The organism is Streptomyces sp. NPDC090442 (assembly GCF_044769405.1).
Lineage (GTDB): Bacteria > Actinomycetota > Actinomycetes > Streptomycetales > Streptomycetaceae > Streptomyces.
This window is the reverse complement of sequence record NZ_JBIVXW010000015.1, coordinates 1-57,671: the sequence shown is the minus strand read 5'-3', so window position 1 is coordinate 57,671 and position 57,671 is coordinate 1. Positions and strand designations below refer to the sequence as shown.

Below are 57,671 nucleotides of genomic sequence, written 5' to 3'. Positions count from 1 at the left end.
GACACCGACGCGGCCGAGGACTGCTCGGCGGCCGCGGTCTTCTTCGCCGCAGCCTTCTTCGTCGTGGTCTTCTTCGCGGTGGTCTTCTTGGTCGCGGCCTTCTTGGCGGTGGTCTTCTTCGCCGCCGTCTTCTTGGTCGCGGTCTTGGCCGTGGTCTTCTTCGCCGCGGTCTTCTTGGCCGTGGTCTTGGCGGTGGCCTTCTTGGCCGTCGCCTTCTTCGCCGTCGCCTTCGCGGTCTTCTTCGCCGCGGGCTCCGGCTCGGCGACCTCCGCACCCTCGGTGGCCTCGGCCGGCTGCTCCGGGGCCTTCTCGGGCTCCGGCTCGCTGGCCGGCGCGGTGATCACGATCGTCCCCGCGGCCTCACCGGCGGCCTCCGGCGAACCGGTCGGCGCGGACACCCGACGGGTGGCCCGACGACGCGGACGCGCCGGCGCGGGCTCCGGCTCGGCAGCGGCCTCGACCACGGGCGCCTCGACGGCCGGCTCCGGGGCCTTCTCGGGCTCCGGCTCGGCGGCCGGCACCACGATCGCGGCGGCCTCCTCGGTGGCCTTGGGGGTACCGGCCGGCGCGGACGCCTTCCGGCTCGCCCGACGGCGACCCCGGCCCCGACCGGCTGCGGCGGCCTCGGCCTCGGCGGGGCTGCCGAACCACTCGTCGGCACCGTCCACCGACGGCTGCAGTTGGGCCTCGGTCACCGCGACCGGCTCCAGCTCCGGAGCCTCCTCGACGGCCGACACCGGCACCTCGACCTCGACGGGCTGCTCCGGCTGGGCACCGTTCGCCCCGGCCTTGCCCTTCTTCTTGCGCTTGCCGCCACCGCCGGCCGCCGTCGGCTGGTCCATGTGGACGATGACGCCGCGGCCGTTGCAGTGCACGCACTGCTCGGAGAACGACTCCAGCAGCCCCTGGCCGACCCGCTTGCGGGTCATCTGCACCAGGCCGAGCGAGGTGACCTCGGCCACCTGGTGCTTGGTCCGGTCCCGGCCCAGGCACTCCAGCAGGCGCCGCAGCACCAGGTCCCGGTTGGACTCCAGCACCATGTCGATGAAGTCGATGACGACGATGCCACCCAGGTCGCGCAGCCGCAGTTGGCGCACGATCTCCTCGGCCGCCTCCAGGTTGTTCCGGGTGACGGTCTCTTCGAGGTTGCCGCCCTGCCCGGTGAACTTCCCGGTGTTGACGTCGACCACGACCATGGCTTCGGTCTTGTCGATCACCAGCGAACCGCCGCTGGGCAGCCAGACCTTGCGGTCCAGCGCCTTCATCAGCTGCTCGTCGATCCGGTACGTCGCGAAGACGTCGACCTCGGACGTCCACCGCTGGAGCCGGTCGACCAGGTCCGGCGCGACGTGCGAGACGTAGCCGTGGATGGTCTCCCAGGCGCCGTCACCGCTGACGATGACCTTGGAGAAGTCCTCGTTGAAGATGTCGCGGACGACCCGGACCGTCATGTCCGGCTCGCCGTAGAGCAGGCTCGGCGAGCTGGTGGAGGCCGCCTTCGCCTTCTTCTGGATCTCCTCCCACTGCGCCTGCAGCCGCTCGACGTCCCGGCGCAGCTCGTCCTCGCTCGCGCCCTCCGCGGCGGTGCGCACGATGACGCCCGCGTCCTCGGGAACGATCTTCTTGAGGATCTGCTTCAGTCGGGCCCGCTCGGTGTCCGGGAGCTTGCGGCTGATGCCGGTCATCGAGCCCTCGGGCACGTAGACCAGGTAGCGGCCGGGCAGCGAGACCTGGCTGGTCAGCCGTGCGCCCTTGTGGCCGATCGGGTCCTTGGTGACCTGCACCAGCACCGACTGGCCGGACTTCAGCGCGGTCTCGATGCGGCGCGGCCCGTTGGCCATGCCCAGCGCCTCGAAGTTGACCTCGCCGGCGTAGAGCACGGCGTTGCGGCCCTTGCCGATGTCGACGAAGGCGGCCTCCATCGACGGCAGGACGTTCTGCACCTTGCCCAGGTAGACGTTGCCGACGTAGCTGGTGGCCTGCTCCTTGTTGACGAAGTGCTCGACCAGCACGTTGTCCTCAAGGACCCCGATCTGGGTGCGCTCGCCGCTCTGCCGGACCACCATCACGCGCTCGACGGCCTCCCGGCGCGCCAGGAACTCCGCCTCGGTGATGATCGGCACCCGGCGACGGCCCTGCTCGCGGCCCTCGCGGCGACGCTGCTTCTTGGCCTCCAGGCGCGTCGAGCCCTTGATGGACTGCACCTCGTCGGCGCCGGTGCCCTCGTCCTTCTTGCGGGGCTCGCGGACCTTGACGACGGTGCGCTCGGGGTCGTCGGCGTGCGCGGGCTCGGCCTCGGCGCTGTCGCCACCGCGCCGGCGGCGACGCCGACGGCGACGGCTGCTGCTGGTGCTGACGGGGCCCTCGGCCTCCTCCTCGGCCTCGGCCGGCTCCTCGCCCTCGGCGGTCTCGGCCTCCTCCTCGGCGGCGCCGGCCTCCGCCGACTGCTCCTCGGCGTCCTCGACCGCCTCGCCGCGACGACGACGGCGGCCACCCCGGCGACGCCGGCGCGAGGGACGCTCGCCCTCCTCGCCGACGACCTCGGCGTGCTCCTCCTCGGCCTCGACGGCCTCGGCGGTCCCGGCGCTCTCCTCGGTCACCTTCTCCTCGACCTGCGCCGGGGCCACCTGCTCGGCCTCGGCCGGCTCACCACGGCGGCGGCGACGGCGACGGGTGGCGGCCGCGGGCGCCTCCTCCACCGGCTGCTCGACCGTGGCGGCCTCCTGGCGGGCGGCGGCGTGCGCGACGGCGGCGCTCTCCGGCGTCTGGAACATCGGCTCGGAAGAGAAGACCGGCGCCTGGAAGACGGCGGTCGGCGGGCGCTGCGCCCGGCGGCGACCCCGGGCCGGCGCCTCCGCCTTCTCCTCGGCACGGGGCGCCTCGGCGGCCACCGGCTCCGCGGGCCGCTCGGTCCGACGACGCCGGCGCCGCGGGGCCTCGGCCTCGGCGGACTCCTCGACGGCCGGCTGCGCGGCGGCCGGCGCGGCGCTCTCCTCGACGGCGGCCTGCGGCGCACCGGTCGGCGCCGTGGCCTTACGCGTCGCCCGACGACGCCCACGCACCGGACGCGCCTCCTCCTCAGCGGCCACAACGGGCGCCTCGGCAACGGCCGGAGTCTCCTCCGCCGCCTCTTCCTCCTCGTCCGCGGTCTCCTCGACCACCGGCTCCGGCGCGCTCACCTTGCGGGTGGCCCGACGACGCGCACGGGTCGGGCGCGGCTCCTCCTCGGGGGCAGCGGCCGGCGTCTCCTCGACGACCGGCGGCGCGGCGCTCTCCTCGACGGCGGCCTGCGGCGCACCGGCCGGCGCCGTGGCCTTACGCGTCGCCCGACGACGCCCACGCACCGGACGCGCCTCCTCCTCGGCAGCCGCGACGGGCGCCTCGGCAACGGCCGGCGCCTCGGCGGACTGCTCCGGGGTGGTTGCGGGCGCGCCGGCGGGGGCGGTCGCCTTGCGGGTCGCCCGGCGGCGCGGGCGGGCCGGCCGCTCCTCGGCGGCGGGCGCGGGGGTCTCCACGGCGGCACTCGCCACCGGGGTCTCGGTGCTCACGACCGTCGTCTCGGCCGGGGTAGCGGCCGGCGGGCCGGCCGGGCGGGACGCCGCGCGGCGCCGGCGGCGCGGCGGCAGCGTGTCGCTGGGCGAGGTGTCGTTGTTGCCAGCACGATCCGCGGACCGAGTGGATTCATTGGGCTCAATAGATTCGAGCATGCGGGCGGTTCTCCCGTCACGCTCCCGGGCGCCACGCCTGATTCCGGCCGCGGACCGCGTGATGAGCGCGGTACCACCGTCCGGGGCGCGGGCGCCGCACGGGAGCTGTCGTCTCGCTCGCCGGGCCCGTGGACCGGACCGGCGAAAGTCTCCTGGTCAGTGCGTCCGCCGAACCGGGGTGATGCCCTGGTCACCGGCGACGCGACGACGCGTCCTACGCAGTGCCGTCCCCGGAAGTCGCCGGGGCCCCGCTCTGCGCCTTCGCGGTACTCAGCCCGGCGGCCGTTGATGAAGCGGCCGTGGCAGCGTCGCGGTCGGGCGCCAACGGATCGGTCACCGAACCGGTCTCCTCATCGAGCAGCCCCTGCGCCAGCCTGGTCACCGCTGCGGGGACCGGCGGCGCCAGGTCGGCCGTAACCCGGAGGCCGGACAGGACGTCGTCGGGTCGAACGGCAGGTGTCAGATGCCGAACAACCAGCCGCAGTATCGCACAGGCACCGCCGCCGGGCCTATCGCCGGGCATCGGGGCCACTGCGCTCTCGGCCGGGCCGGCCTCAAGCCGCGCCACCGCGCCCCGGGCGTCGAAGGTCCGCATGCCGTTCTTGGTGCGGCGCTCGACCGGCACCTCCGCGGCGGCGAGGAACGCCTCGACGGCGCGCCCGGCCTCCTCGGGGGTGACCCCGTCGAGCCGGAGCTCCCACACCGACGCCTGGAGCCGGTCGGCGAGGCCGCTGGTGTGCGCCTCCACCGCGTCGGTCACGTCGAGGCCGGTCGGGAGGGAGGCGTCGAGCAGCGCCCGGACGGATTCCGGGTCGCGGTGTTGGGTGAGCTGGATCTCCAGGTACTCGGCCTCACTGCCGGTACCGGTCGGTGCGGCGTTGGCGTACGACACCTTGGGGTGCGGGGTGAAGCCCGCCGAGTAGGCCATGGGGACCTCGGCGCGGCGCAGCGCCCGCTCGAAAGCGCGCTGGAAGTCGCGGTGGCTGGTGAACCGGAGGCGGCCGCGCTTGGTGTAGCGCAGTCGGATGCGCTGCACCGCCGGTGCGGGCGGCGGGCCTTCGGGCTGTCGCTTGCCCAGTGTTACTTCTCCTTGGTGTAGGGGCGCGGCTGGTGCCGCCCCGTCCGGATCATCACCGCGTGAGCGGGGACACATCGTGCCCGGACGTCTTTACCTAGAGTACGTGCCGTCTCCCCGGTCGGTTCCCGGCGGGGCGCCCCGGCCGTGCCCCGCGGCCCCGTCCGCCCGGCGAAATCCATTCGGACGGGTGGGACGCCGGTGGCCCGGACTCCGCCCTCACGCGGAGATCCAGTACCGAAGCCTCTCCGCCCGGCGGTCCTCGAAAACCCCGCCGCACGCCTCGATCACCCGGCGCGAGCCGGCGTTGGTGTCGTCGCAGGTGACCAGCACCGGATCGAGGCCCAACTCGTGGTGGGCGTACGGCAGTACGGCGCGCAGCATCGCGGTGGCGTGGCCCCGGCGGCGGGCGGTGGGGCGCACCGCGTAGCCGATGTGGCCGCCGAGGTCCCGCAGGGACGGGGTGAGCCGGTGCCGGACGGTGATCCGTCCCAGGAAGGCGTCGCCGTCCACCCACCAGAACGTGGAGACCGGGACCGAACCGTCCGTCCGCTCGTCCAGGGCGACCCCGCCGACCTCGTGGACGTAGGCGGCGAAGCCCTCGGTGGACGGCCAATGGGGGCGCCAGGTCCGCAGCTCGCGGCCGAGGCTGGAGTCCGGGGAGCGGTGCACGCCCTCGGCGCGGAACTCCGCCATGGCGGCGCGGAAGGAGTCGTGGACGCGGACGGTGGGGGCGATCAGTTGCGGGGCCATGGGCCTCATTCTGCGGGCGCGCGCCGGCGGCGGGTACGGATCCGGCCCGGCCCCGCACAGGGCGGGACCGGGCCGGAGGCGCACGCGGTGCGGGACGGGCGTCGGCGGGAGGCCGCCGCCCGTCCGGGGGTCACTTCACGACGGACAGCGGCAGCAACTTCTTGCCGGTCGGGCCGATTTGGATGGAGGTGTCCATCTGCGGGCAGACGCCGCAGTCGAAGCACGGGGTCCAGCGGCAGTCCTCGACCTCGGTCTCGTCGAGGGCGTCCTGCCAGTCCTCCCACAGCCAGTCCTTGTCGAGACCGGAGTCGAGGTGGTCCCAGGGGAGGACCTCCTCGTAGGTGCGCTCGCGAGTGGTGTACCAGTCGACGTCCACGCCGAAGTCGGGCAGCGTCTTCTGCGCGCACTCCATCCAGCGGTCGTAGGAGAAGTGCTCGCGCCAGCCGTCGAAGCGGCCGCCGTCCTCGTAGACGGCGCGGATGACCGCGCCGATCCGACGGTCGCCGCGGGAGAGCAGGCCTTCGACGATGCCGGGCTTGCCGTCGTGGTAGCGGAAGCCGATCGAGCGGCCGTACTTCTTGTCCCCGCGGATCTTGTCACGGAGCTTGGCCAGGCGGGCGTCGGTCTCCTCGGAGGAGAGCTGCGGCGCCCACTGGAAGGGGGTGTGCGGCTTGGGGACGAAACCGCCGATGGAGACCGTGCAGCGGATGTCGTTGGACTTGGCGACCTCGCGGCCCTTGGCGATGACGTTGATGGCCATGTCGGCGATCTGCAGCACGTCGTCGTCGGTCTCGGTCGGCAGCCCGCACATGAAGTAGAGCTTCACCTGGCGCCAGCCGTTGCCGTAGGCGGTGGCGACGGTCCGGATCAGGTCCTCTTCGGAGACCATCTTGTTGATGACCTTGCGGATCCGCTCGCTGCCGCCCTCGGGGGCGAAGGTCAGGCCGGAGCGGCGCCCGTTGCGGGTGAGCTCGTTGGCAAGATCGATGTTGAAGGCGTCGACGCGGGTCGACGGCAGCGACAGCCCGATCTTGTCCTCCTCGTACCGGTCGGCGAGGCCCTTGGCCACGTCGCCGATCTCGGTGTGGTCCGCGGAGGACAGCGACAGCAGGCCGACCTCCTCGAATCCCGTGGCCTTCAGCCCCTTGTCCACCATCTCGCCGATGCCGGTGATGCTTCGCTCCCGTACGGGACGCGTGATCATGCCGGCCTGGCAGAAGCGGCAGCCGCGGGTGCAGCCACGGAAGATCTCGACCGACATCCGCTCGTGGACGGTCTCGGCCAGCGGGACGAGCGGCTGCTTGGGGTAGGGCCACTCGTCGAGGTCCATGACGGTGTGCTTGGAGACCCGCCACGGCACGCCGGAGCGGTTCGGCACGACGCGCGAGATGCGGCCGTCGCCGAGGTACTCGACGTCGTAGAACTTGGGGACGTAGACGCTGCCGGTCCGCGCGAGGCGGAAGAGCAGCTCGTCGCGGCCGCCGGGGCGACCCTCGGCCTTCCACGCCCGGATGATCTTGGTGATGTCCAGGACGGCCTGCTCGCCGTCGCCGATGACCGCGCAGTCGAGGAAGTCGGCGATCGGCTCGGGGTTGAAGGCGGCGTGGCCGCCGGCCAGGATCAGCGGGTGGTCCTCGGTGCGGTCCTTGGCCTCCAACGGGACGCCGGACAGGTCGAGGGCGGTGAGCATGTTGGTGTAGCCGAGCTCGGTGGAGAAGCTCAGGCCGAGCACGTCGAAGTCGCCGACGGGGCGGTGGGAGTCCACCGTGAACTGCGGCACCTGGTGCTCGCGCATCAGCGCTTCGAGGTCCGGCCAGACGCTGTAGGTGCGCTCGGCGAGGACGCCCTCCTGCTCGTTGAGCACCTCGTAGAGGATCATGACGCCCTGGTTGGGCAGCCCCACCTCGTAGGCGTCGGGGTACATGAGAGCCCAGCGGACGTCGCAGTCCGACCACTCCTTGACGGTGGAGTTCAGCTCACCGCCGACGTACTGGATGGGCTTCTGCACGTGCGGCAGCAGAGCTTCGAGCTGCGGGAAGACCGACTCGGACATCTCGAACCTTCGTGGGCTGACAGGGGGCGACTCACAAGCGTAACCCGCTCGGGAGCGCCCCTTCGACGGCCGTGGTCCCGGCCCACCCGTCACCTGCGCAACGCGTCCCGGTGTTTGCGGCGCGAGACCTCCGCCCACAGGGCCGGCAGCTCGCGCTCCCGTTCGGCGGCCAGCGCCTCCTCGCGACCGTAGAGGAGGCCGAAGGTGAAGCCGCTCTCGCCGGCCCGGCGGGCCTGGGTCGCCAGGTCACGGAGGGCGGCGCGGGCGACCACGCCGTCCTGGTGGTCGCCGAGGAGCTGCTGGAGCTGCTTGGTGCGCCGGGTGAAGGCGCGGGCCGGGCGGCCGAGCGCCGGGGTGGCCGCCTCCGCCGCGTACCGGGCGCGCTTGGCGGCCTTGCGGGCGCCGTGCAGGGCCTCGTCGCGGCCCGGCCCGGCGGGGGCGGCGAGGGCGGCCTCGACCCGGCGGGCCAGCCGCCGGTAGTCCTTGAGGACCGCACCGGCGACGACGGCGGGCGCGGGGCGGGCGGCGGGGGCGCGCAGCGGCGGGGCGTCGAGCAGGGCGTGCAGGTCGTCCAGGAGGGCGAGGTGGCGCGGGCCGTCGAGGGCGGCGAGCAGGCGGTCGCGGGCGCCGGCGCGGCGCCGGACCGACCAGGTGCGCAGCCGGGCCGAGACCGGCCCCAGCCGCAGGGTCCGGGGGACCTCCGCGAGCGCGGCGGTGAGCCGGTCGGCCAGCACCTCCTGGTCCCGGCCGGCGCCCAACTCGGCGGCCAGCCAACGCAGTTCGCCCCCGAGGGGGTCGGTGGCGGTCCGGTCCAGGACCTTGCCGTAGGTGCGGAAGGCGCTGCGCAGCCGGCGGGTGGCGACCCGCATCTGGTGGACCGCGTCGGGCAGGTCGCGCCGCGCCGCCGGGTCCAACTCGACGATCGCGCGCACCTGGGCCCGGACGTAGCGGAGCACGACGTCGCCGGCGGTGCGGCCACGCCCCTCGTCCGCGTGCTCGGCGCCCTTCCCGGTGGGCCGCGCGGCCCCGTCGGGCGCGGTCTCCGCCAGGGCGCGGGCCAGTTTGGACGGCGCGGCCGACGGGCGCGCCCCGGCCTCGACCAGCAACTGTCCGACCTCGTCCAGCAGTTCGCGGCCGGCGCCGCCCTCGGGGTCGAGCTCCACCTCGATCTCCCGCCAGCGGGCCTCCCCCGCGCCCTCCGGGTGCAGCCGCGTGGCCCGTACGTCGTCCACCGCGACCTCGGCGAGCGGCGCGCCGGCGGCGTCCCGCAGGACGTGCGCGGTGCGCCGGGTGCGCAGTCGCACGACGGGCAGGAGCGCGGCGCCGCGGACGCGGGAGCGGACCAGGGCGGTGAGTTCGGGGGGCGGGGCGTCGGCGAGCGGGGCACGGATCTCGTCGCGCACCGCGCCGACGGCCTCGGGGAGCGCGACCGGGAGCTTGAGGTGCCAGCCCGCGTCCGGGCCGCCGGTGCGCCGCCGCAGGGTGATCCGGTCCGCGGCCAGGCGCTGGTCCGCGGTGTCGTAGTAGACGGCGTCGAGAAGCCGGGGGCGGCCCTCCGCCACGGTCGCGACCCGGCCGACGCGGGTCAGGTCGGGCAACCCGTCGGTGGCGACGGCCGGATCCGTCTCGTACTTCCGCTCGATCTCCCGCACGGTGTCCGCCATGCATCGAATCTAGTCAGCCGCAACGCGCCCGACCAGCCGTCCGACAGCGATCCCCGGCCGAAGTGGGTGGCACCGCCGACGCACGGTGCCTTACGGTGTGTGACACATCGCCCACACAGCGTGGCAATCGGCTCGATCCACACCGGGAGAAACCGTGCACCCCGACACCGCAGCCGTCGCCCGGCCCCCTCTCCGCGTCGCGGCGGGCGCCCGTCCGTACCTCCTCACGACGCCGAGCCGGCCCACCGCCCCCAAGGCCGCCCGGGACTTCGTTCGCGCGGTGCTGCGCCACGGCCCGCTCGCCGCGCTGCGCGAGACCGCCGTGCTCCTCACCTCCGAGGCCGTCACCCGGGCCCATCTGCGCACACCGGGCTCCGCCGACGTCCTGCTGCGGGTGCTGACCGCGGCCGACTCGCTGCGGATCAGCGTGCACGACGGAGGAACGGCCACCGTCCCCGCCCAAGGGCCGGGCGACCGCGACTCCGCGCACGGCCTGCTGCTGATCAGCCGGCTCGCCGACGACTGGGGCACGACCCCGTTCGAGGGCCCGGCGCACACCACGTCGCTCTGGTTCGAGCTGCACGGCGGGCACTGACCCCGACCCCGCCGGGCACGAGGGGTCAGCGGGAGGCGGAGACCGGCCGCTGGACGCGGATCGACTGCAGCAGCCCGATCGCGATCCACACCGCGAACATCGACGTGCCGCCGTAGGAGACGAACGGCAGCGGCAGGCCGGTGACGGGCATGATGCCCAGGGTCATGCCGATGTTCTCGAAGGACTGGAAGGCGAACCACGCGATGATGCCGGCGGCCACGATCGTGCCGTAGAGCTCGCCGGTCTCGCGGGCGATCCGGCAGGCCCGCCACAGCACCACGCCGAGCAGCAGGATGATCAGGCCCGCGCCCAGGAAGCCCAACTCCTCGCCGGCGACGGTGAAGATGAAGTCGGTCTGCTGCTCGGGCACGAACTGGCCGGTGGTCTGGCTGCCGTGGAAGAGGCCGGAGCCGCTCAGCCCGCCGCCGCCGATGGCGATCCGGGCCTGGTTGGTGTTGTAGCCGACGCCGGCCGGATCCAGGCTCGGGTTGGCGAACGCGGCGAACCGCGCGATCTGGTACGCGTCCAGCAGCCCGAGCTGCCAGATGGCGAGGCAGCCGACCACGCCGGTGCCCAGCAGCCCCAGGATCCAGCGGTTGGAACAGCCACTGGACAGCAGCACGCCCAGGATGATGGCGCCGAGCACCATCACCGAGCCGAGGTCCGGCATCAGCAGGATCACGCCGACCGGGACGGCCGCCAGACCGAGGGCCTGGAAGACGGTGCGGTGGTCCGGGTACGGGCGGTCGCCGGCGTCGACCCGGGCGGCGAGGATCATCGCCATGCCCAGCGTGATGGTGATCTTGGTGAACTCGGCGGGCTGGAGCGAGAAGCCGCCGGGGATCGCCAACCAGGAGCGCGAGCCGTTGATGGTGGCGCCCAGCGGCGTCAGCACCAACAGCGCCAGCAGCACCGAACCGGCGAAGAGGAACGGGACGGCGCCGCGCAGCATCCGGTGGCCGAGCCAGACGGTGCCGGCCGCCAGCCCGATGCCGATCGTCGTGTTCAGCAGGTGGTGGACGAGGAAGAAGTACTGGTCGCCCTTGTTGAGTTCGGTGCGGTTGCGGGTGGCGGAGTAGACCAGCAGCGAACCGAGGAGGGAGAGCACCAGACAGGACAGCAGCAGTATCCAGTCCAGCCGGCGCACCACCGAGTCGCGCGCCGTCAGCCGGCCCCAGACGCTCTGTTCGGGGCCGTAGCGGCGGACGGAGAAGGTCCGGGACAGAAGCGGTGTGGTCACTGCGTGGGGCTCCCGGAGGGGGACGGCGAGGCGCTCGGCGGCTTGATGGGCGGGGACGGGATGGTGCCGTCACTCTCGATCTTGGGCAGCTTGCTCTCCGCGTGCGGGAGCAGCGCCGCCTTGTCGTCGATCTCGCCCTTGTCGTTGACGCCGTAGAGCGCGTTGTAGATGTTGCGGACGGCCGGTCCGGAGGCGCCGGATCCGGTACCACCCTGGGCGATCGTCATCACGATCGTGAAGTCCTTGGTGTACGTCGCGAACCACGAGGTGGTCTGCTTCCCGTAGACCTCGGCGGTACCGGTCTTGGCGTGCATCGGGATCTTGTCCTGCGGCCAGCCCTGGAACCGCCAGGCGGCGGTGCCCCGTTCGGTCACGCCCTGGAGCGCGGCGCCGATCTGCTGGAGGGTCTGCTGGCTGTCCGGCAGCCGGCCGTGCGACCGGGGCTTGAGCATCTGCACCGTCTTGCCGTTGGGGCTGACGATCGCCTTGCCGATGGTCGGGGTGTAGAGGGTGCCGCCGTTGGACAGGGCCCCGTAGATGGTCGCCATCTGGATCGGGGTGACGAGGGTGTCGCCTTGGCCGATCGCGTAGTTGATCGAGTCGTAGGCGTGCAGCTTCATGCCTTCGAGGCAGTTCTCCCGCGCCAGCTTGGAGACGTAGTCGTCGGCGTTCTTGGGGTGCGCGCACCAACTGTCCTTGTTGGCCACCCAGAAGGCGTTCTTCCACTGGCGGTCGGGGACCCGGCCCTTGACCTCGTTGGGCAGGTCGACGCCGGTCTCCTTGCCGAGGCCGAACTGGTGGGCCGTCTTGTAGAACCAGTCGTGCGGGTCCTTGACCGGCTTGTCCCCGCCGTCCTTCTTCCACTCGTCGTGGCCGATCCGGTAGAAGACGGTGTCGCAGGAGACCTCCAACGCCCGCCCCAGGGTGATGTCGCCCTCCGATTCGCCCTCGAAGTTCTTGAAGACCTGGCCGCCGATGCTGTACGAGCTGGTGCACGGGTAGTGGCCGTCGAACGGGTAGCCCGCGTTGACCGCGGCCGAGGTCGAGATGACCTTGAAGATCGAGCCGGGGGCGGCCTGCCCCTGGATGGCGCGGTTCAGCAGCGGGTAGTTGGACGACTTGCCGGTGAGCTTGGCGTAGTCCTTGCCGGAGATCCCGCCGACCCAGGAGTTGGGGTCGTAGGTCGGGTTGGAGGCCATCGCCACCACCCGGCCGGTCTTCGCCTCCATGACGACCACGGCACCCGAGTCGGCCTTGTAGTTGGTGCCGGTGTTCCGGTCCACCTGGGTGCGGGCCGTCTTCATGGCCTCGTCCAACTGCTGCTCCGCCAGCGCCTGGACGCGGGCGTCGATGCTGGTGATCAGGGTCGAGCCGGCCTGGCCCTTGTCGCTGTCGGCCTGGCCGATGACCCGGCCGAGGTTGTCGACCTCGTAACGGGTGACGGCGGCCTTGCCGCGCAGGTAGTCGTCGTACTGCCGCTCCAGCCCGGAGCGGCCGATCTGGTCCGAGCGCAGGAACGGCGAGGGGCCGTCCTTGGCCTTCTGGATCTCCTGGTCGGTGACCGGCGAGAGGTAGCCGAGGACCTGGGCGGTGTTGGCCTTGCCGGGCGCCGGGTAGCGGCGGACGGCGGTGGGCTGGGCGCTGATGCCGGGGAAGTCCTCGGACCGCTCGCGGATCTGGAGGGCCTGCTGGGTGGTGGCCTTGTCGGTGATCGGGATCGGCTGGTACGGCGAGCCGTTCCAGCAGGGCTGCGGGGTCTTGGCGTCGCAGAGCCGGACCTTGTTGCGGATGTCCTGCGTGGACAGGCCCAGCACCTTGGCCAGCCGGCCGAGGACGGCCTTGCCGCCGTCCTTCATCTTCAGCAGGTCGGTGCGGTTGGCCGAGACCACGAGCCGGGTCTGGTTGTCGGCCAGCGGCACCCCGCGGGCGTCGAGGATCGAGCCGCGGGTGGCGGGCTCGACGACCTGCTGGACGTGGTTGGACTTGGCCTTCGCCGCGTACTCCTGGCCGTTGCGGATCTGGAGGTACCAGAGCCGCCCGCCGAGCGTGAGCAGCAGCGAGAAGACCAGGATCTGAATCGCGATCAGCCGGATGGTGATCCGGGAAGTCCTCCCGGTCTCGGGAATGTTACTCATGGCGCGCAGCGCCTCCTTGGGGGGTGGCGGCGGGCAACGGCGACAAAAAGGAGCGGCGCGCAGCGCCTCCTGCCGGGGTGGTGGCGGGCGACGGGTGGGCGTTGCTCACAGCCGCTTGACCCCCTTGATGCCCTTGACCCCCTTGCGTCCGGCCCCGGCCGGCCTGGGCACCCGGCCGGTACGGATCGCCTTCATCGCGTTACGGCTGGCCTTCAACCCGGTGCCCGTCGTGAGCCAGGCCGGGTGCCGCCCGACCACCGCGCCGGTGCCGCCACCGGTGTCGGTGGCCAACGGGTCGTGCTCCGTGCGGCGCGCCACCGCCATCACCAACGGAACGGTGAACGGGGCGAGCAGCAGATCGTAGAGGGTGGCGCTGAGCACCAGCCCGACCAGGCCGACGTGCCGCGCGGCGGTGTCGCCGACCAGCGAGCCGACCCCGGCGTACAGCAGCGTCGAGCCGACGGCGGCGCCCAGCACGACGATCAGCGGCAGCGTCGCCGAGCGGTGCTGACCGCCGTCCGGCTTCGTCAGGCCCGCGGCGTAGCCGATGACGCACAGGACCAGGGCGTACCGGCCGATGGCGTGGTCGGCGGGCGGCGCGAGGTCGGCGAGCAGCCCGGCGCCGAAGCCGATGAGCGAGCCGCCGACCTGCCCGTAGACCAGGGCCAGGCCGACCACGACGAGCATCAGCAGGTCCGGTACGGCGCCCGGGAGATGGAGTCTGGCGAGGATGCCGACCTGGATGATCAGGGCGAGGACCGCCAGCGGGGTGGCGAGCAGGATCCGGTTGATGCGCATCGGTCAGCTCCTGGGTGAAGCGCTCGCGGAGGGGGTGGCCGTGACGGTGACCGTCGGCGTCGGCCGGGGCTTGACCGGGGGCGGCAGGACGGTGTCCCGCGGGTCCTTCCGGGGCGGCTGGACGACGATGCCGACGACGTCGAGCGACGAGAAGGAAACGAACGGCCGGACCTGGAGGGTGCGGGTCAGGTCGCCGTTGAGCGGCTCGACCTTGCTGACCGTGCCGACCGGCACCCCGGGCACGAACGGCTTGTCCTTGCTGGAGCCGAAGGTGACCAGCCGGTCGCCCCTCTTCACATCGGCCTTGCCGTTGAGCAGTTGGACGCGCAGCGAGCGGACGCCCTGCCCGTTGGCGAAGCCGATCTCGTTGGTCTTCTCCATCCGGGTGCCCACGGTGAACTCCGGGTCGGCGGCGAGCAGCACGGTGGAGGTGTGCGGGGTGACGGTGGTGATCCGGCCGACCAGCCCGTCGCCGTTGAGGACGGTCATGTCGCGGGCGATGCCGTCGCGGCTGCCGGCGTCGATGGTGACGGTCCAGGAGAATCCCTGCGCCGACCCGATGGCGATGACCTCGGCGCCCTTGATGGCGTACTGGCCGGTGGCCGCGGTCTTGAGGATCTTGTCGAGCTCGGCGGCGCGGTTGCGGTTGCGGTCCGGAGTGCCCAACTTCAGCTTCAGGGCGGCGTTCTGGTGTTCCAGCTGGCTGATGCGGTCGTGGCGCTCACCGGAGTCCCGCACCGCGCTGACGGCGTTGCCCACCGGGTTGACGACGCGGGCCACGCCGCGCTCCACCGGGCCGAAGGCGGAGGCGGCGGCTTGCCGGGCACCGTCGAGCGGGGACTGTTCGCCGCCGCGGATATCGACCGTGATCAACGCAAACGCGATCGCGACCAGCAGCACCAGCAGCAGCCGGCTCTCTCGTGTGTCCCTCACGTGCGGCGGCCGTGTCCTTCCTCGTAGGACCGGCCGGCTGCGGGCCCCGCCGGTCTCGTTCGGGGGTTGAGCGTTGTGCCTTGCTGTGACGGTGCGGTGGTGGAACGTCAGTGCACCGTGTCTGTGGGGGCGTTGCGGTTGTGAGCCGGCGATCCGCCGGGCGGATCGGCCGTTTCCGTATGGTGCCCGACCCGTGCGAACGGGGTGTGACGCCGCCGCAACGGGTCGGGACCGCCTGCGTCAGCGACGCGGCTGGGAGTCCAGGACCTGCTGGAGCGCCTCGAACTCCTCGACGCACTTTCCGGAACCGAGCGCGACGGAGTCGAGCGGGTCCTCGGCGATGTGGATCGGCATGCCCGTCTCGCGGCGCAGCCGCTCGTCCAGGCCACGCAGCAACGCGCCACCACCCGTGAGAACGATGCCGCGGTCCATGACGTCACCGGACAGCTCCGGCGGGCACTTGTCGAGGGTCGTCTTGACCGCGTCGACAATGGAGTTGACCGGCTCCTCGATGGCCTTGCGGACCTCGGCCGCCGAGATGACGACGGTCTTGGGCAGCCCGGAGACCAGGTCGCGACCGCGGATCTCGGTGTGCTCGTCCTGCTCCAGGTCGTACGCCGAACCGATGGTGATCTTGATGGACTCGGCGGTGCGCTCGCCCAGCAGGAGGCTGTACTCCTTCTTGATGTGCTGGATGATCGCGTTGTCCAACTCGTCGCCGGCCACCCGGATCGACTGGGCGGTGACGATGCCGCCGAGCGAGATGACCGCGACCTCGGTCGTACCGCCGCCGATGTCCACGACCATGTTGCCGGTGGCCTCGTGGACCGGCAGGCCCGAGCCGATCGCGGCGGCCATCGGCTCCTCGATGATGTGCACCTGGCGGGCGCCGGCCTGGGTCGACGCCTCGATGACCGCGCGGCGCTCAACTCCCGTGATTCCGGAGGGAACACAGACCACCACCCGCGGCCGGGCGAGGTAGCGCCGCTTGTGGATCTTGAGGATGAAGTAGCGGAGCATCCGCTCGGTGATCTCGAAGTCGGCGATCACGCCGTCCTTCAGGGGCCGCACGGCGACGATGTTGCCGGGCGTCCGGCCGATCATCTTCTTCGCCTCGGCGCCAACGGCCAGGATGCCGCCGGTGTTGGTGTTGATGGCCACGACCGACGGTTCGTTGAGGACGATGCCGCGGCCCCTGACGTACACCAGCGTGTTGGCGGTCCCGAGGTCGACAGCCATGTCACGGCCGATGAACGACATGTTGTTCCCCATGAGGATACGTCTGGCCTTCCCAACTGGAGCGAATGCTTACTTTGAGGTCGGCAGGAGGTGATGCGCCGTGCGGCGCGGAAGCCTCCATCGTAGTTCGTAGTGTTCCCACACGAACACGGCGGGAGGTCGTTCCGCCATTGTCAGCCGTACACGTACCCGCCCCCCTTAATGGTGACGTCGTGTCGCGCGAACGCGTTCCCGCGCGCCGGCCCCAAACACCGAGGGGCGACCGATGATTTCATCGGTCGCCCCTGGTCACAAGGGGGTTGGGGGCTCACTTCCGATCAGGAAATCCCGGGGAAGAAAATCTTGATCTCGCGCTCGGCGGACTCTTCGGAATCCGAGGCGTGGATCAGATTTTCCCGGGTGATCGTTCCGAAGTCCCCACGAATGGACCCACTGGGAGCGGCAATCGGGTCAGTGGGGCCGGCCAGCGCGCGGACGCCCTCGATGACCCGCTCGCCCTCGACGACCAGGGAGACGACCGGCCCGGAGGACATGAACTCCACCAGCGGCTCGTAGAAGGGCTTGCCGACGTGCTCGGCGTAGTGCTGCTCCAGCACCTCGCGGTCGAGGGTGCGCAGCTCCAGCGCGGTGATCGTCCAGTTCGCCTTGCGCTCGATGCGACGGATGATCTCGCCGACCAGACCGCGCTTGACGGCGTCGGGCTTGAGAAGGACGAGGGTGCGCTGGCTCACGGAGGGACTCCCTGCTATCTGAACGACGGTCAGCGGCGCCAGGCTATCGCCTGGACACCGCACCGTTCGCTGCCGGGTACAGCGCACTCAAGGCGCCCCCGGCGCGAGGCCATCGCCGAGTGCGCCCGTCACGCGCCCTCCCACGACACCCGACGGCCACGAGCGTGGGACTCAGCCGGCAGCCGCCGACTCCGCGAAGCGGGCCTTCGCCTCGTCGATCTTCCGTCCGTAGTGGACCGAGGCCCACCACAGCGCGGCGAAGACGGCGCCGAGGAAGTACATCGTGGGGACGACCAGGCCGCTGGCGATCAGCGCGATCTGGAGTGCCCAGCCCAGTTGGATGCCGCCGGGGCGGGAGAGCATCCCGCAGAGCAGCACGCTCAGCAGCATCGCGACACCGCTGACGATCCAGATGGTGACCCGGGAGAGGTCGGTGAGCTGCATCGCGACCAGACCGGCGAAGCCGATCACGAAGAACTCCCCTATCAGGGTGCTGGCACACAGCGTGCGCATGGTCAGTTCCTTCCCAGGAGCAGTCGGGCCTCGCCCACCGTGATCACCGAGCCGGTCACCAGCACGCCGGCGCCGGAGAACTCGCCCTCCTCCTCGGCGAGGGTGATCGCCGCCTCCAGCGCGTCGTCCAGCCGCGGCTCGACCTGGACGCGCTCGGCGCCGAAGACCTCCACCGCGACGGCGGCCAACTCGTCCGGATCCATCGCCCGTTGGCTGGAGTTACACGTCACCACGACCTCGGCGAAGATCGGCTCGAACGCCTCCAGCACGCCCCGGACGTCCTTGTCGGCGCTGGCGCCGACGACACCGATGAGGCGGCTGAAGCCGAACGCCTCGCTGACCGTCTCGGCCGCGGCCCGGGCACCGCCCGGGTTGTGCGCGGCGTCCAGCACCACCGTGGGGCTGCTCCGGACGACCTCCATCCGGCCGGGCGAGCTGACCGAGGCGAACGCGGAGCGGACGATGTCGAGGTCGAGGGTGCGGGCGTGCCCCGCGCCGACGCCGAAGAACGCCTCGACGGCGGCGAGCGCGACCGCGGCGTTGTGCGCCTGGTGGGCGCCGTGCAGCGGAAGGAAGATCTCCGGGTACTCGCCGCCCAGGCCGCGCAGGGTCAGCATCTGGCCGCCGACCGCCACCTCGCGGGAGAGCACCCCGAACTCCATGCCCTCGCGGGCCACCGTGGCGTCCACCTCGACGGCGCGCTTGAGCATCACCGAGGCCGCGTCCACCGGCTGCTGGGCCAGGACGACGGTGGCGTCCTTCTTGATGATCCCGGACTTCTCGCCGGCGATCTGCTCGGGCGTCTCGCCCAGCCGGTCGGTGTGGTCCAGCGAGATGGGGGTGATCACCGCGACGTCGGCGTCGATGACGTTGGTCGCGTCCCAGGTGCCGCCCATGCCGACCTCGACGACCGCGACGTCCACCGGGGCGTCGGCGAACGCGGCGTACGCCATCGCCGTCAGCACCTCGAAGAAGGAGAGGCGGTACTCCTGCTGGCCGTCGATCATCTCGACGTACGGCGCGATGTCGCGGTAGGTCTCGATGAAGCGCTCGGCGGAGATCGGGCCGCCGTCGAGGCTGATCCGCTCGGTGACGGACTGGATGTGCGGGCTGGTGTACCGGCCGGTGCGCAGCTCGAAGCCGCCGAGCAGGGCCTCGATCATGCGGGCCGTGCTGGTCTTGCCGTTGGTCCCCGTGATGTGGATGGAGGGGTAGGCCCGCTGCGGGGAGCCGAGGACGTCCATGAGCGCGGCGATGCGCTCGATCGACGGGTCCAGCTTGGTCTCGCCCCAGCGGCCGGCCAACTCCTCCTCGACGGCGCGCAGCGCGCGGTCGACCTCCGGGTCGACGGGGCGGGCCGGGACCTGGTCCCCCTGCGGCGGTCCGGCCTGCGTGCGCAGGGTCCGGCTGCCGGCCTCGATCACCGCGAGATCGGGGTCGCGTTGCGTCTCGGCCTCGACCATGTCGTCGAAGGCGTCCGACGGGTCGGGAGTCGGGTCGGGGTCGTCGTTCTGGGGGCGCTCGCTCACGACGACAAGTCTACGAGGCACCACCGACAACGGGCCCGCGCCGCCCCCGCTCCCGTCCAGGCGGCCGCCGAGCCGCCGGTCAGGACAGCGCCGCCTGCATCATCGCCTTGGCGATCGGGGCCGCGAGGCCGTTGCCCGAGACCTCGTTGCGGGCCGCGTGCCCGTCCTCGACCATCACGGCCACCGCGACCCGGTTGCCCTTGCCGTCGTCGCCGTAGGAGACGAACCAGGCGTAGGGGGTGCCGCTGTTGTTGACGCCGTGCTGGGCGGTGCCGGTCTTGCCGCCGACGGTCACCCCGTCGATCTTCGCGTTGGAGCCGGTGCCCTTGTCCACGACCGTCTGCATCGCCGAGCGGAGCTGGTCGGCGGTGCCCGACGACATCGCCTTGCGGTAGGTCTTCGGGCTGTTCTGCTCAAGGGTGTTGCCGCCGCCGTCGGTGACCTTGTCCACCAGCTGCGGGGTCTTCAGGTCGCCCCCGTTGGCGATCGCCGAGACCACCATCGCCATCTGGAGCGGGGTGGCCTGGTCGTCGAACTGGCCGATGCCGGAGAGCGCGGTCTGCGCCTGGTCCATGTCCTTGGGGTAGACGCTGGAGGTGGCGCGCACCGGGACGTCCATCTTGGCGTCGTTGAAGCCGAGCTTCTCGGCCTGCGCCCGCACCTTGTCCTTGCCCAGGTCGACGGCCATCTTGGCGAAGACGGTGTTGCAGGAGTACTGGAGCGCGGTGCGGATGGTGGCGTTCTCGCAGGGCGCCGAGGCGCTCTCGTTGGTGAGCTGGGTGCGGGTGTTGGGCAGGGTGTACGGGTCGGGGCTCTGGGTGGGCTGGTCCACCGAGGAGTACAGGCCGTCCTCCAGCGCGGCGGCGGCGACCACCAGCTTGAAGGTGGAGCCGGGCGGCAGCGGCTGGCGCAGCGCGCGGTTGAGGTTCGGCTGGTTGCCGTCCTTGGCCAGGGCCTCCCACGCCTTCTGGTCGGCGGTGCCGGAGCCGGCGAACTTGCCCGGGTCGTACGACGGGGTGCTGACCATGCCCAGGATCCGGCCGGTCGCCGGGTCCAGGGCGACGGCCGCGCCGGTCTTGCCGCCGAGCGCCTCGTAGCCGGCCTTCTGCACCTTGGCGTCGATGGTGGTGGAGACGTCGCCGGCCTTGGGGCGCTCGTGCAGCAGGGTGTCGGCGGGGGTCTGCAGGCGACTGTCGGAGCCGCCGAGCAACGGGCCGTAGAGGCTCTCCAGTTGGGTGCTGCCGAAGATCTGCGAGGAGAAGCCGGTGACCGGGGCGTAGAGGGCGCCGTCCTTGTAGGTCCGCTTGTACTTGAGCGAGGAGGAGGTGGGGGTGGAGCCGGTGACCGGCTGGCCGTCGACGAGGATGTTGCCCAGGGGTGCCGAGTACTTGGCGATGTTCACCCGGGGGTTGTGCGCGTTCTCCCGGTAGTCGCTGGCCTTGGCGCCCTGGATCCAGGTGGCCCAGCCCATCAGCACCAGGATCAGCGAGAGGGAGAAGACCGAGATCCGTCGCAGGGGTCGGTTCATGGGCGCGGCTCCTCGGTGCTGGGGGCGGACCGGACATGCGTTTCCGCCGGAACTCCGGCATTCCGGTCCACGGTGCCTCGGCTTCATGAGAGCGTCATGAGAACCGTGTACCTGCTGGGTGTGAGCGATCGAACCCCCGGGCGGGACAACCTTTCCGCCGCCGCGTCCCCTCTTGGTCGGCGGGGTCTACGAGCGTCGTCGGGTCACCCGGCGACGGTTAAGTGCAAAGCATGAAAAGTCAGGAAAGCAGGAGCTGAAGAGGCGTGCCGGCAATCAGTCAGCGGATGCATTTGGTGCTGCTCACCGCCTGGACCGTGCTGTGGTTCATGATCGTCGAGCCGCACGGCGGCTTCTCTTGGCACTACCTCCGCGCCGGCGGCGCGCTGATCTACCAGGGCAGCACCGGCGACGGCACCGGCGGCCTCAACCTCTACGCGCACCACCCCGAGCTCCAGATGGGGCCGATCAGCTTCCTGACGGCCGGGCTGTTCAACCCGTTCCCGGAGGCCACCGGCCAGTTCCTCGCCGCGGCCCTGATGTCCGCCCTGGGCTTGGTCATCCTGGTGCTGGCCGGCCGCAGCGCCGCCCACCACTTCCTGGGCACCGGCACCAACCACCAGCGGCTGCGGCAGCGGGTGTTGATAGCCGGGCTGGCCTTCATCCCCATGTGGATCGAGGTCGCGGTCCGCTTCGGGCACCTCGACGACGTGCTGGCGCTGTTCTTCACCGCCCTCGCGGTCCGCTCCGTCACCCGCGGCAACGCCGCCCTGACCGGTGCCTTCCTGGCCCTGGCGATGGACTCCAAGCCGACCGCGCTGGCCTTCGTCCCGCTGCTGCTGGCGCTCCCGAGGCACAAGTGGCTCAAGGCCGGCCTGTGGTGCGCGGGGCTGGTCGCCGTCGCCTGGCTGCCGTTCTTCGTCGGCGACGCCCAGTCCTTCGCGGCCGCCAAGTTCGCCATCCCCAACCACCCGGCGTCCGCGCTGCGTTGGCTGGGCGTGGCCGACCCCGAGACGCCCGGCTGGGACCGGCCCGCGCAGTTCGCGCTCGGGCTGGTGCTGGGCGGGATCGCGGTCTGGCGCGGCCGGTGGGCGGCGGTGGTGCTGCTGGGCGCCAACGCCCGGATCGTGCTGGACCCCAGCGTCTACACGTACTACACCGCGTCGGTGCTGCTCGGCACGCTGCTGTGGGACGTCATCGGGCAGCGCCGGCTGGTCCCCTGGTGGAGCTGGCTGGCGCTGCTCATCCTCTACGGCAGCGTCTTCGCGGTCCCGGACGACTCCGCGCGGGGCCTGATCCGGCTGGCGTTCGTCGCGGTCTCCACGGCGTATGTGCTGCTGTGGCCGGTCCGCGAACGGGGCGGCCGCGGCGGGCCCCGCGGACGGCGCGCACGCCGGGCACGGAACAGGCCCCCCGTCCATGAGGACGAGGGGCCCGTGGTGCCGGAGGCGGCGTGGCCCGGCGTGCGGCCGGAGCCGCCGGCGACTACGCGCTGGGCAGGGCCGCCAGCTGTGCAGTGATCCGCTCGATGTCGGCCTCCGCGGTCGCCAGCCGACCGCGGATCTTCTCCACCACCTGCTCCGGCGCCTTGCCGAGGAACGCCTCGTTGCCCAGCTTGGCGGTGGCCTGCTTCTGCTCCTTCTCGGCCGCGAGCAGGTCCTTCGTCAGCCGCTTGCGCTCCGCCTCGACGTCGATCGCGCCAGAGAGGTCCAGGGCGACCGTGGCGCCGGCGACGGGCAGCGAGGCGGTGGCGGCGAAGCCCTCGCCGGCCGGCTGAAGGCGCAGCAGCGAGCGCATCGCGGCCTCGTGCGGCGCCAGCGGGGTACCGGCCAGGTCCAGGCGTGCGGGGACCTTCTGGCCCGGCTGGAGGCCCTGGTCGGAGCGGAACCGGCGGACCTCGGTGACGACCTGCTGGAGCGTGACGATCTCCCGCTCGGCGGCCTCGTCGCGGAAGCCGCCCGCGACGTCCGCACCGGGGACGGCGACGGCGGTCGGCCAGTCGGCGATGACGATCGACTCGCCGCCGGTCAGCGTCGTCCACAGCGTCTCGGTGACGAACGGGACGACCGGGTGCAGCAGCCGCAGGGTGACGTCGAGGACCTCGCCCAGCACCCGGCGGGAGGCGTCGGCGGCCGGGCCGCCCGCCATGAACGTCGTCTTGGACAGCTCGACGTACCAGTCGAAGACCTCGTCCCAGGCGAAGTGGAAGAGGGCGTCCGACAACTTGGCGAACTGGTAGTCGTCGTAGTACGCGTCGACCTCGGCGACGACCGCGTTGAGCCGGGAGAGGATCCACCGGTCGGTCGCCGACAGCGCCTCGGCGGGCGGCAGTTCGCCCTCCACGGTGGCGCCGTTCATCAGCGCGAAGCGGGTGGCGTTCCAGATCTTGTTGGCGAAGTTCCGGGAGCCCTGGACCCAGTCCTCGCCGATCGGGACGTCGACGCCCGGGTTGGCACCGCGGGCCAGGGTGAAGCGGACCGCGTCGGAACCGTAGGTGTCCATCCAGTCCAGCGGGTTGACCGCGTTGCCGAAGGACTTCGACATCTTCTTGCCGAACTGGTCGCGGACCATGCCGTGCAGCGCGATGGTGTGGAACGGCGGGGTGCCGTCCATCGCGTACAGGCCGAACATCATCATCCGGGCGACCCAGAAGAAGAGGATGTCGTAGCCGGTGACCAGGACGGAGTTCGGGTAGAACTTCGTCACGCTCGGGGTCTGCTCGGGCCAGCCCAGCGTGGAGAACGGCCACAGGCCGGACGAGAACCACGTGTCGAGGACGTCGGTGTCCTGGTGCCAGCCCTCGCCGGTGGGCGCCTCGTCGTCGGGGCCGACGCAGACGACCTCGCCGTTCGGCCCGTACCAGACCGGGATGCGGTGGCCCCACCACAACTGCCGTGAGATGCACCAGTCGTGGAGGTTGTCGACCCAGCCGAAGTAGCGGGACTCCATCTCCTTGGGGTGGATCGCGACCTTGCCGTCGCGGACCGCGTCACCGGCGGCCTTCGCCAGCGGGCCGACCTTGACCCACCACTGCATCGACAGCCGCGGCTCGATGGTGGTCTTGCAGCGCGAGCAGTGCCCGACGGAGTGGGTGTACGGGCGCTTCTCGGCGACGATCCGGCCCTCGGCGCGCAGCGCGGCGACGATCGCCGAGCGGGCCTCGAAGCGGTCCAGCCCCTGGAACGGGCCGTGCGCGGTGATCACGCCGCGCTCGTCGAGGACGGCGAGGTTGGTCAGGTCGTGCCGGCGGCCGATCTCGAAGTCGTTCGGGTCGTGGGCCGGGGTGACCTTGACCGCGCCGGTGCCGAACTCCGGGTCGACGTGCTCGTCGGCGACGACCGGGATGCGGCGGCCGGTCAGCGGCAACTCGATCTCGGTGCCGACGAGATGGGCGTACCGCTCGTCCTCGGGGTGGACGGCGACGGCGGTGTCACCGAGCATCGTCTCGGCGCGGGTGGTGGCGACGACGATCGAGGCGTCGCCCTCGCCGTAGCGGATCGAGACCAGCTCGCCGTCGTCGTCCTGGTACTCCACCTCGATGTCCGAGATGGCGGTCAGGCAGCGCGGGCACCAGTTGATGATGCGCTCGGCGCGGTAGATCAGCTCGTCCTCGTAGAGCCGCTTGAAGATCGTCTGGACGGCCTTGGAGAGGCCCTCGTCCATGGTGAACCGCTCGCGGGACCACGCGACGCCGTCACCGAGCCGGCGCATCTGGCCCGAGATCTGGCCGCCGGACTCGTTCTTCCACTGCCAGACCCGCTCGACGAACTCCTCGCGCCCGAGGTCGTGCCGGGAGACGCCCTCCTTGGCGAGCTCGCGCTCGACGACGTTCTGGGTGGCGATGCCGGCGTGGTCCATGCCCGGCTGCCACAGCGTCTCGTAGCCCTGCATGCGCTTGCGGCGGGTGAGGGCGTCGATCAGCGTGTGCTCGAAAGCGTGGCCCAGGTGGAGCGAGCCGGTGACGTTGGGCGGGGGGATGACGATGGTGTACGGCGGCTTCTCGCTCTTCTCGTCCGCCTCGAAGTAGCCCCGCTCTACCCAGCGCTCGTACAGCGGCCCCTCTACATCGGCCGGCGTGTACTGAGTCGGCAGTTCGGGGACGCTGTGCTTGGGATGCTGAGTGTTCTCGGTCACGACCGACAGTGTACGGGCGCGGATGTGGCGGCTTCGAATCGGTTTCGCCCCCGGGGCACCGCCTGTCAGCGGCGTCATACAGGATGTCGGCAGCGCATAAACATCACGCCCGACGCCCGGGTGCCGCCCGCGGCGGTCCGACGTCATCAGCAGTCACGAGGGGAACCGCTCCATGAGCTTCAACCAGCCGCCGCCGGGCCCGTACGGCCAGCAGCCCCAGCAGCCCGGCCCGTACGGCCAGCCGCAGCCGCCCGCCCCGCAGCCCGGCTACGGCTACCCGCAACAGGGCACCCCGGTCCCTCCCCAACAGGGCTACGGCTACCCGCAACAGGCCCCCCAGCAGTTCCCGCAGCAGGGCGCGCCGCAGCAGTTCCCCCCGCAACAGGGCGCCCCGCAGCAGCCCTACGGCCAGCCCGCCCCGCCCCACTACGGCCAGCAGCAGCCCTTCGCCGGCCAACAGGGACAGCAGGGCCAGCAGACGCCCTACGGGATGATCCCCCAGGAGCCGGAGACCGGCGGCGGCAACGGCAAGAAGATCGGCCTGATCATCGGCGGCGTCGCGGTGGTCGTGGGCATCGCCGTCGGCGCGTACTTCGCCTTCGGCTCGGGCGGCAAGGTGAAGCCGTACACCATCGCCCTGCCGGACAAGCTGCTGAGCGGGCAGTTCAGCAAGGTGCAGAAGCCCGGCGCCAACGGCAGCGGCGCCGAGGACTTCTCCAACGACACGGAGGCCAAGGCCCTCGGCATCACCAACAGCAAGGGCGTTCAGGGCAACTACCAGAAGGACGGCCTGATGATGCAGGTCGTCGGCATCTACGGGAACATCGGCGACCCGCAGGGGACCGTGACCCGGATGTTCAGCAAGGTCGACGAGAACATCAAGAAGTCGCCCAACGGGAGCAAGGTCCAGGACGTCACCCCGATCACCGAGTTCTCACCGAGCGACTTCGACGGCGACGTCATGAAGTGCCGGACGCAGAAGGTTTCCGTCTCCCAGGGCGGCATCACCGTTCCGGTCACCGCCTCCACCTGCATCTGGGGCGACAGCAGCGCCATCGGCGTCGTACAGCAGATGGCCGCGCCCGCCACCAGCAGCGGCAGCTCCGCCACCACCCCCGGTGCCAAGGAACTCTCCGAGACCACCGCCAAGGTCCGCAACGAGGTCCGCAAGGAGAAGTGACCCGCCCGCAGACGACAGCACCGCCCGGCAGCAACTCGGCTGCCGGGCGGTGCTGTTGGAGGGCGGGGCGGTTACGCGCTCTTCTCCTGGGGCTCGCCGGAGTCGCCGCGGGTGCGCGGGACCAGGGTCGGGTTGACGTTGGAGTGCACCACGTCCGCGGTGATGACGACGCGGGCGACGTCCTTGCGGGACGGGATCTCGTACATCACCGCCTGGAGGACCTCCTCCATGATGGCGCGCAGGCCGCGGGCGCCGGTGCCGCGGAGGATCGCCTGGTCGGCGATGGCCTCCAGGGCCGGGCGGTCGAAGTCCAGCTCCACGCCGTCGAGTTCGAAGAGTCGCTGGTACTGCTTGACCAGGGCGTTGCGCGGCTCGACGAGGATCTGGAGGAGCGCCTCGCGGTCGAGGTTGTGGACCGAGGTGAGGACCGGGAGGCGGCCGATGAACTCCGGGATCATCCCGAACTTCACCAGGTCCTCGGGCATGACGTCCTGGAGCTGGTCCTTGGACTCGATCTCGCGCTTGGAGCGGATGGTGGCGCCGAAGCCGATGCCCTTGGCGCCGGACCGGGCCTCGATGATCTTCTCCAAGCCCGCGAAGGCACCGCCGACGATGAACAGCACGTTGGTGGTGTCGATTTGGATGAATTCCTGGTGCGGGTGCTTGCGGCCGCCTTGGGGCGGGACCGAGGCGGTGGTGCCCTCCAGGATCTTGAGCAGCGCCTGCTGGACGCCTTCGCCGGAGACGTCCCGGGTGATCGACGGATTTTCGCTCTTCCGGGCGACCTTGTCGATCTCGTCGATGTAGATGATGCCGGTCTCGGCCTTCTTGATGTCGAAGTCCGCGGCCTGGATCAGCTTCAGCAGGATGTTCTCGACGTCCTCACCGACGTAGCCGGCCTCGGTGAGCGCGGTCGCGTCGGCGAAGGCGAAGGGGACGTTGAGCATCCTGGCGAGGGTCTGCGCGAGCAGGGTCTTGCCGGAACCGGTGGGGCCGAGCAGCAGGATGTTGGACTTGGCCAACTCGATGCCCTCGTCGCCGCGTCCCGGGGCGTTCTCGCCCGCCTGCACGCGCTTGTAGTGGTTGTACACGGCCACCGAGAGCGCCTTCTTGGCGGCTTCCTGGCCGACGACGTAGCCGTTGAGGAACTCGTAGATCTCGCGGGGCTTGGGGAGTTCCTCCCAGCGCACCTCGGAACTCTCGGCGAGTTCCTCCTCGATGATCTCGTTGCAGAGATCGATGCACTCGTCGCAGATGTACACACCAGGTCCCGCGATGAGCTTCTTCACCTGCTTCTGGCTCTTTCCGCAGAACGAGCACTTGAGCAGGTCTCCGCCGTCACCGATGCGTGCCACGAGGTGAATCCCCTTCGCCTGGGATCCGCATTGCTCCGCGGACCCGGGTGCTTGCCTATCGACGGTACCTTGCCGAGCCCCCCGTACGGGCCCCCCTTGGACCGACTCGGTTCACTCGGTCCAAGGGGGCGACGCTCCGGCGCAATTCGCGAAGAACGCGATCAGACCGAGACGGAGGTCTTCCGCGTGGAGACGATCTGGTCGACCAGACCGTACGCCAGGGACTCCTCGGCGGTCAGGATCTTGTCACGCTCGATGTCCTCGCGGATCTTCTCGATCGGCGTGGAGGAGTGCTTGGCCAGCATCTCCTCCAACTGCGTGCGCATCCGCTGGATCTCGCGGGCGGCGATCTCCAGGTCGGAGACCTGGCCGCGGCCGGTCTCGCTGAACGGCTGGTGGATCAGGATCCGCGCGTTCGGCAGCGCCATGCGCTTACCCGGGGTGCCGGCCGCCAGCAGCACGGCCGCGGCGGAGGCCGCCTGGCCCATGCAGACCGTCTGGATGTCGGGCTTGACGAACTGCATCGTGTCGTAGATCGCCGTCAGCGCGGTGAACGAGCCACCGGGGCTGTTGATGTAGACCGAGATGTCGCGGTCCGGGTCCATCGACTCCAGGCACAGGAGCTGCGCCATGACGTCGTTGGCGGAGGCGTCGTCGATCTGCACCCCGAGGAAGATCACCCGCTCCTCGAAGAGCTTCGCGTACGGGTCGTACTCGCGCACGCCCTGCGAGGTGCGCTCGACGAAGCGCGGAACGATGTAGCGGGACTCCGCGGGCATGCCGGAGAACTCGGCCTGCGTGCGCTCGTAGAGACCGCTTCCGGGGAAGTTGTTCATCTGGAGGTTCACCGTCCTGGTGGCGAAGTGGGGCTGGGGGTCCGACTGCGGGGCGTGGGCCGGGGGCTCAGGCCCCGGTGCCGCCCCCGCCCGGAACGCCGGCGGCGGAGGGCATCACGTCGTCGATGAGGCCGTACGCCTTGGCCTCCTCGGCGGAGAACCAGCGGTCGCGGTCCGCGTCCTTGGTCCACTGCTCCAGCGTCTGGCCGGTGTGCGCGGCGGAGAGCTCGCCCAGGCGCTTCTTCGTGCGGAGCAGCTGCTCGGCGTGGATCTTGATGTCCGAGGCCGAGCCGGCCAGGCCGGCGGAGGGCTGGTGGATCAGGATCTCGGCGTTCGGCAGCGCGAAGCGCTTGCCCGGGGTGCCGGCGCTCAGCAGGAACTGGCCCATCGAGGCGGCGAGGCCCATGGCGATGGTGACCACGTCGTTCTTGATGTACTGCATGGTGTCGTAGATCGCCATGCCGGCCGTGACCGAGCCGCCGGGGGAGTTGATGTAGAGGTAGATGTCCTTGTCCGGGTCAGCGGCGAGGAGCAACAACTGCGCCGTGATCTTGTTGGCGATGTCGTCGTCGACCGGCTGACCGAGGAAGATGATCCGCTCGTTGAGCAGCCGGTTGTAGACCTGTTCGCCGAGGCCACCGGAGATCGGCTCAGCGGCGGCGGAAGGCATCGGGATCGTCACGTGTCCACCTGCTCGTTGTCGAAACGGCTCGGGGCCGTCTTCAGCGTCGTCTTCTGGGGCCGGGGACCGCGCCGCGTGGTGCGCCCCACGCACTGTCAGCAACTCCCCTGCCCTCGTATCTACGGACCCTAACGCGCTGGTCGGCGGGCGCCATCCCGGAGCGAGAACTGTTCGCTGTGAGCGCAGGCTCACGGACCGGGACGACACACGGGCCCGAACACGCGGACGTGCGCGTTCGGGCCCGTGATCAGGTACGTCGGCGAGATCGCCGGGGCGATCAGCCCTCGGTCTTCTCCGCCTTCTCGTCACCCTCGGCCTCGGCGACGACGGCCTCGGCGGCCTCCGTCTCCTCCTCGTCCTCCAGGTCGACGACCTCACCGTTGGTGTCCTTGACCGTGGCGGCCTCGACGACCACCGCGAGGGCCTTGCCGCGGGCGACCTCGCCCACCAGCATCGGCACCTGGCCACCCTCGACGACGGCCTGGGCGAACTGGTCGGGGCTCATGCCGGAGGACTGGGCGCGGCGCATGAGGTGCTCGGTGAGCTCCTCCTGGCTGACGTTCAGCTTCTCCTTGTTGACCAGCTCGTCGAGGACGAACTGGGTCTTGATGCCCTTCTCCGCCTGCTCCTTGGTCTCGGCGTCGAACTCCTCCTCGGTCTTGCCCTGGATCTCCAGGTACTTCGCGAGGTCGAGGCCCATCTGACCGAGCTGGTGGTGCTCCAGGTTGTGCTTGCGGGTGCGGATCTCGTCCTCGAGCAGCTTCTCGGGGATCGGCACCTCGATCAGGCCGAGCAGCGCCTCCAGGACCTTCTCCTGGGCCTGGGTGGCCTGGTCGAACTTCTTCATCCGCGCCAGCCGCGTGCGGCTGTCGTCCTTGAGCGCGTCGAGGGTGTCGAACTCGCTGGCCATCTGGGCGAACTCGTCGTCCAGCTCGGGCAGTTCGCGGGCCTTGACCTCGGTGACGTCGACCTTGACCTCGGCCTCCTTGCCCTGGGCGGAGCCGCCCTTGAGCTCGGAGGTGAAGGTGGCGCTGCCGCCGGCCGAGAGGCCCTTGACGGCCTCGTCGATGCCGTCGAGGAGCTCGCCGGAGCCGATGGTGTAGCTGACGCCGTTGGCGATGCCGTCGGCCAGCACCTCGCCGTCGACCTTGGCCTCCAGGTCCACGGTCACCACGTCGCCGTCCTCGGCGGCGCGCTCGACCACGGAGGTGGAGGCGAAGCGCTCACGGAGCTGCTCGACGGACTTCTCGACGTCCTCGTCGGACACCTCGACGGCGTCGACCTCGACCTCGATGCCGGAGTAGTCCGGGATCTCCAGGGCCGGGCGGATGTCGACCTCGGCGGTGAAGGCCAGCAGCTCGTTGTCCTTGAGCTCGGTGATGTCGACCTCGGGCTGGCCGAGGACGTTGAGCTCGGCCTCGTTGACCGCGTTGGTGTAGAACTTCGGGAGCGCGTCGTTGACGGCCTCTTCGAGCACGGCGCCACGACCGAACCGCTGGTCGATGACGCGGGCAGGGATCTTGCCCTTGCGGAAGCCCTTCACCGTGACCTGCTGGTTGATCTTCTTGTACGCCGCGTCGAGGCTGTCCTTGAGCTCCTCGAAGGGCACCTCGACAGTGAGCCGAACCCGAGTCGGGTTCAGGGTCTCCACGGCGCTCTTCACGGTTCGGTCTCCTTGGGCTGACTTTGGGGTATTGCCTTAGATCCGCCGGCTCCGTCATGTCCCGGGCCGGCCGATCGCGCCCGGTCCTTAAGACACACGGGCACGCAGCTTGCATAGTAACCGCAAGGAGGAGGGCGCCCACAACGCGATCTTGAAGGACCGCTTATGCCCGCTTCGTGCAACTAAGGCACGCGGGCCGGGCGCCGAACTGGTCGGGGTGGCCGGATTCGAACCGACGACCTTCCGCTCCCAAAGCGGACGCGCTACCAAGCTGCGCCACACCCCGTCGGTGCGACACGTAGGGTACATGGCCGCGGGCCGTACGGCTGCCCGTTGTTCGGGAGCGGGGTGCGGTGTGCGGTCGAGGGGCTTCACCCGCTACGATGCTCTGCGTGCCGGGGTCCCAGCGACCGTGGCGCTCGCGGGCGTAGCTCAATGGTAGAGCCCCAGTCTTCCAAACTGGCTACGCGGGTTCGATTCCCGTCGCCCGCTCAACAAGGGGAGAGCCCCGGGTCGCACGGCCCGGGGCTCTTCACGTTCCCGGGCGCCGCGAGCGGCCCGCGCGCTTCGCCGCTTCTCTCCCGCGACGGGACTCCCTAGGGTGGCCGGCATGGAGATCTGGATCAATCCCGCGTGCTCCAAGTGCCGTTCCGCGGTGGGGATTCTGGACGCCGAGGGCGCCCAGTACACCGTGCGGAGGTACCTGGAGGACCCGCCGACCGCCGACGAACTGCGTGCCGTACTGGAGCGGTTGGGCCTGGAGCCGTGGGACATCACCCGCACCCAGGAAGACGAGGGCAAGGCGCTGGGCATCGGGACGTGGGGGCGCACCGGCGCCGAACGGGAACGGTGGATCGAGGCGCTGGCGGCGCACCCCCGGCTGATTCAGCGGCCGATCATCACCGCCGACGACGGTTCGGCCTTGGTGGGGCGCAGCGAGGACGCCGTGCGTGACGCGCTGGCGCGGACCGGGGGCGGACGGACCCCCTGAGTCCGGTCCGCGGACCCGAACCCGCGCTAGAACGTGATGTGGTTGATGGTCTGCGCGATGGAGTTCAGGAACCGGTTGATCGACGGCGCCACCCCCGTGGAGGCGAGGAAGAAGCCGAACAGTATGGCGACGAGCGCCGGACCGGCCTTGATCGCCTTCTGTCTGATCAGTACGACAAGGATGATCCCCAACATCAGGACAACTGATAGCGACAGAGCCACAACTGATCACACCCTCGGTCGGAACGCCTCACCGGCCCTGGGGCATGCCGCGCACACCCCCGGCACCCATCGTGCCATCAACTCCCTGCCCATTGCAGGCGGGTGACGAATCATCGGCCAACGCTTTGCCCGTTCGCGGCAGTTACGGCAAAGCCGCTTCCGAACGCCCCGCCGAGCCCTCGACCTCGGCGGGACCGGCCCACAAAAGATGCCGCACCGGCTCACAACGGTCACCGATCGGTCACCTTGTTAATGATTTGGTAATCTAAGTATTGACCAGTCCTTGACATTGTCTTGACCTTGCGTGCGACCCGTGCCCCGTGCCTGGACGCGCGCCGACGACCAGGAGGAACGGGCCCATCGGACACGCAGACACCCTGATCGCCATGGGCGGCGCCTTTCTCGCCGCCGCCGTCCTGGCCCGCCTCGGCGGCCGGATCGGACTCCCCACCATCCCGCTGTTCATCCTGGCCGGAATCCTGCTCGGTCCGAACACCCCCGGCATCGTGCTGGTCGCCGACCCGCACGACCTGGAGATGCTCTCCCTCCTCGGCCTGGTACTGCTGCTCTTCTACCTGGGCCTGGAGTTCCACGTCGACGACCTCAAGGCCGGCGGCCGCCGGATGGCGCTGGCCGGCGGGGCGTACCTCGCGCTGAACGTCGGCGCCGGGCTCGGCTTCGGCTTCGCGCTCGGCTGGGGCTCCTCCGAGGCGCTGGTGCTCGCCGGGGTGCTGGGCATCTCGTCGTCCGCGATCGTCACCAAGGTGCTGGTCGACACGGGGCGGTTGGGCAATCCGGAGACCAAGCCGATCCTCGGCATCATCGTCGTCGAGGACATCTTCCTGGCGCTCTATCTGGCCGCGCTGCAACCGGTGCTCTCCGGGGCCGACTCACTGGCCTCGGCGGCGCCGGCCGCCGGGAAGGCGTTCGGCTTCCTGCTGCTGCTCGCCGCGGCCGCCCGTTGGGGCACCCGCGTCATCGGCCGGCTGATCGCCACCAAGGACAGCGAGTTGCTGGTGATCTCCTTCCTGGGGGCCGCCGTTCTGGTCGCCGGGATCTCCGAGTGGTTCGGGGTCGCGGACGCCATCGGGGCGTTCATGGTGGGCCTGATGCTGGGCGGGACGAGCACCGGGCCGCGGATCCGCAAGCTGGTGCACCCGCTGCGGGACGCGTTCGGGGCGATCTTCTTCTTCGCGTTCGGGCTCTCCATCGACCCCGGCGACCTGCCGAGCGTGGTGTGGCCGGTGCTGATCGCGGTGGCGCTGACGCTGCTGATGAACGTCCTGGCGGGGCTGACCGCGGCCCGGATCTACGGCTTCGGCCCCGGGCCGGCCGCGAACATCGCCACCGCGCTGCTGGCCCGCGGCGAGTTCGCGCTGATCCTGGCGACGATGGCGGCGGGCGCCGGGCTCGACGAGCGGCTGGCGCCGTTCATCGCCGGCTATGTGCTGATCCTGGCCGTCCTCGGGCCGCTGGCGGCCGGCCGCTCCGGGCTGTTGGCCCGGATCCTGCCGACCGGCGGAGCGCCGCGGGCCGCCGTGGCAGGGGTCGATCCGGAGGCGGTCAGCCGTCCCGACACAGCAGCAACAGCGCCCGGTCGTCGTTGACGTCCTTGGCGACCGCCTCGATCAGATGCCAGGCGGCACCGGCGAAGCCGGCGTGCACATAGCGCTCGGCCTCGCCGGTCAGCCGGTCGATGCCCTCGGCGATGTCGCGGTCGGCGGCCTCCACCAGGCCGTCGGTGAACAGCATCAGCACGTCGCCGGGGCGCAGCGTCCCCTTGACCGGGTCGAACTGGGCGCCGTCGTAGACCCCGAGCAGCGGGCCCTCCCCCGACTTCTCCTCCCAGCGGCCGGTGCCGGCGCTGAGTTGGAGGGCGGGGAGGTGGCCCGCGGAGAACAGCTCGTAGTCGCCGGACTCCAGGTCCAGCACGAGGTGGATGGAGGTGGCGAAGCCCTCGTCCCAGTCCTGGCGCAGCAGATAGCCGTTGGCGGCGGGGAGGAAGCCGTGCGGCGGCAGCGAGCCGAGCAGGCCGCCGAAGGCGCCGGAGAGCAGCAGCGCGCGGGAGGCGGCGTCCATGCCCTTGCCGGAGACGTCGGTGAGCACGACCTCCAGGATGTTGCCGCCCTGGGTGCGGGAGGCCACCACGAAGTCGCCGGAGAAGGACTGGCCGCCGGCCGGGCGGAGCGCCATCTCGTGGTGCCAGCCCTTGGGCAGCCCGGGCAACTTGCTCTGCACGCGGATCCGTTCGCGCAGGTCGAAGAGCATGGTGCCGCCGCGCCGCCAGGGCACCCCGACCCGGCTGCGGAACTGCGCGACCAGCAGTCCCGACAGCCCCACCGCGGCGACCACCAGGACCGTGCCCGGGGTGATCCGGTCCGGCCCCTGGTCGTACGGGCCGAACAGCGCCGCCTCGACGATCAGCGCGGCCGCGGAGGCCGCGTACAGGACCAGGAGGTTGGCCGGGCGCAGCAGCAGTCCGCCGGCGATGATCGGGAGGACCAGCGCGGTCGGCGCGATCCACTGCGGGCACCAGAGGGTGCCCAGGGCGATGGCGGGGACGGCGGCGAGCAGGGCGGCCAGCGCGAGCCAGTCGGAGCCGTCGCCGCGGAAGTAGTCGACCCCGGCCTTGCGCATGCCGATGCGGGCCCGGTGCAGGCGTTTGTGCACCCGGGCCCTCGGACTCTCCGCTCCCGCGCCGCGTGTCATTGCCCTGGGACCTTATCCACCCATTCGGCGGCGCGTCGATTCGTCGCACATCAACCCGGGGATTTGCAGGGAATTCGCGTTCGAAATACGGTCGCGCGGCCGGCGGGCGGACTGTTAGGGATGCCTCATGACAACAGAGTTGCGGCCGTTGCGGGAGAGCGATTGGGATACCTGGTTCGACACCCTGGACGTGGTGTTCGGCGGAGTCCCGGACACACCCGAGAGGCGTGCGTGGTGGCGCACGGTCACTGAGGTGCCACGGGACATCGCGGTCTGGGACGGCGACGCGATCGTCGGCACGACCGGGGCGTTCTCGTTCGGGTTGACCGTGCCGGGCGGCGCGGAGGTGGCCACGGCCGGCGTCACCACCGTCGGGGTGCTGCCCACCCACCGCCGGCGCGGGGCGCTGCGCTCGATGATGCGGCACCAGTTGGCGGACGTCCACGAGCGCGGCGAGGCGCTGGCGGCGCTGACCGCCACGGAGCCGGCGATCTACGGGCGGTTCGGCTACGGCGCGGCCACCCAGGAGCTGCGGATGTCCGTGGACACCGTGCGGCTGGCCGCCCCCGCGCTGCCGGGCGTGGACGACGTCCGACTGCGGCTGGTGGACCCGGTGGCCGGGCTCGCCGCGTGCGAGCGGGTCTACGAGCGCCTGGTGCCGACCCGGCCCGGGATGCTGGCCCGGCGCCCCGGCTGGGAGCGTCAGGGGGTGCTCGACCCGGAGGCCGAGCGGCACGGCGCCGGCCACCTGCAGTGCGTGCTGGCCGAGGTGGACGGCGAGGTGCGCGGCTACGCGCGCTACGCGGTCAAGCCCGACTGGGACCAGGCCGGCCCGCGCGGGGTCGTGCAGCTCCGGCAGCTCGACGCGCTGGACCCGGTGGTCCACGCGGCGCTGTGGCGGCACCTGTTCGGCATCGACCTGACGGCGTCGGTGGTGACGCGCAGCCGGCCGGTGGACGAGCCGCTGCTGCACCTGGTGCCCGACCAGCGGCGCCTGGACGCCGGGGTGCGGGAGGCGCTGTTCCTGCGGCCGGTGGAGGTGGGGGCGGCGCTGGCGGCCCGGACGTACCAAGCGCCGGTGGACGTGGTGTTGGAGGTCGCGGACGCCTTCTGCCCGTGGAACGCGGGGCGCTGGCGGCTGTCCGGCGACGCCAAGGGGGCGAGCTGCGAGCGGACCACCGACCCGGCCGAACTCGCGCTGTCGGTGCGGGAGTTGGGGTCGGCCTATCTGGGCGGGTTCGCGCTGTCGGCGCTGGCCGGGGCCGGGCGGGTGCGGGAACTGCGGCCGGGGGCGCTGGCGGCGGCCTCGCTGGCGTTCGGGTCGGACCCGGCGCCGTGGCTGCCGCACGGGTTCTGACCGGGGGCCGGCGCGGGCCCGTGCGGCGCCCTCAGGGGCGGGCGGCGGCGGGCTGGCAGCCCGGGCACCAGAAGAGGTTGCGGGCGGCGAGGTCGGCGGTGCGGATCTCACCGCCGCACAGGTGGCAGGCGGCGCCGGTGCGGCGGTAGACGTAGACCTCGCCGCCGTGGTCGTCGACCCGCGGCGGGCGGCCCATGGCCTCCGGGGTGTGCTCGGGGCGGACGGTGTCGATCCGGTTGTGCCGCACGCCCTCCCGCATCAGGGCGACCAGGTCGGCCCAGATCGCGTCCCACTGCTGCCGGCGCAGGTCACGGCCGGGGAGGTAGGGGTCGATGCCGTGCCGGAAGAGGACCTCGGCGCGGTAGACGTTGCCGACGCCGGCGATCACCTTCTGGTCGAGCAGCAGCGCCGCGAGGGTGGTGCGGCTGCGGGCGATCCGGCGCCAGGCGCGGTCGCCGTCGTCGTCCGGGCGCAGCGGGTCGGGGCCCAGCCGCTCGTGTATCGCCTGCTTCTCGGCGTCGGTGATCAGCGCGCAGGTGGTCGGCCCGCGCAGGTCGGCGTAGTGGCCGGCGCCGACCAGCCGCAGCCGGACGGTGTCGGTGGGCGGGGGCGCCGGGGTGGCGCCGAAGCCGAGCTTGCCGAAGAGACCGAGGTGGATGTGGACCCAGCGGTCGGGGGCGAAGCCGAGGAAGAGGTGCTTGCCGTGGGCCTCGGCCGTCTCCATGACCTGGCGGTCGATGAGGGCGGCGCCGTCGGCGAACTTGCCCTGCGGGCTGGTGGCGCGGACCGGGCTGCCCTCGAAGCGGTCGCGGTGGTCCGCGGCCAGGCGGTGGATGGTGTGCCCCTCGGGCATCGGGTCGTGCCTCCGGCGGTTCGTTCGTGCGTGCGGCCCGGAGGCCGGTTCGCGCCCGCCCGTTCCGCCCTGCGGAACGACGGCCCGCGAACCGGCCGAAGGATCAGCCCTGTTGGGGGTGGTGGGCCGGGATCGGGGGGAGTTCGCCGGTGGTCTCGTAGCGGGAGAGCATCTCGATGCGGCGGGTGTGCCGCTCCTCGCCCGAGTACGGGGTGGTGAGGAACACCTCGACGAAGCGGGTGGCCTCGTCCTGGGTGTGCATCCGGCCGCCGACGGAGACGACGTTGGCGTTGTTGTGCTCGCGGCCCAGCTTGGCGGTCTCCTCGCTCCAGGCCAGCGCGGCCCGCACGCCCTTGACCTTGTTGGCGGCGATCTGCTCGCCGTTGCCGGAGCCACCGATCACGATGCCGAGGCTGTCCGGGTCGGCGGCGGTCTTCTCCGCGGCGCGCAGGCAGAACGGCGGGTAGTCGTCCTGGGCGTCGTAGAGGTGGGGACCGCAGTCGACGGGCTCGTGGCCGTTGGCCTTGAGCCAGTCCACGAGGTGGTTCTTGAGGTCGAAGCCGGCATGATCGGAGCCGATGTACACGCGCATGGCATGAGTGTGGCATGTCGTCGCCTGGGTAGACGCCACGGGGCCGCGGCCCGTCCCGGCGCCGCGGTTCACTTCTTCAGGCAACCCATCGGTAACGACACGATCGCGATTCAGCTCTTCCAAACGGTCGTTAACAACGTTCTAATGCCTGGGTTCGACACGAGAACCACCGAAGGACGGTGCACATGGGCGCGCACCCGCCTACCTCCCACGCGGTCCCCACCGCCGGCGAACCCGGCGGCGGTACCGCGAACCGGTCCCCCGACGGGCTCCAGGCCGGCCTCAAGAACCGCCATCTGTCGATGATCGCCATCGGCGGAGTGATCGGCGCCGGCCTGTTCGTCGGCTCCGGTGCCGGCATCGCGGCCGCCGGTCCGGGCATCCTGCTCTCCTACGCGCTGACCGGCCTGCTGGTCGTGCTGGTGATGCGGATGCTGGGCGAGATGGCCGCGGCCTCCCCCACCTCCGGCTCGTTCTCCGCGTACGCGGACCGGGCGCTCGGCCGCTGGGCGGGCTTCACGATCGGCTGGCTGTACTGGTTCTTCTGGTCGGTGGTGCTGGCGGTCGAGGCGACCGCGGCGGCGGCGATCCTGACCAGCTGGATACCTTCGGTGCCGCAGTGGGCCTGGGCGTTGCTGGTGATGATGGTGCTGACCGGCACCAACCTGGTCTCGGTGGGCTCGTTCGGCGAGTTCGAGTTCTGGTTCGCCGGGATCAAGGTCGTGGCGATCGTGATCTTCATCGTGGTCGGTGCGCTGGCGATCTTCGGGCTGCCGCCGGGGCACCACGCGGTGGGCACCAGCAACCTGTTCGAACACGGCGGGTTCCTGCCGAAGGGGCCAGGGGCGATCCTCTCCGGGATGCTGCTGGTGGTCTTCTCCTTCATGGGCAGCGAGATCGTCACGCTGGCGGCGAGCGAGTCGCCGAACCCGGTGATGGCCGTCCGCAAGGCCGTCAACAGCGTGATCTGGCGGATCGCGCTGTTCTACATCGGGTCGATCGCGGTGATCGTGACGCTGCTGCCCTGGGACGACCCGGAGGTGGCCAAGAGCCCGTACGTGGCGGTGCTGAAGTCGCTGCACATCCCGTACGTGGACGTCCTGATGGATGTCGTGGTGCTGACCGCGGTGCTGTCCTGCCTGAACTCCGGGCTCTACACGGCGTCCCGGATGGCGTTCTCGCTCGGTGAGCGCGGCGATGCGCCGAAGTCGTTCGCGACGGTCAACAAGCGCGGCGTCCCGGCGGTGGCGATCTGGGCGTCGGTGGCGTTCGGCTTCGTCGCGACGATCTTCAGCTACACCTCGAAGGACACCATCTTCCAGTTCCTGCTCAACTCCTCGGGCGCGGTGGCCCTGTTCGTCTGGCTGGTGATCTGCTTCTCGCAGCTCCGGATGCGCCGGACCATCGAGCGGGAGATGCCGGAGCGGCTGACGGTGCGGATGTGGCTGTACCCGTGGCTGACCTACGCCACCATCGCGCTGATCATCTTCGTCGTGGGCTACATGTTCTACGACAAGAACGGCCGGCAGCAGATGGTGCTGTCGGTGGTCGCGGCCGTGGTGGTGCTGATCGCCGGGCTGCTGCTGGACAAGCGGCGGCCCCGCGAGGCGGCGCAGCAGCCGGCGGTCACGGAGGAGCAGGCGTAGCCGGTTCGGACGGAAAAGCGACGGGGCCCGCACCCATGCGAAGGGTGCGGGCCCCGTCGGCGTCCGGGGTGGTGTCGTCAGCCGCGGCGACCGGCCAGCTTCCAGGCGGTCGGCAGGGCGCCCATCGCCAGGGCGATCTTGAGGGCGTCGCCGACCAGGAACGGCACCATGCCGACGGCGACGGCCTGGCCGAGGGAGATGCCGGTGCTGAGCGCCAGGTAGGGCACGCCGATGCCGTAGATCAGGGCGTTGCCGGCGGCCATCGTGACGGCGGTGCGCAGCACCCCGCGGTCGCCGCCGCGGCGGGCCAGCGCGCCCACGGCGGTGGCGGCGAGCAGCATGCCGAGGACGTAACCGAAGGTGGCGCCGCCGGCGCCCGAGGCGCCACCGGCGAACCACGGCACGCCGGCCATGCCCACCAGGGCGTAGAGGGCCAGCGACAGCAGTCCGCGGCGGGCGCCGAGCGAGGTCCCCACGAGGAGCGCGGCGAAGGTCTGGGCGGTGACCGGGACCGGGGAGCCGGGGACCGGGACCGCGATCTGGGCGGCCAGGCCGGTGGCCACGGCGCCGCCGACGACCAGCGCGGCGTCGCGGACGCGGGCGCGGCTGACGGAGGCGGCCGGCAGCAGGTCGGCGAGGACCGTGCCGGAAGTGGCGGTGGGGACGGCTGTGCTCATCGGGGACTCCGCGGGTGTGAGTGCGGACCCAGGGCTCGGATCCGGCGCGACGGAATGACGTTAGTTCAGAGGGCGGCCTCGATCATCGTGTGGCGCTGACAAAGCCGTACCGGCCCGCTTGGGGAGTTCCAGACAACGGCCGGAGCGCCGGCGCCTGTTCGAGGGCGGGACCGTCTTCGCAGGTCACGTGATGCGCATCACGGCGAACGCCGCGGCAGAGGGCCGGTTTTGTGGTAGTCGCGCACGGCCGGGGACACTGGGACGGCTCCGCGGTCGTCTGTGGAGTTCCCCCAAACCGGGCGGCGTTCGTCGCCCTCGCGCCCCTGCGGAGTACGAGCCCATGCACGACGCACCGCCCCTGGTCGAGAAAGAGCCGCTGTCCGGCGGGCTCAAGCAGCGCCATCTGACGATGCTGGGCCTGGGCGGGGTGATCGGCGCGGGGCTGTTCGTCGGTTCCGGTGCCGGCATCGCGGTGGCCGGTCCCGGGATCGTGCTGTCGTACCTGATCGCCGGCGGGCTGGCGATGCTGATCATGCGGATGCTCGGGGAGATGTCGGCGGCGATGCCGGCGTCCGGGGCGTTCTCGGTGCACGCGGAGCGGGCGCTCGGGCGCTGGGCGGGATTCAGCGTGGGGTGGCTGTACTGGTTCCTGCTGGTGGTGGTGTTGGCGGTGGAGGCCACCGGGGCGGCGCAGATCGCGCACGGCTGGGTGCCGTCGGTGCCGCAGTGGGGCTGGGTGCTGATCTTCATGGTCTTCTTCACCGCAGCAAACCTTGCCGCGGTGAAGAACTTCGGTGAGTTCGAGTTCTGGTTCGCCACGTTGAAGGTCACCGCGATCGTGCTGTTCCTGGCGCTGAGCGTGCTGGCGATCTTCGGGGTGCTGCCGCACACCGAGCCGGTCGGGCTGACCAACCTCACCGGGCAGGGCGGGTTCCTGCCGCACGGCTGGTCCGGGGTGATCTCCGGGGTGCTGGCGGTGGTGTTCGCCTTCGGCGGGCTGGAGGTGGTCACCATCGCGGCGGCCGAATCGGACGACCCGGCGCGGGCGGTGGGCCGGGCGGTGCGCAGCGCGGTGTGGCGGATCCTCTTCTTCTACGTCGGCTCGATGCTGGTCATCGTCTCGGTGCTGCCCTGGTCGTCGATGCAGCCCGGCAAGAGCCCGTACGTGATGGTGCTGGACCACATCGGGGTGCCCGGCGCCGGACAGATCATGAACATCGTGGTGTTCGTGGCGCTGCTGTCGGCGCTCAACGCCAACCTCTACGGCTCCTCGCGCATGGTGTTCTCGCTGGCCGAGCGCGGGGAGGCGCCGCGCGGACTGCTGAAGGTGACGCGCGGCGGGGTGCCGCGGCGGGCGGTGCTGGCCTCGGTGGCGTTCGGCTTCCTCTCCGTGCTGCTGAACCTCAAGTGGCCGGATTCGGTGTTCCTGTACTTGCTCAACGCGGTAGGCGCGGTGCTGCTGTTCGTCTGGGGTCTGATCGCCGTCTCCCAACTGCGGCTGCGGCCCCGGATCGAGCGGGAGGCGCCGGAGCGGCTGGTGCTGCGGATGTGGGCGTTCCCCTATCTGACGTGGGTGGCGCTGCTGGCGATGGGCGCGGTGATCGTGCTGATGCTGACCGATGCCACGGCCCGGCCGCAGTTGCTGTGGTCGGCCGGCGCGACCGCGGCGGTGCTGGCGGTCGCGGGCCTGAGGGAGTTGCGGGCGCGGCGGTCCCGACGCTGAGGACGGCCGGGCGGCCGACCGGGCACTTTCGGGCAGAAATGAGACGGGCGTCACAGGTCATGACATTCGACGACGTGTCAGGCACGCTCGGTCACGATCCCGTCTGAATACCGAACAATCGCTGCACGACTGTTGCCCTGAGCGGACGCGGCCGCTCAGACTGAGCCAGCTTTGCCGAGGACCCCGGAGTGAGCCGTCCACGGCCCCGGGAGAACGCAGCTCTCGCCCCGCCCGCATCTCACCTACTGGGACAGGTACGACATGAATCGGACACCCTCGTCCGCCGCGCCCGACGGAGCGCGCGCCGCCGCTCCGGGCGCCGGCCAGGACGGCGGCGCACTGTCGCACGGCCTGAAACAGCGCCACCTCTCGATGATCGCCCTCGGTGGCGTGATCGGTGCCGGCCTGTTCGTCGGCTCCCGCGAGGGCATCGCCGCGGCCGGACCGTCGATCGTGCTGGCGTACGCCGTCTCCGGCGCGCTGGTCATGTTGATCATGCGGATGCTGGGTGAGATGTCCGCGGCCCGCCCGTCCTCCGGTTCCTTCTCGGTGCACGCGGAGCGGTCCATCGGCCCCTGGGCCGGCTTCACCGCGGGCTGGATGTTCACCGCGCTGCTGTGCGTGGCGGTCTCCGTCGAGGCGCTGGGCGCAGCGGACGTGCTGCACCAGTGGTTCCCGGCCACCCAGCCGTGGATGTGGGTCCTGCTGATCATGGTGGTCTTCACCGGGACCAACCTGACCGCGGTCTCCAACTTCGGCGAGTTCGAGTTCTGGTTCGCCGCCCTGAAGGTCGCCGCGATCGTCGCCTTCCTGATCCTCGGCATCCTGGCCATCTTCGGCCTGCTGCCCGGCAGTTCGGCGCCCGGCACCTCCCATCTGACCGGCGACGGCGGCTTCCTCCCCAAGGGCATGGACGGCCTGATGGTCGGTCTGCTGGCGTCGGTGTTCGCGTACGGCGGCCTGGAGACCGTGACCATCGCGGCCGCCGAGTCCAAGGACCCGGTCCGCGGCGTGGCCCGCGCGGTGCGCACCGCGATGTGGCGGATCGCCCTCTTCTACGTCGGCTCGATGGCGGTCATCGTCACCGTCATCCCCTGGAGCGCGCCGTCGATCGCCAAGAGCGGCCCGTACGTCGCGGTGTTGGACTACCTCAAGATCCCGGCGGCCGGCCAGATCATGAACGTGGTCATCCTGATCGCCCTGCTCTCCGCGGTGAACGCCAACATCTACGGCGCCTCGCGGATGGCCTACTCGCTGATCAGCCGCGGCCAGGGCCCGTCCTTCTTCGGCAAGGTGAGCGGCGGGGTGCCGCGCCGGGCGGTGCTGCTCTGCGTCGCCTTCGGGTTCCTCGCGGTGCTGTTCAGCTTCCTGTGGCCGACCACGGTCTTCCAGTGGCTGCTCAACATGGTCGGCGCCGCCGTCCTGGTGGTCTGGGGCTTCATCGCCGCCGCCCAGTTGCGCACCCGGCGGCAGTTGGAGCGCGAGGCGCCCGAGAAGCTGGTCGTGAAGATGTGGGCCTTCCCGTTCCTCACGTGGGTGGCGCTGGCCGGCATCGCCCTGGTGCTGGTGCTGATGCTGCGCGACGACAGCCAGCGGATCCAACTGCTCTTCACCGGCGGCTTCGGCGTGGTGCTGACCGTCATCGGCCTGGTCCGGCAGCGGGCGCTGGCGACCGGCACGCGGTAGGCCGCGGCGGCCCACCGGCCCATCCGTTCCCAGGCGGGGCGGGACCTCCTCCCGAGGTCCCGCCCCGCCTGGTTCTTTGGGACCAGGAAGCCCGCCACTCCGGCCTTGTGATCACTGCTGCTGATAGCGTGCTGCTGCACATTGATTGCAACTACGGCGTATACGCAGCTTGGAGGCGGGGTCGGCATGGCGACCTACACACTTCCGGAACTCCCCTACGACTACTCGGAGCTGGCCCCGGTCATCAGCCCGGAGATCATCGAGCTGCACCACGACAAGCACCACGCGGCCTATGTGAAGGGCGCCAACGACACCCTTGAGCAGCTCGCCGAGGCGCGCGACAAGGACCAGTGGGGCAACATCAACGGCCTGGAGAAGAACCTCGCGTTCCACCTCTCCGGCCACATCCTGCACAGCATCTACTGGCACAACATGACCGGCGACGGCGGCGGCGAGCCGCTGGACAAGGACGGCGTGGGCGAGCTCGCCGACGCCCTCGCCGAGAGCTTCGGCTCGTTCGCCAAGTTCAAGGCCCAGCTCTCCAAGGCGTCCGCCACCACGCAGGGCTCCGGCTGGGGCGTCCTGGCCTACGAGCCGGTCACCGGCCGCCTCATCGTCGAGCAGATCTACGACCACCAGGGCAACGTCGGCCAGGGCTCGGTGCCGATCCTGGTCTTCGACGCCTGGGAGCACGCCTTCTACCTGCAGTACAAGAACCAGAAGGTCGACTTCATCGAGGCCATGTGGAAGGTCGTCAACTGGCAGGACGTGGCCAAGCGTTACGCGGCCGCGAAGGAGCGGGCGAACAACCTGCTGCTGGCGCCGTGACGCGATAGCGGTGCACAGACGTCCTGCCTCGTGATCGTCTTCTCACCGTTCGCTTGGCAGGCGCATAGGGCGGAGCCCCCCGCGAGGACGTGACTCGTGGGGGGCTCCGTCGCGTCTTCCTCGGCTGCACGCCGGGTGGACACAGGCAACAGGCGTCAGTCGAAGCTCGGCGCCGCCGTCCGCGTGCGCTTGATCTCGAAGAAGCCGGGCGTGGAGGCGACCATCAGGGTGCCGTCCCAGAGCCTGGCGGCGGCCTCGCCCTTGGGGGCGGGGGTGACCACCGGGCCGAAGAAGGCGATCTGGTCGCCGTCGGGGCCGGGGACCGCGATCACCGGGGTGCCGACGTCCTGGCCCACCAGGTCGATGCCCGCCTTGTGGGAGGCGCGCAACTCGGCGTCGTAGGTGTCCTTGTCGGCGTAGTCGATCAGGTCGGCGGGCAGGCCGGCGTCGGCGAGGGCGGCGGCGAGGGAGTCGCGGTTCACGCCCTCGCCGAGGTTGTGGAAGCGGGTGCCGAGCGCGGTGTAGAGCCGGCCGACGACCTCGTCGCCGTGGAGCTGCCGGGCGGCGGTCACCACCCGGACCGGACCCCAGGACTTGCCGCCGGGGCGCATGTTCTCCGCGTACTCCGGGGGGAGTTCGTCGAGGCGGTTCTCGTTCAGCACGGCCAGGCTCATCACGTGCCAACGCACCTGGACCGGGCGGACCTTCTCCACCTCCAGCATCCAGCGGGAGGTCAGCCATGCCCAGGGGCAGAGCGGGTCGAACCAGAAGTCTGCCGGGGTCTTCGTGGTCTCGGACACGAGGTCTCCTCCATGAGAGCGTCAACAGCGTTGTTCCGTGCCGGCTTCAACCGCCGGGGCGCGTGCCATGATTCCCCGTGTTCGATATCCGAGACGAGGGTGAGGGAGGCACACCGTGCCAGGCGAGAATCTGTCCCGGGAAGAGGCACGTGAGCGGGGCCGGCTGCTGACGGTCGAGGGGTACCACGTGGCGCTGGACGTCCGCTCAGCGGTCGCCAGGGGCGCGGACGCGGCCACCTTCCGCTCTCGGACGACGCTCCGGTTCCGCTGCGCCGAGCCCGGCGCGGCCAGCTTCGCGGACCTCCTGGCCCCTTCGGTCACCTCGGTCACCCTCAACGGGCGGGAGCTGGACCCGGCCGAGGTCTTCGACGGCGCCCGGATCGTGCTCGCCGACCTGGCCGCCGAGAACACCCTGGTCGTCGACGCGCAGTGCGCCTACAGCCGCACCGGCGAGGGCCTGCACCGCTTCGTCGACCCCGAGGACGGCGAGGTCTACCTCTACACCCAGTACGAGCCCGCCGACTCCCGTCGGGTCTTCGCCACCTTCGAACAGCCGGATCTGAAGGCCCCGTTCACCTTCGAGGTGACGGCGCCGGAGGGCTGGCTGGTGCTGAGCAACGGCGTCCAGGAAGGCCCGGTCGAAGCGGTGCGCGAAGCGCTTCCGCTGAAGAGCGGAGACGGGCGGCAGCCGGGCGGGACGCGGCGGTTCGCGACCACCAGGCCGATCTCGACGTACATCACCGCGGTGATCGCCGGGCCGTACCACTACGTGACCGACACCTACCGCCGCACCTTCGAGGACGGCACCGAGCTGACCGTCCCGTTGGGCGCGCTGTGCCGCAAGGGGCTGGCCCGGCACTTCGACGCGGACGACGTCTTCACCGTCACCAAGCAGGGCCTGGACTTCTTCCACGACCACTTCGACTTCCCGTACCCGTTCGGGAAGTACGACCAGGCGTTCGTGCCGGAGTACAACCTCGGCGCGATGGAGAACCCCGGATGCGTCACCTTCCGCGAGGAGTTCATCTTCCGCGGCAAGGTCACCGAGGCGTCGTACGAGCGCCGGGCCAACGTCATCCTGCACGAGATGGCGCACATGTGGTTCGGCGACCTGGTCACCATGCACTGGTGGGACGACCTGTGGCTGAAGGAGTCCTACGCGGACTTCATGGGCAGCTTCGCGCAGGTCGGCGCGACCCGCTTCACCGACGGCTGGATCACCTTCGCCAACCGCCGCAAGTCCTGGGCGTACCGGGCCGACCAGCTCCCCTCCACCCACCCGATCACCGCCGACATCCGCGACCTGGAGGACGCCAAGCTCAACTTCGACGGCATCACCTACGCCAAGGGCGCCAGCGTCCTCAAGCAGTTGGTGGCCTACGTCGGCCAGGACGCGTTCCTGGAGGGCGCCCGGCGCTACTTCAAGCGGCACGCCTACGGCAACACCCGGCTGACGGACCTGCTGTCGGTGCTGGAGGAGACCTCCGGGCGGGACCTGGCGGCCTGGTCGCGCGCCTGGCTGGAGACCGCCGGCGTCAACTCCCTCACGCCGCAGGTGACGTACGACGCCCAGGACCGGATCACCGAGCTGAGCATCCTCCAGGAGGCGTCGCCGGACCATCCGGAGCTGCGGCCGCACCGGGTCGCGGTCGGCCTCTACCGCCGGCTGGACGCGGACTCGGCGCTGGTGCGCTACGCCCGCGCCGAGGTGGACGTGACCGGGCCGCGGACGGCGGTGCCGGAGCTGGCCGGGGTCGAGCGTCCGGAGCTGGTCCTGGTCAACGACGAGGACCTGACGTACTGCAAGACCCGTTTCGACGAGGGGTCGTTGGCCACCCTGCGGGCGCGGCTCGGCGATCTCACCGACCCCCTGGCGCGGGCGCTGTGCTGGGCGGCCCTGTGGGGGCTGACCCGGGACGGGCTGATGCCGGCCCGGGACTTCCTGGAGCTGGTGCGGAAGTTCGCCGGCGCGGAGAGCGTGATCGGGGTGCTCCAGTCGGTGCTGGGCCAGGCGGAGAGCGCGCTGACGCACTACGTCGCGCCGGAGTACCGCGAGCGGGCGGCCGGCGAGTTGGCCGAGGGCGCGCTGCGCGAGCTGCGGCTGGCCGAGCCGGGCAGCGGCCACCAGCTCAGTTGGGCCCGGCACTTCGCGGCGGTGGCCACCACGCCGGCCGATCTCCAGTTGCTCCAGGGGCTGTTGGAGGGCACCGCGAAGATCGACGGGCTGGCGGTGGACCAGGAGCTGCGCTGGGCGTTCCTGCTGCCGCTGGCCGCGCACGGGGTCGCCGACCGGGCGGTGCTCGACGCCGAACTGGCCCGCGACGACACCGCGTCCGGCAAGCGCCACCAGGTGCGCTGCCTGGCCGCCCGCCCCTCGGCCGAGGTCAAGGCCGCCGCCTGGGCGGACGTGGTGGACTCCGACGCGCTCTCCAACGCCCTGGTCGAGGCGACCATCAGCGGCTTCGCCCAGCCGTCGCAGCACGAGCTGCTGGTGCCGTACGCGCCGCGGTACTTCGCGGCGATCGAGCGGATCTGGCGGGAGCGGTCCATCGAGATCGGGATGTCCGTGGTGCGCGGGCTGTTCCCGTTCTGGCAGGCGGACCGGTCCGCGCTGGACGCGACGGACGCCTGGCTGGCCGAGCGCGCCGAGGCCGCGCCCGCACTGCGCCGACTGGTGCTGGAGGAGCGCGACGACCTGGCGCGGGCGCTGCGCGCACAGGCTTGTGACGAGGCGGCCGGGCCGAGGCCGTAACCCGGTCCTCGACCAGCCTTAATCGGCCGTCGAACGCCCGTACTTGAGGGCAGTATTGTCCCGCTTGTGCCACAGGCGGGTAACAACGGTTAGGGGGTGGAGCGGGGCCGGGAATCGACCGGACATGAACCACGACACCCCGCTCTCCCCGCTCCCCCTCCACCACCTCTCCGACGGCCGCTGCCCGGTGCTGACCACCCATCAGCTCCGGGAGCACGGCGTACCGCCCGCCGAGATCACCGAGCGCTGCCGGCCGGGCGGCCCCTGGCAGCAACTGCTCCCCGGCGTGCACCTGTTGCACCAGGGTCCGCCCACCAGCGAGGAGCGGCTGCACGCGGCGCTGCTCTACGCCCGGCACCGCGCGCCGTCGGTGCCGACCCAGGCCCGGGTCGCGGAGTCCGGCCCGGAACCGATGATCACCGGGCTGGCGGCGCTCGCGTTGCACGGCTTCTCGGCCGCTCCCCCGCTGCTCGCCCTGGACCGCATCGACGTGCTGGTGGCCCGCACCCGGCGGCTGCGCCCGGCCGGCTTCGCCGGGATCATCCGGGGCGCGGACCTGCCGGACGCCCAGGAGATCACCGGGGTGCCCACCGCGCCCGTCCCGCGGGCGCTGTCGGACGCGGTGGCCATGCTCACCGACCCCACCGTGGTGCGCCGGCTGCTGACCGAGGCGGTGCGCGGCGGGCACTGCGAGGCGGCCTCGGTGGTGCGGGAGCTGAGCCGCGCCCGGCTGCTGACCCGGCCGCACGTGGTGGACGCGGTGGACGCCCTGCTGGCCGAGGGCCGGGCCCTGGCCGAGCAGCAGCTCTACGACATGGTGCGCGGCTTCGGGCTGCCCGACCCGCTGTGGAACGTCGACCTGCGGCTGCCGGGCGGCCCGTACCTGGGCGCGGTGGACGCGTACTGGTCGGACTACGGGGTGGCGGTGGAGATCGACACCCGGACCCCGCGCCCGACCGGCGAGCCGCCCCGCGACGCCTACCGGGAGCAGCTGGAGCGGCTCGGCATCACCCTCGTCCGCTGCCGGCCGCGCACCCTGCGGGAGGCCCCCGAGCAGCAGGCGACGGTGGTCCGCACGGCGCTGATGGCGGCCACGGACCGGGAGCCGCCGGCGTACGTGGTGGTCCTCCCGCACTGAACCGCCGGCCCGCTCGACGCCCGCGCGCCACGGACGGTGACCTCCGGGCACGTTCCGTGGGCAACCAGGCGCCCCGCATCTCCATCTATTGGAACGGATTGGACAAGGCGACGGGTCTCACACACATGATGGGAACGCCACTGAGCAGGTGTTCCAGCAGACACCCGGAGCCGGGCCAGCGAGCCAGGCCAGAACGAAGGAGTCCCATGAGGATCGGAATCGTCGGCGCCACCGGACAGGTCGGCGGCGTGATGCGGCGCATTCTCGCCGAGCGCAACTTCCCGGTCGAGCAGCTTCGGCTGTTCGCCTCGGCCCGGTCCGCGGGACGCACGCTGCCCTGGCAGGACACCGAGATCACGGTCGAGGACGCGGCCACCGCCGACTACTCCGGCCTGGACATCGTGCTCTTCTCGGCCGGCGGCGCGACCTCCAAGGCACTGGCGGAGAAGGTCGCCGACGCCGGCCCGGTCGTGATCGACAACTCCTCCGCCTGGCGCCGCGACCCGCAGGTGCCGCTGGTGGTCGCCGAGGTCAACCCGCAGGCCATCGCCGAGCGCCCCAAGGGCATCATCGCCAACCCCAACTGCACCACCATGGCCGCCATGCCCGTGCTGCGCCCGCTGCACGACGAGGCCGGGCTGGTCTCCCTGGTCGTCGCCACCTACCAGGCGGTCTCCGGCAGCGGCCTGGCCGGCGTCGCCGAGCTGGACGGGCAGGCCCGCAAGGTCATCGAGCAGGACGCCACCAAGCTCACCCACGACGGGTCCGCCGTGGAGTTCCCGGCCCCCGACACCTACGTCCGCCCGATCGCCTTCAACGTCCTGCCGATGGCCGGCAAGATCGTCGACGACGGGCTGAACGAGACCGACGAGGAGCAGAAGCTCCGCCACGAGAGCCGCAAGATCCTGGACATCCCGGAGCTGAAGGTGTCCGGCACCTGCGTCCGCGTCCCGGTCTTCACCGGCCACTCCCTCCAGGTCAACGCCCGCTTCGCGCGCCCGCTCTCCCCCGAGCGCGCCCAGGAGCTGCTCGCCGGCGCCCCCGGCGTGGCCCTCTCCGACGTCCCCACTCCGCTCCAGGCCGCCGGCCAGGACCCCGCCTTCGTGGGCCGGATCCGCCGCGACGAGACCGTCGACAACGGCCTCGCCCTGTTCGTCTCCAACGACAACCTCCGCAAGGGCGCGGCCCTCAACGCCGTCCAGATCGCCGAACTGGTCGCCGCCGATCTCCGCGGCTGACCCACCGCGCAACGCCGACGCCGGGGCCCGTACGGAACACCCTCCGTATGGGCCCCGGTGGTTGGGCGGGGCGGCGCGCACCGCCCCGCCCTCAGGCCGCCTCGACCGCGGCGCCTCCCCCGCCTCGGCACGCACCTCGCGCCGCGGACGCCCCTTCCCCCCTCGTCCTTGCGGCCGCACCGCAAGGAGTGGCCCCGCCGCACCGCGCCGGCCGGGACCGCGGGCGGTCGACCACCGCCCCCGCCCCCACCCCCGCCGTGGAAGGATGGCCCGACGATGCGCTAACGATCGGGAGTAGGGAGACGAGCGGGTGCCTGGTACGAATCTGACCCGGGAAGAGGCTCAGGAGCGGGCGCGGCTGCTGACCGTGGACGCTTACGAGATCGAGCTGGACCTGACCGGGGCGCAGGAGGGGGGCACGTTCCGGTCCGTGACGACGGTCCGGTTCGATGCCGCGCAGGACGGTGCCGCGTCCTTCATCGACCTGGTCGCGCCGACGGTGCACGAGGTGGTGCTCAACGGCACCGCGCTGGACGCGGCGGAGGCGTTCGCCGACTCGCGGATCGCGCTGCCCGGGCTGCGGGCCGGCCGCAACGAGCTGCGGGTGGTCGCGGACTGCGCCTACACCAACACCGGTGAGGGCCTGCACCGGTTCGTCGATCCGGTGGACCAACAGGCGTACCTCTACACGCAGTTCGAGGTGCCGGACGCCCGGCGGGTGTTCGCCAGCTTCGAGCAGCCGGACCTGAAGGCGACGTTCCGGTTCACCGTGACCGCGCCCGAGGGCTGGACGGTGATCTCGAACTCGCCGACCCCCGAGCCGGCTGACAACGTCTGGCGCTTCGAGCCGACGCCGCGGATCTCCACCTACGTCACCGCGCTGATCGTCGGCCCGTACCACAGCGTGCACAGCACCTGGGAAGGCGCGGACGGGCGCAGCGTGCCGCTGGGGATCTACTGCCGGCCGTCGCTGGCCGAGCACCTGGACGCCGAGGAGATCTTCGCCGTCACCCGGCAGGGCTTCGACTGGTTCCAGGAGAAGTTCGACTACCCGTACCCGTTCGCCAAGTACGACCAGCTCTTCGTGCCGGAGTTCAACGCCGGCGCGATGGAGAACGCCGGCGCGGTGACCATCCGCGACCAGTACGTCTTCCGCTCGAAGGTGACCGACGCGGCCTACGAGGTGCGCGCCGAGACGATCCTGCACGAGCTGGCGCACATGTGGTTCGGCGACCTGGTCACCATGGAGTGGTGGAACGACCTGTGGCTGAACGAGTCGTTCGCCACCTACACCTCGATCGCCTGCCAGGCGTACGCGCCGGGCAGCAAGTGGCCGCACTCCTGGACCACGTTCGCCAACTCCATGAAGACCTGGGCCTACCGGCAGGACCAACTGCCCTCCACCCACCCGATCATGGCCGAGATCCGCGACCTGGACGACGTCCTGGTCAACTTCGACGGCATCACCTACGCCAAGGGCGCCTCGGTCCTCAAGCAACTCGTCGCCTACGTCGGCATGGACGAGTTCTTCACCGGCGTGCAGGCGTACTTCAAGGCGCACGCCTACGGCAACACCCGCCTGACGGACCTGCTCGGCGCGCTGGAGGAGACCAGCGGCCGGGACCTGGCGACCTGGTCGAAGAAGTGGCTCCAGACCGCCGGCATCAACGTGCTGCGGCCGCAGATCGAGGTGGCCGCGGACGGCACCGTCACCGCCTTCGCGGTGCGCCAGGAGGCCCCCGCACTGCCCGCCGGGGCGACCGGCGAGCCGGTGCTGCGCCCGCACCGGATCGGGATCGGCTACTACGACCTCACCGACGGCAAGCTGGTCCGCACCGGCGGCATCGAGCTGGACGTGGACGGCGAGCGCACCGAGGTGCCGTTCCCCGAGGGCTTCCGCCGCCCGGACGTGATCCTGCTCAACGACGGCGACCTCTCCTACGCCAAGGTCCGCCTCGACGAGCAGTCGCTGAAGGTCGTCACCGCACACCTCGGCGACTTCACCGAATCGCTGCCGCGCGCCCTGTCGTGGGCCTCCGCCTGGGACATGACCCGGGACGGCGAACTGCCCGCCCGGGACTACCTGGCGCTGGTCCTCTCCGGCATCGGCAAGGAGACCGACATCGGCGTCGTCCAGTCCCTGCACCGCCAGGTGAAGCTGGCCCTCGACCTCTACGCGGCACCGGAGTGGCGCGAGACGGGGCTGGCCACCTGGACGGAGGCGACGCTGGAGCACCTGCGGGCGGCGGCGCCGGGCAGCGACCACCAGCTCGCCTGGGCCCGGGCGTTCGCCGCGTCGGCCCGTACGGACGCGCAGCTGGACGTGGTCCAGGGGCTGCTGGACGGCACCGAGGAGATCCCCGGGCTGGCCGTGGACACCGAGCTGCGCTGGACGCTGCTGGAGCGGCTGGCGGCCACCGGCCGGGCCGACGAGCCGGCCATCGCCGCCGAGTTGGCGCGGGACGCCACCTCCGCCGGCGAGCGGCACGCGGCGACCGCCCGCGCCGCCCGACCCACCGCGGAGGCGAAGGCCGAGGCGTGGGCGTCGGTGGTGGAGTCGGACAAGCTCCCCAACGCCGTCCAGGAGGCCGTCATCGCCGGCTTCGTCCAGCCCGACCAGCGGGAGCTGCTGGAGCCCTACACCGCCAAGTACTTCGCGGCGGTCAAGGACGTCTGGGCCAACCGCAGCCACGAGATGGCGCAGCAGATCGTGGTGGGCCACTACCCGGCCCTCCAGGTCTCCCAGGAGACCCTGGACGCCACCGACGCCTGGCTGGCGGCGCACGACCCGAGCCCGGCGCTGCGCCGGCTGGTGACGGAGTCCCGGGCGGGCGTCGAGCGGGCGCTTACGGCCCGGGCGGCGGACGCGGCGGCCGGCGCCGCCTGACGGTCCGCGCGGCAGCAGTGCGGGGGCGTGCCCCGGAACCGGGTCGGTTCCGGGGCACGCCCCTTGGGCGAGCGGGGAGTTGGAGCGCCCGACGGACGGCGCGTCAGGAGCGGGACCGTCCGCCGGGCGGGTCGTGGCGCCGGGCCCCGGCCCCCTCCCCCGGGGCCCGGCCGGCGGCGCGGGTCAGCCGCTCAACTCGTCGAAGCGGCGGACCAGTTCGTCCCGGCCGGCCTCGGTGAGGTCGCCGTGCACCCGCATCCGGGCCAGGCCGCCGTCGGGGTAGACGTCCAGCCGGACGTGGGTGGCGGTGACCCGGCGGGGCAGCGCGAAGCGGTGCGGGGTGTCGGGCTGGAGCCGGGTCCTGGGCAGGATCTCGAACCACGCGGACTCCTCGTCCGGGTTCCCGTCGCAGCCCGAAAGCCGGGCCCAGCCGGCGGAGTTGCCCTTGAGGTAGGCGGTGTCGATCTCGATCGCGCGCAGCTCGCCCTGCGCGGCCAGCTTGAACCGCACCCAGTCGTTGGTGCCCCGCACCCGGCGGCGGCGGTTCTCCCAGCCGTCGTCCATCTTGCGGGAGAGGTCGGGCTGGATGATCTGGGTGGGCGAGGAGTAGAAGCGGTCGGAGGCGTCCTCGACGGTGCCGCCGTGCAGCACCGACGCCAGGTCCAGGGTGCCCAGCACGTCCAGCCACTCCGGGTCGGGTACCACCTCGCCGTGGACCCGGAGGCGGGCTATGCCGCCGTCGGGGTGTTGCTTGAGGCGGAGGTGGGTGAAGCGGCGCTCGGCGGTGATCTCGAAGCCGTTGGCGGCGTGGCCGCGGACGGGGGTGCGCGGGACGATCTCCTCCCACTTCACGTCGTCGGCGAGCAGCTCCTCGGGGCCGGGGCTGCCGGGCAGCGCGGTGGCCTCGACGGTGACCTGCTGCGGGTAGTTGCCGCGGAAGTGGGCGGTGTCGACGATGATCCCGCGGATCACGCCGGGGGCGGCCAGGCGGATCAGCGCCCAGTCGTGCGCGCCCTCGGTGGGGAAGGGGTGCTCGCCGTCGGCGCCGCGCCGGCGCCGGGTCTCCCAGCCGTCCATGATCTTGCCCTTGTGGCCGAAGTGCTCGGGGTCGAAGACCGCCGGCTCCGGCTTCAGCAGGTTCTCCCGCTCGGCGAAGAACTCGTCGTTGGCGGCGAGCACGCCGGCGCCGAAGCGGCGGTCGGCGAGGTCGACGAGCGAGGTGAAGGCGAAGTCACCACCGCGGTAGTCGGCGTACGGATCGCCGCCTGCGTACGGCTGGGCGTCGTTGGCGTGCGGATCGGTGGCATCGGCTGCCGGGGTGGCGGACATGCGTTTCCCTTCTGCTCCTGCGGACGGTGCTGGGGACCGGTCCACCGTCGCAGTGGGACACCCGACAGGTCCATCGAAAGTTTGTGAGGAATATCTTCAGCCGGACTGAAAGGTCGCCGGTCCGCCGTCGCTTCCGGTGCGGCCCGCGGTCGCCTGGCGGGCGGCGGCCTGCCGCAGCGCGGCCAGCACCCGGGCCAGCCCCGGCGCGCCCTCGGAACCCCGCCGGGTGGCCGCGACGACGTGCCGGCGCGGCTGGTCGGCGTGGAGCACCCGCAGCGCTACCCCGCTGCCGTGCCCCGGCGCCCGCAGCCCGCCCGCCATCGCCATCCGCGGTACCAGCGCCACCCCCATGCCGGCGGCCACCATCGCCCAGATCGCGCTCCAGTCCGCGGCGGCGTGCGCCTGTTCCGGGACGAAGCCGGCGTTCTCACAGGCGGCGGTGGTGATGTGGGACCAGGGGCCGCTGCTGCCGAAGATCCACGGCTCGCCGGCCAAGTCGGCCAGCCGCAACCCCGGTTCGGCGGCCAACGGGTGGCCGGCCGGCAGCGCCACGTCCAACGGGTCGGCGAGCAGCGAGACCCGGGTGAACTTCGGGTCGCGCGGGGTCGGCGCGTGCGCGGCCAGCGACAGCGCCAGGTCCACGCTGCCCTCGGCGAGCAGCTCGTAGGCGGCCTCCGCCTCGGCCTCCCGTACGGCGACGGCCAGGCCCGGGTGGGTGCGGCGCAGCTCCTGGAGGGCGGGGACCACCAGCGCCGGGATGGCGGTGGAGAACGCCCCGACCCGTACGGTGCCGGCCTCCCCCTGGAGGTAGCCGAGGAGGTCCGCGTCGGCCCGCTCCAACTGCGCGAAGACCGCGTCCGCGTGCCGCAGCACCAGGTGGGCGGCGCCGGTGAGCCGGACCCGCCGGCCGTGCGCTTCCAGGAGCGTCACCCCGAGGGACTTGGCGAGTCCGGTCAGCTGTTGCGAGACCGCCGAGGGCGTCATGTGCAGCGCCTCGGCGGTCGCGGTGACCGTGCCCAGCTCCTGGAGCGTGCGCAGGATGCGGAGCTTCTTGATGTCCCAGTCGGCCATGCGGGCAGCGTACGCACCCGGCGCGGCCGGGGCGTTCACCGTGTGCGGCCCGCCGCCCCCAGGGCCACCCCGGCGACGATCAGGGCCATGCAGACCACCTGGACCGCGCCGACGCCCTCGCCCAGGAGGGCCAGCGAGAGCAGGGCCACGCACACCGGCTGGAGGTAGTACACCGCCCCGGCGCGGGCGGCGCCCACCAGGGCGATCGCCTTGTTCCAGGTGAAGTAGGCGACGGCGGAGGAGCACACCCCGACGTAGAGCAGCGGCCCGACCGTCCCCGCGGTGAGCGGGAAGCCGCCCTCTGCGGCGAGGCTGACCCCGTAGGCGGGCACCAGCATCGCCGCCCCCAGGGCGAACGTCATGAACAGGAAGGCCAGTCCGCCGATCCCCTCCGGGCGCCGGCGCAGCAGCGCGCTGTACCCGGCGAAGGTGGCGGTGGCGGCCACCATCCACAGGTCACCGCCGGCGAAGTCCAGGTGCAGCACCGCCGTGGGCGACCCCTTGCCCACCAGGGTGACCACCCCCAGCAGTGCCAGCACCATGCCCGCGACGCGGCGGGCGCCCAGCGGCTCGCGCCCGCCGCGCCCCCGCCGACCAGGTCGAACAGCGCGATCATCATCGGCGAAGCGGCCGCGATCATCGCCATGTTGGTGGCCGAGGTGCTCCTCCCGGCCGTGTAGATCAGGGTGTTGAAGAGCGTGACGCCCAACAGGGCGGCCAGCGCCAGGAATCCGAGGTGCGCCCGGATCACCGCCCACTGCCGCCGGACCTGCCCCAGCGCGAACGGGGCGACCGCCACCAGCGCGACGACCCAGCGCCAGAAGGCGGTTTGGACGGGCGGCACGGTCGCGTGCAGCGCGCGGGCGATGACGAAGTTGCCGGACCAGACGACGGTCGCCGCCAGGGCCAGGGCCAGCCCCACGGCCTGGGTGGACGGTATGCGGTGTGCGCGGACCCGCTCCAGGACTGCCACGGTTTCCTCTCCCTCGACGGTGGATACGGATCACCGTGGCAGCCCGGAACACATCAGGTCCATCGAAAACTTCGCCCTATATCTTTCAGCACATCTGAAAGATGAACGGGCGCGGGCCGCCCTCAGTCGCGGCCGGCCGCCCGCCGCCGCGCCAGGATCGCGGCCTGCCGCTCGTCGAAGCGGCGCGCCTGCCCGTCCAGGCCGTCCAGGAACGCCCCCAGCTCCTCCTGCGCGGCCAGCCCCTCCGGGCCCAGCCCGCCGCGCTCCAGCACCTTCAGATAGCGCAGCACCGGCTGGAGCACGTCGTCGTGGTGGATCCGCAGGTTGTAGATCCCGCCGAGCGCCATCCGCGCGGCGGACCGCTCGAAGCCGGGCATGCCGTGACCGGGCATCCGGAAGCCGGTGACCACGTCCCGCACCGCGCACATCGTGCGGTCCGGGGCCAACTCGAAGGCGGCGCCCAGGAGGTTGCGGTAGAAGACCATGTGGAGGTTCTCGTCGGTGGCGATCCGGGCCAGCATCCGGTCGCACACCGGGTCGCCGGAGTGCCGGCCGGTGTTGCGGTGCGAGATCCGGGTGGCCAGCTCCTGGAAGGCCACGTACGCGACCGAGTGCAGCATGCTGTGCCCGTTGTCGGACTCGAACCCCTCCGACATGTGCGCCATCCGGAACCGCTCCAGCTCCACCGGGTCCACCGCGCGGCTGGTCAGCAGGTAGTCCCGCATCACGATGCCGTGCCGCCCCTCCTCCGCGGTCCAACGGTGGACCCAGGTGCCCCAGGCGCCGTCCCGACCGAAGAGGGTGGCGATCTCGTGGTGGTAACTGGGGAGGTTGTCCTCGGTGAGGAGGTTGACCACCAGCGCGATCCGCCCGATGTCGCTGACCTTGGACTGCTCGGGCGCCCAGGGCTCACCCCCCAGCACCCCGTCGAAGTTCCGCCCGTCGCTCCACGGCACGTACTCGTGCGGCATCCACTCCTTGGCGATCGCCAGATGCCGGTTGAGCTCCTTCTCGACGACCTCCTCCAGGGCGTAGAGCAGCCGGGCGTCAGTCCAGGCGGCCTGGCCGCGCGCTCCGTCGAGGCGGTCGGGGGCGATGGTCACGGGGAACTCCTGGGGACGACGGACCTACGGTTCCGTAGGTCAGGACTTACGGCCCCGTAGGTTACGCCATCGTAGGTACGCCCCGGGTAAGCACCCGATCAACGGACAGAATGTCCCGAAATCTCCCAACTGCGGTTCTATATCCGACATTTACCGTCACCCTCGACCACCCCGGGCAACGCGAAAAGGGGCGCCCATCGGTCCGGGAAGAACCGGTGGGCGCCCCTTTTCAAGGCGTCATGCGGGCGCGGGCGGGCGGCCCGCTGCGGGCTGGGTCAGACCTTGGCCTTCTTGCGGGACTTGTCGGTCAGCATGACCAGTCCGGCAATGATCAGAAAGAGCACGATGGGCGTCACGACGAAGAGGCCGACCGTCTGGATCACACTCAGGCCCGGCCCCGGGTCGTCTCCGTCGTCGCGGGTGAGCGCAAACGCGGGAGACGACATCAGCAGCATCAGCGCGGTGCCGGCGGTGATGGTTCCGGCGCGCAGGGCGTTCTTCTTATTGCTCACCCATTCAACGTAGCGGATGGCGCGCGAGGCTGCGCCTTTGGGGCCCACGTTTGCCGCTCTGCGGCTGCTGTGCCCCACGTTGTTGGCTCTCCCGCCGCGCGGGTTGCTGTTCTCTGCGCCTTGCGCGCAAGCGCTTTGGTCCGCTGCGCGGGGCCGATCCGCTGCGCGGTGCTGTTGGGGTGTGGTGACGGGTCTCCGGGGGTGGTAGGCCAGACTGCTGCGCTTTACGTCTGGCCTACCACCCC

Annotated in this window: 44 protein-coding genes, 2 tRNA genes and 1 pseudogene (1 of these 47 running past the window's edge); 15 read left to right on the top strand and 32 right to left on the bottom strand. The window is 71.4% G+C overall.

The window, feature by feature from the left end:
* From ACIQU6_RS13325 to ACIQU6_RS13305, 5 genes are all read right to left on the bottom strand, one after another.
* A protein-coding gene (locus ACIQU6_RS13325) for a ribonuclease E/G (protein ID WP_403481736.1) crosses the window boundary here: on the bottom strand, window positions 1–3,707 show its 5' portion. 19 nt of this gene lie to the left of the window's left edge; the window shows 3,707 of its 3,726 coding nt (coding positions 1–3,707); the start codon lies at window positions 3,705–3,707; the stop codon falls past the left edge of the window.
* A gap of 214 nt (window positions 3,708–3,921) precedes the next feature.
* Window positions 3,922–4,743 carry a TIGR03936 family radical SAM-associated protein gene (locus ACIQU6_RS13320; RefSeq protein WP_403481735.1) on the bottom strand — a complete coding sequence of 274 codons (822 nt, stop codon included), beginning with the start codon at window positions 4,741–4,743 and terminating at the stop codon, window positions 3,922–3,924.
* A gap of 258 nt (window positions 4,744–5,001) precedes the next feature.
* Entirely contained in the window at window positions 5,002–5,535 is a 534-nt protein-coding gene (locus ACIQU6_RS13315) for a GNAT family N-acetyltransferase (protein ID WP_403481734.1), read from the bottom strand.
* A gap of 130 nt (window positions 5,536–5,665) precedes the next feature.
* A complete protein-coding gene (locus ACIQU6_RS13310; protein WP_403481733.1) occupies window positions 5,666–7,588 on the bottom strand; it encodes a TIGR03960 family B12-binding radical SAM protein in 1,923 nt (640 codons plus the stop codon).
* Window positions 7,589–7,677: 89 nt separating this feature from the next.
* Window positions 7,678–9,252, bottom strand: a complete 1,575-nt coding sequence (locus tag ACIQU6_RS13305) for a CHAD domain-containing protein (protein WP_403481732.1) — start codon at window positions 9,250–9,252, stop codon at window positions 7,678–7,680.
* A 154-nt stretch (window positions 9,253–9,406) separates the two neighbouring features.
* Here ACIQU6_RS13305 and ACIQU6_RS13300 point away from each other — a divergent pair, with 154 nt between their 5' ends.
* Complete coding sequence (locus ACIQU6_RS13300; RefSeq protein ID WP_403481731.1) at window positions 9,407–9,847, top strand: ATP-binding protein; 441 nt, start codon at window positions 9,407–9,409, stop codon at window positions 9,845–9,847.
* 25 nt (window positions 9,848–9,872) lie between these two features.
* Here ACIQU6_RS13300 and ACIQU6_RS13295 read toward each other — a convergent pair whose 3' ends face one another.
* From ACIQU6_RS13295 to ACIQU6_RS13255, 9 genes are all read right to left on the bottom strand, one after another.
* A complete protein-coding gene (locus ACIQU6_RS13295; RefSeq protein ID WP_403481730.1) occupies window positions 9,873–11,087 on the bottom strand; it encodes an FtsW/RodA/SpoVE family cell cycle protein in 1,215 nt (404 codons plus the stop codon).
* Window positions 11,084–13,222, bottom strand: coding sequence for a penicillin-binding protein 2 (gene mrdA / locus ACIQU6_RS13290; protein WP_403481729.1), 2,139 nt, complete (start codon window positions 13,220–13,222; stop codon window positions 11,084–11,086). Before mrdA ends, ACIQU6_RS13295 begins: the two co-directional genes overlap by 4 nt.
* A gap of 105 nt (window positions 13,223–13,327) precedes the next feature.
* A complete protein-coding gene (gene mreD / locus ACIQU6_RS13285) occupies window positions 13,328–14,020 on the bottom strand; it encodes a rod shape-determining protein MreD (RefSeq protein WP_403481728.1) in 693 nt (230 codons plus the stop codon).
* Window positions 14,021–14,023: 3 nt separating this feature from the next.
* The gene (gene mreC, locus ACIQU6_RS13280; protein ID WP_403481727.1) at window positions 14,024–14,953 is read right to left on the bottom strand and encodes a rod shape-determining protein MreC; all 930 of its coding nucleotides are present in this window, start codon (window positions 14,951–14,953) and stop codon (window positions 14,024–14,026) included.
* Window positions 14,954–15,193: 240 nt separating this feature from the next.
* On the bottom strand, window positions 15,194–16,213 hold the full coding sequence (locus tag ACIQU6_RS13275; RefSeq protein ID WP_003985182.1) for a rod shape-determining protein: 1,020 nt from the start codon (window positions 16,211–16,213) through the stop codon (window positions 15,194–15,196).
* Between the two features lie 296 nt (window positions 16,214–16,509).
* On the bottom strand, window positions 16,510–16,923 hold the full coding sequence (gene ndk / locus ACIQU6_RS13270) for a nucleoside-diphosphate kinase (RefSeq protein WP_383420158.1): 414 nt from the start codon (window positions 16,921–16,923) through the stop codon (window positions 16,510–16,512).
* 171 nt (window positions 16,924–17,094) lie between these two features.
* A complete protein-coding gene (locus tag ACIQU6_RS13265; protein ID WP_403481726.1) occupies window positions 17,095–17,436 on the bottom strand; it encodes a DUF4233 domain-containing protein in 342 nt (113 codons plus the stop codon).
* A gap of 2 nt (window positions 17,437–17,438) precedes the next feature.
* Entirely contained in the window at window positions 17,439–18,965 is a 1,527-nt protein-coding gene (locus ACIQU6_RS13260) for a bifunctional folylpolyglutamate synthase/dihydrofolate synthase (RefSeq protein WP_403481725.1), read from the bottom strand.
* 79 nt (window positions 18,966–19,044) lie between these two features.
* Window positions 19,045–20,493 carry a peptidoglycan D,D-transpeptidase FtsI family protein gene (locus ACIQU6_RS13255; protein WP_403481724.1) on the bottom strand — a complete coding sequence of 483 codons (1,449 nt, stop codon included), beginning with the start codon at window positions 20,491–20,493 and terminating at the stop codon, window positions 19,045–19,047.
* Between the two features lie 284 nt (window positions 20,494–20,777).
* Here ACIQU6_RS13255 and ACIQU6_RS13250 point away from each other — a divergent pair, with 284 nt between their 5' ends.
* The gene (locus ACIQU6_RS13250; RefSeq protein WP_403481799.1) at window positions 20,778–22,010 is read left to right on the top strand and encodes a hypothetical protein; all 1,233 of its coding nucleotides are present in this window, start codon (window positions 20,778–20,780) and stop codon (window positions 22,008–22,010) included.
* Here the strand turns inward: ACIQU6_RS13250 and ACIQU6_RS13245 are convergent.
* Window positions 21,976–24,624, bottom strand: coding sequence for a valine--tRNA ligase (locus ACIQU6_RS13245; RefSeq protein ID WP_403481723.1), 2,649 nt, complete (start codon window positions 24,622–24,624; stop codon window positions 21,976–21,978). The two genes, ACIQU6_RS13250 and ACIQU6_RS13245, sit on opposite strands and share 35 nt — an antisense overlap.
* Window positions 24,625–24,796: 172 nt before the next feature.
* Here ACIQU6_RS13245 and ACIQU6_RS13240 point away from each other — a divergent pair, with 172 nt between their 5' ends.
* Window positions 24,797–25,804, top strand: a complete 1,008-nt coding sequence (locus ACIQU6_RS13240) for a hypothetical protein (protein WP_403481722.1) — start codon at window positions 24,797–24,799, stop codon at window positions 25,802–25,804.
* A gap of 71 nt (window positions 25,805–25,875) precedes the next feature.
* On the opposite strand, the gene clpX is transcribed toward ACIQU6_RS13240, so the two are convergent.
* From clpX to ACIQU6_RS13215, 5 genes are all read right to left on the bottom strand, one after another.
* Complete coding sequence (gene clpX / locus ACIQU6_RS13235) at window positions 25,876–27,159, bottom strand: ATP-dependent Clp protease ATP-binding subunit ClpX (protein WP_274915710.1); 1,284 nt, start codon at window positions 27,157–27,159, stop codon at window positions 25,876–25,878.
* A gap of 161 nt (window positions 27,160–27,320) precedes the next feature.
* Complete coding sequence (locus ACIQU6_RS13230; protein ID WP_403481721.1) at window positions 27,321–27,995, bottom strand: ATP-dependent Clp protease proteolytic subunit; 675 nt, start codon at window positions 27,993–27,995, stop codon at window positions 27,321–27,323.
* A gap of 67 nt (window positions 27,996–28,062) precedes the next feature.
* The gene (locus tag ACIQU6_RS13225) at window positions 28,063–28,665 is read right to left on the bottom strand and encodes an ATP-dependent Clp protease proteolytic subunit (RefSeq protein WP_403481798.1); all 603 of its coding nucleotides are present in this window, start codon (window positions 28,663–28,665) and stop codon (window positions 28,063–28,065) included.
* Window positions 28,666–28,954: 289 nt separating this feature from the next.
* Window positions 28,955–30,340 carry a trigger factor gene (tig, locus tag ACIQU6_RS13220; RefSeq protein ID WP_403481720.1) on the bottom strand — a complete coding sequence of 462 codons (1,386 nt, stop codon included), beginning with the start codon at window positions 30,338–30,340 and terminating at the stop codon, window positions 28,955–28,957.
* Between the two features lie 209 nt (window positions 30,341–30,549).
* A tRNA-Pro gene (locus tag ACIQU6_RS13215) sits at window positions 30,550–30,626 on the bottom strand.
* Between the two features lie 135 nt (window positions 30,627–30,761).
* On the opposite strand from ACIQU6_RS13215, the gene ACIQU6_RS13210 reads away from it, so the two are divergent.
* Window positions 30,762–30,832 (top strand) — tRNA-Gly (locus tag ACIQU6_RS13210).
* A 118-nt stretch (window positions 30,833–30,950) separates the two neighbouring features.
* Entirely contained in the window at window positions 30,951–31,331 is a 381-nt protein-coding gene (locus ACIQU6_RS13205) for an arsenate reductase family protein (RefSeq protein WP_403481719.1), read from the top strand.
* Window positions 31,332–31,357: 26 nt separating this feature from the next.
* Here the strand turns inward: ACIQU6_RS13205 and ACIQU6_RS13200 are convergent, their stop codons facing one another.
* Window positions 31,358–31,552: a hypothetical protein gene (locus ACIQU6_RS13200; RefSeq protein WP_274915706.1), complete on the bottom strand. Its 195-nt coding sequence runs from the start codon at window positions 31,550–31,552 to the stop codon at window positions 31,358–31,360.
* Window positions 31,553–31,938: 386 nt separating this feature from the next.
* Here ACIQU6_RS13200 and ACIQU6_RS13195 point away from each other — a divergent pair, with 386 nt between their 5' ends.
* The gene (locus ACIQU6_RS13195) at window positions 31,939–33,159 is read left to right on the top strand and encodes a cation:proton antiporter (RefSeq protein ID WP_403481718.1); all 1,221 of its coding nucleotides are present in this window, start codon (window positions 31,939–31,941) and stop codon (window positions 33,157–33,159) included.
* Here the strand turns inward: ACIQU6_RS13195 and ACIQU6_RS13190 are convergent.
* Complete coding sequence (locus tag ACIQU6_RS13190; protein ID WP_403481717.1) at window positions 33,116–34,261, bottom strand: PP2C family protein-serine/threonine phosphatase; 1,146 nt, start codon at window positions 34,259–34,261, stop codon at window positions 33,116–33,118. The two genes, ACIQU6_RS13195 and ACIQU6_RS13190, sit on opposite strands and share 44 nt — an antisense overlap.
* 127 nt (window positions 34,262–34,388) lie before the next feature.
* Between ACIQU6_RS13190 and ACIQU6_RS13185 the strand changes: the two genes are divergently transcribed.
* Complete coding sequence (locus ACIQU6_RS13185) at window positions 34,389–35,618, top strand: GNAT family N-acetyltransferase (RefSeq protein WP_403481716.1); 1,230 nt, start codon at window positions 34,389–34,391, stop codon at window positions 35,616–35,618.
* A 31-nt stretch (window positions 35,619–35,649) separates the two neighbouring features.
* Here ACIQU6_RS13185 and ACIQU6_RS13180 read toward each other — a convergent pair whose 3' ends face one another.
* Together ACIQU6_RS13180 and ACIQU6_RS13175 are read right to left on the bottom strand one after the other, a co-directional pair.
* Entirely contained in the window at window positions 35,650–36,471 is an 822-nt protein-coding gene (locus ACIQU6_RS13180; RefSeq protein ID WP_403481715.1) for an Fpg/Nei family DNA glycosylase, read from the bottom strand.
* A 103-nt stretch (window positions 36,472–36,574) separates the two neighbouring features.
* On the bottom strand, window positions 36,575–37,063 hold the full coding sequence (locus ACIQU6_RS13175; RefSeq protein ID WP_403481714.1) for a ribose-5-phosphate isomerase: 489 nt from the start codon (window positions 37,061–37,063) through the stop codon (window positions 36,575–36,577).
* A 185-nt stretch (window positions 37,064–37,248) separates the two neighbouring features.
* Between ACIQU6_RS13175 and ACIQU6_RS13170 the strand changes: the two genes are divergently transcribed.
* A complete protein-coding gene (locus ACIQU6_RS13170; protein ID WP_403481713.1) occupies window positions 37,249–38,709 on the top strand; it encodes an amino acid permease in 1,461 nt (486 codons plus the stop codon).
* Window positions 38,710–38,786: 77 nt separating this feature from the next.
* Here ACIQU6_RS13170 and ACIQU6_RS13165 read toward each other — a convergent pair whose 3' ends face one another.
* Window positions 38,787–39,386 (bottom strand): biotin transporter BioY, encoded by a 600-nt coding sequence (locus ACIQU6_RS13165; RefSeq protein WP_403481712.1) that lies wholly within the window; start codon window positions 39,384–39,386, stop codon window positions 38,787–38,789.
* A 340-nt stretch (window positions 39,387–39,726) separates the two neighbouring features.
* Between ACIQU6_RS13165 and ACIQU6_RS13160 the strand changes: the two genes are divergently transcribed.
* From ACIQU6_RS13160 to ACIQU6_RS13150, 3 genes are all read left to right on the top strand, one after another.
* Entirely contained in the window at window positions 39,727–41,109 is a 1,383-nt protein-coding gene (locus tag ACIQU6_RS13160) for an amino acid permease (protein WP_403481711.1), read from the top strand.
* Between the two features lie 261 nt (window positions 41,110–41,370).
* A complete protein-coding gene (locus ACIQU6_RS13155) occupies window positions 41,371–42,795 on the top strand; it encodes an amino acid permease (RefSeq protein ID WP_403481710.1) in 1,425 nt (474 codons plus the stop codon).
* A gap of 186 nt (window positions 42,796–42,981) precedes the next feature.
* Entirely contained in the window at window positions 42,982–43,623 is a 642-nt protein-coding gene (locus ACIQU6_RS13150) for a superoxide dismutase (protein ID WP_403481709.1), read from the top strand.
* Between the two features lie 155 nt (window positions 43,624–43,778).
* Here ACIQU6_RS13150 and ACIQU6_RS13145 read toward each other — a convergent pair whose 3' ends face one another.
* Entirely contained in the window at window positions 43,779–44,423 is a 645-nt protein-coding gene (locus tag ACIQU6_RS13145; protein ID WP_403481708.1) for a DsbA family protein, read from the bottom strand.
* Between the two features lie 115 nt (window positions 44,424–44,538).
* Here ACIQU6_RS13145 and pepN (ACIQU6_RS13140) point away from each other — a divergent pair, with 115 nt between their 5' ends.
* From pepN (ACIQU6_RS13140) to pepN (ACIQU6_RS13125), 4 genes are all read left to right on the top strand, one after another.
* A complete protein-coding gene (pepN, locus tag ACIQU6_RS13140) occupies window positions 44,539–47,175 on the top strand; it encodes an aminopeptidase N (RefSeq protein WP_403481707.1) in 2,637 nt (878 codons plus the stop codon).
* A 124-nt stretch (window positions 47,176–47,299) separates the two neighbouring features.
* Window positions 47,300–48,313 (top strand): hypothetical protein, encoded by a 1,014-nt coding sequence (locus ACIQU6_RS13135; RefSeq protein WP_403481706.1) that lies wholly within the window; start codon window positions 47,300–47,302, stop codon window positions 48,311–48,313.
* A gap of 206 nt (window positions 48,314–48,519) precedes the next feature.
* The gene (locus ACIQU6_RS13130) at window positions 48,520–49,551 is read left to right on the top strand and encodes an aspartate-semialdehyde dehydrogenase (RefSeq protein ID WP_403481705.1); all 1,032 of its coding nucleotides are present in this window, start codon (window positions 48,520–48,522) and stop codon (window positions 49,549–49,551) included.
* A gap of 310 nt (window positions 49,552–49,861) precedes the next feature.
* A complete protein-coding gene (pepN, locus tag ACIQU6_RS13125) occupies window positions 49,862–52,438 on the top strand; it encodes an aminopeptidase N (RefSeq protein ID WP_403481704.1) in 2,577 nt (858 codons plus the stop codon).
* A gap of 183 nt (window positions 52,439–52,621) precedes the next feature.
* On the opposite strand, the gene alc is transcribed toward pepN (ACIQU6_RS13125), so the two are convergent.
* The 6 genes and pseudogenes from alc to ACIQU6_RS13095 all read right to left on the bottom strand — a co-directional run bounded on the left by alc (window position 52,622) and on the right by ACIQU6_RS13095 (window position 57,426).
* Complete coding sequence (alc, locus tag ACIQU6_RS13120; RefSeq protein ID WP_403481703.1) at window positions 52,622–53,767, bottom strand: allantoicase; 1,146 nt, start codon at window positions 53,765–53,767, stop codon at window positions 52,622–52,624.
* Between the two features lie 96 nt (window positions 53,768–53,863).
* Complete coding sequence (locus ACIQU6_RS13115; RefSeq protein WP_403481702.1) at window positions 53,864–54,838, bottom strand: LysR family transcriptional regulator; 975 nt, start codon at window positions 54,836–54,838, stop codon at window positions 53,864–53,866.
* 35 nt (window positions 54,839–54,873) lie between these two features.
* Complete coding sequence (locus ACIQU6_RS13110; RefSeq protein ID WP_403481701.1) at window positions 54,874–55,380, bottom strand: DMT family transporter; 507 nt, start codon at window positions 55,378–55,380, stop codon at window positions 54,874–54,876.
* Between the two features lie 116 nt (window positions 55,381–55,496).
* Window positions 55,497–55,760: pseudogene (locus ACIQU6_RS13105) on the bottom strand (EamA family transporter); the annotation flags it as partial.
* A gap of 173 nt (window positions 55,761–55,933) precedes the next feature.
* Window positions 55,934–56,914: an acyl-ACP desaturase gene (locus tag ACIQU6_RS13100; RefSeq protein WP_403481700.1), complete on the bottom strand. Its 981-nt coding sequence runs from the start codon at window positions 56,912–56,914 to the stop codon at window positions 55,934–55,936.
* A gap of 275 nt (window positions 56,915–57,189) precedes the next feature.
* Window positions 57,190–57,426: a hypothetical protein gene (locus ACIQU6_RS13095; protein WP_403481797.1), complete on the bottom strand. Its 237-nt coding sequence runs from the start codon at window positions 57,424–57,426 to the stop codon at window positions 57,190–57,192.
* Between the last annotated feature and the right edge of the window lie 245 nt (window positions 57,427–57,671).

Bases quoted from the DNA above. Each gene is read 5' to 3' on its own strand.
- ACIQU6_RS13190 (WP_403481717.1), bottom strand. From the start codon at position 34,261: ATGACACGCGGCGCGGGAGCGGAGAGTCCGAGGGCCCGGGTGCACAAA.
- ACIQU6_RS13155 (WP_403481710.1), top strand. From the start codon at position 41,371: ATGAATCGGACACCCTCGTCCGCCGCGCCCGACGGAGCGCGCGCCGCC.
- ACIQU6_RS13255 (WP_403481724.1), bottom strand. From the start codon at position 20,493: ATGAACCGACCCCTGCGACGGATCTCGGTCTTCTCCCTCTCGCTGATC.
- ACIQU6_RS13310 (WP_403481733.1), bottom strand. From the start codon at position 7,588: ATGTCCGAGTCGGTCTTCCCGCAGCTCGAAGCTCTGCTGCCGCACGTG.
- ACIQU6_RS13110 (WP_403481701.1), bottom strand. From the start codon at position 55,380: ATGGTGCTGGCACTGCTGGGGGTGGTCACCCTGGTGGGCAAGGGGTCG.
- ACIQU6_RS13225 (WP_403481798.1), bottom strand. From the start codon at position 28,665: ATGCCTTCCGCCGCCGCTGAGCCGATCTCCGGTGGCCTCGGCGAACAG.
- ACIQU6_RS13175 (WP_403481714.1), bottom strand. From the start codon at position 37,063: ATGCGCGTGTACATCGGCTCCGATCATGCCGGCTTCGACCTCAAGAAC.
- ACIQU6_RS13170 (WP_403481713.1), top strand. From the start codon at position 37,249: ATGGGCGCGCACCCGCCTACCTCCCACGCGGTCCCCACCGCCGGCGAA.
- ACIQU6_RS13115 (WP_403481702.1), bottom strand. From the start codon at position 54,838: ATGGCCGACTGGGACATCAAGAAGCTCCGCATCCTGCGCACGCTCCAG.
- ACIQU6_RS13230 (WP_403481721.1), bottom strand. From the start codon at position 27,995: ATGAACAACTTCCCCGGAAGCGGTCTCTACGAGCGCACGCAGGCCGAG.
- mreD (WP_403481728.1), bottom strand. From the start codon at position 14,020: ATGCGCATCAACCGGATCCTGCTCGCCACCCCGCTGGCGGTCCTCGCC.
- ACIQU6_RS13195 (WP_403481718.1), top strand. From the start codon at position 31,939: ATGGGCGGCGCCTTTCTCGCCGCCGCCGTCCTGGCCCGCCTCGGCGGC.
- ACIQU6_RS13315 (WP_403481734.1), bottom strand. From the start codon at position 5,535: ATGGCCCCGCAACTGATCGCCCCCACCGTCCGCGTCCACGACTCCTTC.
- ACIQU6_RS13135 (WP_403481706.1), top strand. From the start codon at position 47,300: ATGAACCACGACACCCCGCTCTCCCCGCTCCCCCTCCACCACCTCTCC.
- ACIQU6_RS13150 (WP_403481709.1), top strand. From the start codon at position 42,982: ATGGCGACCTACACACTTCCGGAACTCCCCTACGACTACTCGGAGCTG.
- ACIQU6_RS13160 (WP_403481711.1), top strand. From the start codon at position 39,727: ATGCACGACGCACCGCCCCTGGTCGAGAAAGAGCCGCTGTCCGGCGGG.
- ACIQU6_RS13275 (WP_003985182.1), bottom strand. From the start codon at position 16,213: ATGTCGTTCATCGGCCGTGACATGGCTGTCGACCTCGGGACCGCCAAC.
- alc (WP_403481703.1), bottom strand. From the start codon at position 53,767: ATGTCCGCCACCCCGGCAGCCGATGCCACCGATCCGCACGCCAACGAC.
- ACIQU6_RS13305 (WP_403481732.1), bottom strand. From the start codon at position 9,252: ATGGCGGACACCGTGCGGGAGATCGAGCGGAAGTACGAGACGGATCCG.
- ACIQU6_RS13250 (WP_403481799.1), top strand. From the start codon at position 20,778: ATGCATTTGGTGCTGCTCACCGCCTGGACCGTGCTGTGGTTCATGATC.
- ACIQU6_RS13205 (WP_403481719.1), top strand. From the start codon at position 30,951: ATGGAGATCTGGATCAATCCCGCGTGCTCCAAGTGCCGTTCCGCGGTG.
- ACIQU6_RS13130 (WP_403481705.1), top strand. From the start codon at position 48,520: ATGAGGATCGGAATCGTCGGCGCCACCGGACAGGTCGGCGGCGTGATG.
- ACIQU6_RS13165 (WP_403481712.1), bottom strand. From the start codon at position 39,386: ATGAGCACAGCCGTCCCCACCGCCACTTCCGGCACGGTCCTCGCCGAC.
- ACIQU6_RS13180 (WP_403481715.1), bottom strand. From the start codon at position 36,471: ATGCCCGAGGGGCACACCATCCACCGCCTGGCCGCGGACCACCGCGAC.
- mrdA (WP_403481729.1), bottom strand. From the start codon at position 13,222: ATGAGTAACATTCCCGAGACCGGGAGGACTTCCCGGATCACCATCCGG.
- ACIQU6_RS13265 (WP_403481726.1), bottom strand. From the start codon at position 17,436: ATGCGCACGCTGTGTGCCAGCACCCTGATAGGGGAGTTCTTCGTGATC.
- ACIQU6_RS13240 (WP_403481722.1), top strand. From the start codon at position 24,797: ATGAGCTTCAACCAGCCGCCGCCGGGCCCGTACGGCCAGCAGCCCCAG.
- ACIQU6_RS13185 (WP_403481716.1), top strand. From the start codon at position 34,389: ATGACAACAGAGTTGCGGCCGTTGCGGGAGAGCGATTGGGATACCTGG.